The sequence below is a fragment of the Streptomyces atroolivaceus genome (assembly GCF_000717025.1).
GTDB lineage: Bacteria > Actinomycetota > Actinomycetes > Streptomycetales > Streptomycetaceae > Streptomyces > Streptomyces atroolivaceus.
In genome coordinates, this window is sequence record NZ_JNXG01000002.1 from 1,246,387 (window position 1) to 1,304,057 (window position 57,671).

The following is a 57,671-nucleotide window of genomic DNA, read 5'->3' on the forward strand; positions in this document are numbered from 1 at the left end:
TCTGTCGGTGGATGCCCAGCTCGGCTGCGGTCCGGCTCGCCTGGCCCGCACGGTCGAGGAAGACCTCGGCGGTGCGGGCCAGTTCCGCGTGGGGCGGGGTCAGCAGGGGGCGGACGGCCTGGTCCGGTCCGGAGTCCGGGACGTGGGGCAGCGCAGCGAGGAGCCGGTAGGGGCCGATGGCCGACCAGTCGGCGACCGGGCCGAAGCGAGGTTCCGCCGAGGCGGCACGGGCGGCGCACAGGGCCTCGTGCCAGGAGTCGGCCAGTTCCGCCAGCCCCCGGCGTGCGGGGGCGAGGCCACCGGTCGCGGCGGTCCCGGCGGCGGTGCGCAGCCGCTCCGCGGCCGTCGTCGCCGGGTCGAGCGCCTCGGGGGAGCGCAGCCGGACCAGTGCGGCCAGCGCCTGGGTACCCGCTCCGGGCACCGCGGCGAGGGCCGCCGCCGAGGGCACCGTACGCACGGAAGGGGTCTCGCCCGGCCACGGCGTCACGCACACCACGGTGTGCAAACCGTCCGCGTCGGCGCCGAGGGCCTCGTGCAGCGCGGTCAACGCCATGTCGCGCTGCCAGCCGCGCCCGGCGACGAGCACCGCGCCGAACTCCCGGGAGAGGTCGGCGCCGGCCCGCTCCTCGTCGGCGAGCAGGGCGCCGATCCGGGCGGCGACGTCCGTCGCCGCGGTCAGCTGTTCGTCGGTCGGTCCCGGATCGGCGTCGAGCAGCCAGACGTAGCCCAGGACGACACCCCGATGGCGCACCGGGAGGCAGATGCGGTCCCGGAAGACCCCGGCCTCCGGGGCGGCCGGGATGCGGACCGGGCCCGTCGCGCGGGTGATGCCGAAGCCCTCGAACCACGCGCGGACCGCGGGGGTGGAGCGCCGGGTGAGGATCGAGCGCGTACGGACGGGGTCCATGGCCGTGTCGTCGTCACTGTCGTGGGCCCCGAAGGCGACCAGGCCGAAGTCGCGGTTCTCCAGGGTCGCGGGGGCGCTGAGCAGCGCGGAGATCTCGTCGACCAGCTCCTGGTAATCGCCCTTCACCCCGTCATTCTCGCATCTCTTCAGACAAATGTCTGAGATCCAGTACACGGATGCGTGACAGCTGTCGATGGCACGTGCCGACCGGGATCCCTAGATTTCACAGTGGTTCTCCGTGCCGTCCCGGTCTGTTCACATGTGTACCGGTACGGCCTCGTTCGTACTCCGTGGAGGTGCCCCGTGCTGGGTCCCGTGATTCTCGCCGCGTCACGCAGCGACAAGATGCGTCGTTTCATCTCGGCCGCGCCGGGCACCAAGCAGGTCGTCGACCGGTTCATCGCCGGCGAGAGCGTCGACCAGGTCGTTCCGGTCATCGAGGACGCGGCCGCCAAGGGCCTCGAGGTGACCCTGGACGTCGTGGGTGAGGACATCACCACCCCCGAACAGGCCGCCGCCGCACGCGACGCCTACCTGGAGCTCATCGGCCGCCTCGAGGAGCTCGGGCTCGGCGCCCGTGCCGAGATGTCCGTCAAGCTGTCGATGTTCGGCCAAGCGCTGGAGGGCGGCCACGAGCTCGCCCTCGCCAACGTCCGTCCCGTCGTGGAGGCCGCCGCCGCGATCGGCACCACGGTCACGCTGGACGCCGAGGACCACACCACCCTCGACTCGATGTTCACCATCCACGAGGAGCTGCGGAAGGACTTCCCGCAGACCGGCTGTGTGATCCAGTCCTACCTGTTCCGCACCGAGGCCGACGCCCGCCGCCTCGCCGCCGAGGGCAGCAGGGTCCGGCTGGTGAAGGGCGCGTACAAGGAGCCGGCCTCCGTCGCGTACCAGAGCAAGCCGGAGATCGACAAGGCGTACGTCCGCATCCTGAAGACGCTGATGCAGGGCGAGGGCTACCCGATGATCGGCTCCCACGATCCCCGTCTCATCGCCATCGGCCAGGAGCTCGCACGGCAGGCAGGGCGCAAACTGGATGAGTACGAGTTCCAGATGCTGTACGGCATCCGCAGCGAGGAGCACGTCCGGCTCGCGGCCGAGGGCCACCGGATGCGCGTCTACACGGCGTACGGCACCGACTGGTACGGATACTTCATGCGCCGCCTCGCGGAGAAGCCGGCCAACCTGCTGTTCTTCGGCCGATCCGTTCTCACCAAGGGCTGAACCAAAGGGCTGAACCAAGGGCTCCACCAGGGCTGACCCGCCCGGCCGACCAACCCACCTCAACCAAGGAGACAAGGCACTCATGGACGCTGTCACCCAGGTCCCCGCGCCGGTCAACGAGCCGGTCCACTCCTACGCCCCCGGCACCGCCGAGCGAGCCCGCCTGGAGGCGAAGCTCAAGGAGCTCGCCGAGAACCCGATCGACCTGCCGATGACCATCGGCGGCGAGAAGCGGATGGGCGGCGGCGCCCGCGTCGACGTCGTGCAGCCGCACAACCACAAGGCCGTCATCGGCACCTTCGCCGGCGCCACCGAGCAGGACGCGCAGGACGCGGTCGACGCCGCCCTCGCCGCCGCCCCGGCCTGGCGCGCGATGGCCTTCGACGACCGCGCCGCGATCATCCTGCGCGCCGCCGAGCTGCTGTCCGGCCCCTGGCGCGAGACGCTGGCCGCCTCCACGATGCTCGGCCAGGGCAAGACCGCCCAGCAGGCCGAGATCGACACCCCCTGCGAGCTCGTCGACTTCTGGCGCTTCAACGTGCACTACGCGCGCCAGATCCTCGCGGAGCAGCCCCCGGCCAACTCCACCGGCGTGTGGAACCGCATGGACCACCGCCCGCTGGAGGGCTTCGTCTACGCGATCACGCCGTTCAACTTCACCGCCATCGCGGGCAACCTGCCTACCGCCCCCGCGCTCATGGGCAACGTCGTCGTGTGGAAGCCGTCCCCGACGCAGACCCACGCCGCCGTGCTGCTGATGCAGCTCCTGGAGGAGGCCGGACTCCCCAAGGGCGTCATCAACCTGGTGACCGGCGACGGTATCGCCGTCTCCGAGGTGGCCCTGAACCACCGCGACCTGGCCGGCATCCACTTCACCGGCTCGACCCCCACCTTCCAGCACCTGTGGAAGACGGTCGGCAACAACATCGCCAACTACCGCACCTACCCCCGGCTCGTCGGCGAGACCGGTGGCAAGGACTTCGTCGTCGCGCACCCCAGCGCCGACCGCGCCGTGCTGAGGACCGCGCTGACCCGTGGCTCCTTCGAGTACCAGGGCCAGAAGTGCTCGGCGTCCTCCCGCGCCTACGTCCCCGCCTCCATCTGGAACTCCGGGTTCAAGGAGGAGTTCGCGGCCGAGGTCGACGGCATCACCATGGGTGACGTCACCGACCTGTCGCACTTCATGGGCGCCGTCATCGACGAGCGATCCTTCGCGAAGAACAAGGCCGCGATCGACCGCGCCGCCGCCGACCCGACCTGCACGATCGTCGCGGGCGGCACGTACGACGACTCCGTCGGCTACTTCGTCCGCCCGACCGTCATCGTCTGCGACGACCCGGCCAACGAGGTCTTCACCACCGAGTACTTCGGCCCGATCCTCGCCGTCCACGTCTACGAGGACGAGAAGTACGACACCATGCTGGAGCAGATGGAGTCGGTCTCCGACTACGCGCTGACCGGCGCGGTCATCGCCAACGACCGAGCGGCGGCCGCCTACACGATGGACAAGCTCCGCTACGCGGCCGGCAACTTCTACATCAACGACAAGTCGACCGGTGCGGTCGTCGGCCAGCAGCCCTTCGGCGGCGGCCGTGCCTCCGGCACCAACGACAAGGCGGGCGCCCCGCAGAACCTGCAGCGCTGGACGCTGACCCGCGCCATCAAGGAGACGCTGGTCCCGCCGACCGACTACACCTACCCCCACCAGGGCTGACAGCCCCCCGGGGCGCCCTGACCGGGCGCCCCGCACCACACTCCGCCTCCCGACCGGCTCCCCCCGCCGGCCGGGAGGCGGTTTCCATTCCCGGCCGGGGCCGTGAAGGACGCCCGTGCGGCTTCAGCCCTTCACGGTGAAGCCGGCCCGCAGGAGGGTGTCGTCGCAGGAGGACGGCCCGACCAGCAGCTCGAACGCGCCGGGCTCCACGACACGCCGGCCCGCCGCGTCCACGAGGGTGCACTCCGAGACCGGCAGTTCCAGCTGCACTTCGCGCGCCTCACCCGGGGCGATCGCCACCTGGCGGTAGGCCTTGAGCTCCTTCTCGGCCCAGGTCACGGACGTCACCGTGTCGCTGATGTACACCTGCACGGTCTCCAGCGCGGGCCGTGTGCCGGTGTTGCGGACGGTGACGCGGGCCCTCAGCGTGTCGCTCTCCCCGACGCTCGCCGTGAGGACCTCCAGTCCGGAGTACGCGACGGTCGTGTAGCTCAGGCCCTCGCCGAACACGAAGGCCGGACGCTGGGTGAGGTCGGCGTACCGGGAGCCGTGCTGGCCGCGGATCTGGTTGTAGTACGTCGGCTGCTGTCCCGCGTGCCGGGCGAAGGAGACGGGCAGCCGGCCCGAGGGCTCGACGAGGCCCAGCAGGACCTCGGCCACCGCCCGGCCGCCCTGCATGCCCGGGTTGAAGGCGTGCAGGACCGCGGCCGCGCCGAGGGCGGAGGGCGGGAGCACCAGCGGCTTCGAGCTGATGACCACGACGACGAGCGGCTTGCCGGTCGCAGCGAGTGCGTCGAGCAACGCGACCTGGTCGCCCACGAGTTCGAGCGTCGCGGTCGAACGCCCCTCGCCGACCAGCTCGATACGGTCGCCCACGACGGCGACGACGTAGTCGGCGGCTCCGGCCGCCGCGACGGCCTCCCCGATCAGCGCTTCGGAGGGCTCCGCGGGGACGACGACGTCCGGACGGGGCTGCCCGTCCGGGAAGAACTGCCCCTCCGGGTCGGGGCCCACGGTGAGGATCTCGGCGCCTCGCGCGTACGAGACCGTCCAGTCGGCGGGCGCGTGCTCGCGGAAGCCGTCGAGGACGGTACGGATCATGGCGCGCGGCTGGCCGTCCGGGAGCCAGTCCACCTGGCCCGACGAGCCTGCCCAGTCGCCCAGTTGGGTCTGCGCGTCGTCCGCGTTCGGCCCGATGACCGCGACCGTGCGGGGGCTGGGGGCCCCGGCGGCCCGCCCGTCGTCCCCCGCTGTCGAACCGCCGGCCAGCGGCAGCGTGCCGTCGTTGGTCAGCAGCACAAGCGAGCGCCGGGCCGCCTCCAGGTTCAGTGCGGCGTGCCCGGTGCTGCCGATGATCTCGGCCTGGCGGGCGGTGTCGGGGCGGCGCGGGTTCTCGAACAGGCCGAGCTCGAACTTGAGTGTCAGGACGCGACGCACGGCCGCGTCGATCTCGGCCTCGCTCAGCGTGCCGTCACGGACCGCTTCCAGGGCGCCCTCGAAGAACCCCTCGGTCGCCATCACCATGTCGTTGCCCGCGCGGACCGCCGCCGCGGCGGCCTGAGCGTAGTCGGCGTACACCTTCTGCTCCCACACCATGCGGCCGACGTTGTCCCAGTCGGTCACCAGCGTCCCGGTGTAGCCCCACTCCTCGCGCAGCACGTCGTTGAGCAGCCAGTCGTTCACCGTGATCGGTACACCGTCCATGGACTGGTAGCCGAGCATGAACGTCCGGCAGCCCTCCCTGGCGACCCGCTCGAACGGCGGCAGGAACCAGGACCGCAGCTTGCGCCGTGAGATGTCCGCCTCGCTGGCGTCCCGGCCGCCCTGCGTCTCGGAGTACCCCGCGAAGTGTTTGGCGGAGGCCAGGATCGCGGTCGGGTCCGCCAGGCCGTCACCCTGGTAGCCCCGCACCATCGCCGACGCCAGCTCCCCGATCAGATGAGGGTCCTCGCCGAACGTCTCGCTGACCCTGCCCCAGCGCAGATCCCGGGTGATGCAGAGGACCGGTGAGAACGTCCAGTGCACGCCGGTCGCCGCGACCTCCACCGCCGTGGCCCGCGCGATCCGCTCCACCAGCTCCGCGTCCCAGGTGGCGGCCATGCCGAGCTGGGTGGGGTAGATCGTGGCGCCCTCCCAGAAGGAGTGCCCGTGGATGCAGTCCTCCGCGACCAGCAGAGGGATGCGCAGCCGTGACCGGTCGGTGAGCTCCGCGGCCTCCAGGACGCGCTCGGGCGAGGTGTGCAGGATCGACCCCACGTGCAGGTCCTCGACCAGGTGCCGCACCCCTTCCTTGGCGTTCAGCTGGAGCATCTGGCCGACCTTCTCGGGCAGCGTCATGCGCCCCAGGAGATCGGCGACCCGCTCCGCCACGGGGAGCGTGGGGTCGAGGTAGGGCAGGGAGGGGGACACGGGGGGTCCTTTCGCGACACGGTTCGCCTTCACCATAGAGTCAATACCGACCACCTGGTAAGTATCTCCGGGAATTCGGAATCCCCGGGGGTGGATCCACCGGCGGGCACCCCCCGGGGGGTGCATCCTTCGTGGGACCGAAGGGGAACCAGACACACCGAAGTGCCGGCCGGACCGGCGCCGACGCACCGGGAGAGTGGCGAGTGACGGCCGAAGCGCCCCGTGGCTACGCGAAGGGCCGCGCGAAGCGGCGAGAGATCCTCGGCCAGGCCATGGCCCTGTTCGGCGAGGCCGGCTACCGGGGCGCGTCCCTGCGGGTGATCGCCACCCGGTGCGGCATCTCGCACACCGGCCTGCTGCACCACTTCCCGACCAAGGAAGCGCTGCTGCTCGCCGTGCTCGCGCACCGCGACGACGTGGACGACGAGTGGCTCTCGCTCGGTGGCACCTCGGGCGTCGATCGGCTGCGGCGGTTCGTCGAGCTGGCCGCGCTGAACTCCGCACGGCGCGGGATAGTCGAACTGTTCTCGGTGGTCTCCACCGAGGCGACGGCCGCCGACCATCCGGCCCACGCGTACTTCGTGCGCCGCTACGAGAACTCCGTCGCGGGCGCCCAGCTCGCCTACGGGCAGGCGTGCCAGGAGGGCGCGCTGCGCGCCGGCATCGCACCCGACGCCGCGGGCAGGCAGCTGATCGCCCTGATGGACGGGCTCCAGGTGCAGTGGCTGCTCAGCGACTGCGCCACGGACATGGCCGGCGTCCTGCGCGCGCACATCGAGGCGCAGCTCACCGTGGAGTTCTGAGCCCGGCGGCGCGGTCCGAGGGCTCCGCCGTCTCAGATAGTAGGAAGTCCGAGTATCTGTAGAGACAGATGGCTCGTGCTGGCCTAGCTTTGTAGGAGCCGAACGAATCGCTGATCCAGTGACCGGCGTGTGCGAGCGTGCCCGATGCAGGCAACCCCTGCGGCACCGCTCCCCGCCCCTTCAGGCGCTTCGAAATCCCGATCTCGACATCCGTTGTGCGAAGTCCTGATCCCGAAATCCATGCGATCTCAAGGAGTCGATCCCTCATGGCCGAGACCACTGTCCGCCGCGTCCGTCACACCCCCCGCCCCGCCGAGTCGGAGCGCAAGAACGCCGCCGTAGCCCTGCAGCGGGCCCTGGACCGCCGCGACAACGGCGGGTCGACCGGCCACTGAGGGCGGCATCCCGCCTCGTGGCGTGCGCCCCGTACGGCATCGGCCGCACGGCGTCGGACGCGCCGCCCGATGTCCGTATCGTGGACGTCGAATGTCATGGGGTGGGACGGACGGTTAGGGTGCCTCCATGTCTCGCAGCATCGATCTCGCAGTGATCCCCGGCGACGGTATCGGCCAGGAGGTCGTCACCCAGGGCCTCAAGGTTCTCAACGCTGTTCTCCCGCAGGATGTGAAGCTGGAGACCAAGGAGTACGACCTCGGCGCCCAGCGATGGCACCGCACCGGTGAGACCCTCCCCGACGCGGAGCTCGAAGCGCTCAAGGGCCACGACGCCATCCTGCTGGGCGCCATCGGGGACCCGTCCGTGCCCTCGGGCGTGCTGGAGCGGGGGCTCCTGCTGAAGCTGCGCTTCGCCTTCGACCACTTCATCAACCTGAGGCCGTCGAAGCTCTTCCCGAACACCGCCACCCCGCTGGCCGGCCGCCCCGAGATCGACTTCGTCGTCGTCCGTGAGGGCACCGAGGGCCCGTACACGGGCAACGGCGGGTCCCTGCGGACGGGCACCGAGCACGAGGTCGCCACCGAGGTCAGTGTCAACACCGCGTACGGCGTCGAGCGAGTCGTGCGTGACGCCTTCGCGCGTGCCGCCGCCCGTCCGCGCAAGAAGCTGACGCTGGTCCACAAGAACAACGTCCTCGTGTACGCCGGGCACCTGTGGAAGAACACCTTCGACAAGGTCGCGGCCGAGTTCCCCGAGGTCACCACCGACTACCTGCACGTCGACGCGGCGACGATCTTCTTCGTCACGCAGCCGGAGCGCTTCGACGTCATCGTCACCGACAACCTCTTCGGTGACATCCTCACCGACCTCGCCGCAGCCGTGACCGGCGGCATCGGCCTGGCGGCGTCCGGCAACATCAACCCGACGGGTGCCTTCCCGTCCATGTTCGAGCCGGTGCACGGCACCGCGCCCGACATCGCGGGCCAGGGGAAGGCCGACCCGACCGCCACGATCCTCTCCGTCGCCCTCCTGCTGCGCCACCTCGGCTACGAGGCCGAGGCCGCGCGCATCGAGGAGGCCGTCTCCGCCGACCTCGCGGAGCGTGACGGGCAGAGCGCGCGCACCACCGACGAGATCGGCGACGCGCTCGCGGTACGCGTAGCGAGCTGACCCGACGTCTCCACTTCGAAGCCGCCGGGTCGCAACCGCACCCGGCGGCTTCACCTTGCGGTCTCCGGGTGCCACCATCGACCCTTGGACCGCGTTCGCGCGTCGCGTGAGCGTCACCGTGAACGCCGCCGCAAACACGTCATTTCGTGCAGAGCCGCCCCCGGGAGATAATCGAACGCGGGACCGTGGCTCGCGGTGGTGCTCGGACGTCCTACGACCTGCCCCGGCAGTTGCCGGGGCGGAAGCGGACGTGAGCGCGGTCCATCACACACAAGACCGGTGAAGGACACGCACTCATGACGACGCCCACGATCGAGCTCAAGCCCTCCTCCAACCCGCTGTCCGACGCGGAGCGCGAGGCGATCCTGGCCAGCCCCGGCTTCGGCCGCCACTTCACCGACCACATGGTGACGATCCGCTGGACCGAGGGCCGCGGATGGCACGACGCCCAGCTCGTGCCGTACGGGCCGCTGTCGATGGACCCGGCCAACATGACGCTGCACTACGCGCAGGAGATCTTCGAAGGCCTCAAGGCCTACCGGCAGCCCGACGGCACGGTCGCCACCTTCCGCCCTGAGGCCAACGCAGCCCGCTTCCAGCGGTCCGCCGCCCGGCTCGCGATGCCGGAGCTGCCGGTCGAGACCTTCATCGAGGCCTGTGACGTCCTGGTCCAGCAGGACCAGGCCTGGGTCCCGGCGCACGGCGGTGAGGAGTCCCTCTACCTGCGCCCGTTCATGATCGCCGCCGAGGTGGGTCTCGGTGTCCGTCCCGCCAACGAGTACCTCTTCCTCGTGATCGCCTCGCCTGCCGGCGCCTACTTCCCCGGCGGTGTGAAGCCGGTCTCGATCTGGCTCTCCCAGGACCGGGTGCGCGCCGTTCCCGGCGGCGTCGGCGACGCCAAGACCGGCGGCAACTACGCCGCCTCCCTCCTCGCCCAGGCGGAGGCCGCGGCGCAGGGCTGCGACCAGGTCGCCTACCTCGACGCCGTCGAGCACAAGTGGGTCGAGGAGCTCGGCGGCATGAACCTCTACTTCGTGTACGGGCAGGAGGACGGCGGCAGGCGGATCGTCACCCCCACCCTCACCGGCTCGCTTCTCGCCGGCATCACCCGTGACTCCCTCCTCACCGTGGCCCGTGACCTCGGTTACGCCTCCGAGGAGGGCCGCGTCTCCATCGACCAGTGGCGCGCCGACACCGAGAACGGCACCCTCCTCGAGGTCTTCGCCTGCGGTACCGCCGCCGTCATCACGCCCGTCGGCACCGTGAAGTCCGCGGACGGCGAGTGGGTCCAGGGCGACGGCGCCCCTGGCGAGGTCACCATGAAGCTGCGGGACCGCCTGCTGGACATCCAGCGCGGCATCGCCGAGGACTCCCACGGCTGGATGCACGAGCTCGGCTAGTCACCGGGTCGTACCCGCGAAGTATTCGCCAGGTATCCGCGAAGGCCGCGTCCCGACCAGGGGTGCGGCCTTCGTCGTCCCCCGGGTTTTGAGCGCTGCTCAAACCCGGTTAGAGTGCTGCTCCAACCAGGAGGTGCGGTGACGTGCGACTGACCCCGACCGAACGCGACAGGCTGCTGCTCTTCGGCGCGGCCGAACTGGCCAGGGCCCGCCGCGCCCGAGGCCTGCGTCTCAATGTCCCCGAGGCGACGGCTCTGATCGCGGACACCGTGTGCGAGGCGGCCAGGGACGGACGCAGGCTGGCCGAGGCGATCGAGGCCGCCCGTGCCGTGCTGGGGCCGGACGACGTGCTGCCGGGAGTGGCCGACGTGGTCACCGAGGTGCAGGTGGAGGCGGTGTTCGACGACGGCTCCCGGCTCGCCGTCGTCAGCGGACCTCTCGTCGGCGGCACCCTCGGTGACGACGCCCCCGGCGCACTCCTCCCCGGCCCGGCGGTGCCCGGTCAGGAGCCCGCGGCCCGGCTCACCGTCCGCAACACCGCGACGGTCCCGGTCAGCGTGACGTCCCACTTCCACTTCTTCGAGGCCAACCCCCGGCTCGACTTCGACCGCGCGGCGGCGTACGGGATGCGGCTGGGCGTACCCGCCGGTTCCTCCGTCCGTTTCGGCCCGGGGGAGACGGCCGAGGCGGCTCTCGTCCCGATCGGCGGCGACCGCGTCGCCATCGGCTTCGCGGGGCTGGTCGACGGGCCCCTGGACGCGCCGGGAGCGAAGGAGGAGGCGCTGCGCAGAGCGGCGGCCTGCGGCTACCTCGGAGCGGGGGAGGGGAACTGATGGATCCGTACGAGTACGCCTCCGTGCACGGGCCACGCGCCGGGGACCGGGTCAGACTCGGCGACTCCGGGCTGACCGTCCGCGTGGAGGCCGACGCCCAGAAGCAGGGGGACGAGTTCCTCGCGGGCTTCGGGAAGACGGCCCGCGACGGCCTGCACCTCAAGGCCGCCGCCGTCCGGGAGACCTGCGACGTCGTCATCAGCAACGTACTGGTCATCGACGCCGTGCTGGGCATCCGGAAGGTCTCGGTCGGTATCCGCGAGGGCCGCATCGCCGCGATCGGCCGGGCCGGCAACCCGGACACCCTCGACGGTGTCGACGTGGTCGTCGGCACGGGCACGACCATCGTGTCCGGCGAGGGCCTGATCGCGACCGCTGGCGCCGTGGACCCGCATGTCCACCTGCTCTCACCGCGCGTCATGGAGGCCTCGCTGGCCTCCGGCGTCACCACGGTCATCGGCCAGGAGTTCGGCCCCGTATGGGGTGTCGGCGTCAACTCCCCGTGGGCGCTGCGTCATGCCTTCAACGCCTTCGACGCGTGGCCCGTCAACATCGGCTTCCTGGGGCGCGGTTCGTCCTCCCACGGGGCGCCGCTCGTGGAGGCCCTCGCCGAGGGCGGCGCCTGCGGGTTCAAGGTCCACGAGGACATGGGCGCCCACACCCGTGCCCTGGACACCGCCCTGCGGGTCGCCGAGGAACACGACGTACAGGTCGCCCTGCACAGCGACGGGCTCAACGAGTGCCTGTCCGTCGAGGACACCCTGAGTGTGCTCGAAGGCCGCACGATCCACGCCTTCCACATCGAGGGCTGCGGCGGCGGACACGTCCCCAACGTGCTGAAGATGGCGGGAGTCCCCAACGTCATCGGGTCCTCCACCAATCCGACGCTCCCGTTCGGCCGGGACGCGGTCGCCGAGCACTACGGGATGATCGTCTCCGTCCACGACCTCAAGACGGACCTGCCCGGCGACGCCGCCATGGCACGCGACCGGATCAGGGCCGGGACCATGGGCGCCGAGGACGTGCTGCACGACCTGGGGGCCATCGGGATCACCTCGTCCGACGCGCAGGGCATGGGACGGGCGGGCGAGACCGTACGCCGCACCTTCGCCATGGCCGCGAAGATGAAGGCCGAACTCGGCCCGATGGAGGGCGACGGCCCCGGTGACGACAACGCCCGTGTGCTGCGCTACATCGCCAAGCTCACCGTCAACCCCGCGATCGCCCACGGCCTCTCGCACGAGGTCGGCTCCATCGAGACCGGCAAGCTCGCCGACATCGTCCTCTGGCGACCCGAGTTCTTCGGTGCGAAGCCCCAGCTGGTCCTGAAGTCCGGCTTCCCCGCCTACGGAGTCACGGGCGACCCCAACGCCGCCACGGACACCTGCGAACCTCTCGTGCTGGGGCCGCAGTTCGGCGCGTACGGTGCCACGGCCGCCGACCTCTCCGTCGCCTTCGTCGCGGAGGCCGCCGCCCAGCTGGGTGCCGATCTCATGCCCACCCGCCGCCGCAGGGTCGCGGTACGGGGCACGCGCGGTATCGGACCCGCGGACCTGCGCCTCAACTCCCGCACCGGGGAGGTCGGCGTCGACGGCGACACCGGCCTCGTCACCCTCGACGGCGAGCCACTGCGCTCACCGGCCGCCGAATCCGTCTCCCTCAACCGCCTCTACTTCCTCTAGGACCGCCATGACCTTCCGTATGCCGCCCGAGTGGGCCCCCCACGAGCGCACCTGGATGGCCTGGCCGGGCCCCAACCCCACCTTCGCCACCGCTGCCGAGCTCGACGAGGCGCGTGGTGCGTGGGCCGCCGTCGCACACGCCGTACGCCGCTTCGAGCCGGTCACCATGATCGTCGGGCCTGGTCAGGAGGACAGTGCCCGCGAACTCCTCAACCCGGACGTCGAAACGGCCGTACGCCCCCTCGACGACGCCTGGATGCGGGACATCGGACCGACCTTCGTCATCGACCCCGAGGGGCGGCGACTCGCGGCGGTGGACTGGACGTTCAACGGCTGGGGCGCCCAGGGCTGGGCCCGCTGGGAGCACGACCGGCACATCGCGCGTGGCGTCGCCGAGCTGGCCGGAGTGCCCGTGCACAGCTCGCCGCTGGTCAACGAGGGCGGCGCCGTCCATGTGGACGGCGAGGGCACCGTGCTGCTCACCGAGACGGTCCAGCTGGGCAAGGAGCGCAACCCCGGCTGGACCCGGCAGGAAGTCGAGGACGAGATCCACACCCGCCTCGGCACCGAGAAGGCGGTCTGGCTGCCGCGCGGCCTGGCCGGCGACTACGGCACGTACGGCACCCTCGGCCACGTCGACATCGTCGCCGCCTTCGTCCGTCCCGGCGTCGTCGTCGCCCACGTCCAGCCCGACCCCTCCCACCCGGACCACGCGATCACCCGTGAGACGGTCCGGATCCTGCGGGCCGCCACCGACGCCCGGGGCCGTCCGCTGGAGGTGGTGGAGATACCCGCCCCCACGGTGCTGCGGGACGCCGACGGCGAGTGGGCCGACTACTCCTACATCAACCACTACCTGTGCAACGACGGCGTGATCCTCTGCGCCTTCGACGACCCCAGGGACGAGGAGGCCGCCGCCGTCTTCGCCGACCTGTTCCCCGGCCGTACGGTGACACCCGTCGACGCCCGTACGATCTTTGCCGGTGGTGGAGGCATCCACTGCATCACGCAGCAACAGCCCAGGATCTGAGACCGTGCCCAGTACCCCGCGCCGCCGCAACATCGCCCCGCCCCGGGAGGACGTGCTCGCCGCCGTGATGGCCACCGTCGCGGAACGCGGACTCGACGGCCTCACCATGGCCGGGCTCGGCCGCGAGGTCCACATGAGCAGCGGGCACCTCCTCTACTACTTCCGCACCAAGGACGAGCTGCTGCTGCAGACCCTGGAGTGGAGCGAGGCACGGCTCGGTGCCGGACGCCGGGCCCTGCTCGCCGGGCCGGGCACCGCTCGCGAGCGGCTCGACGCCTACATCGCGCTGTACGTCCCCGACGGCCACCGCGACCCGCACTGGACGCTCTGGCTGGAGGTCTGGAACCGCTCGCAGGGCGCCGACGACGACGCCCGCGCCCGGCAGGCGGCCATCGAGGACGCCTGGCACCGCGATCTCGTGGAGCTGCTGTCCGAGGGCATCGCGCGCGGTGAGTTCCGTGCCGTCGACACCGGCCGGGCCGCGACCCGGCTGCGGGCCCTGATGGACGGGTTCAGCGTCCACGTCACCGTCGGCATCCCCGGTACCGGACGGGACCAGGTGCTCGAGCAGATGCGCGTGTACGCGGACGAGACACTCACGCCCCCCGGGGCGTCCGGCGGTGCGGCCGAGGTCCCGCCCGCATCCTGAGACGGGCCGGGACCCGGGGGCGCCGCTGTGCCACACTGCGTGTGTGTCCTCGTTCGCCATGATTATCGGCAGCAGGCGCGCCGGTCCGCAGTGACCGTCCCGTACCACCACGTACGGAACGGACATCGTGCCCCAGACCCGCGCGCAGACCTCTCGCACCCGCGAGGGGTTTTTTCGTTTTCCGGCCCACACCACGGCCGGGGCGAGGCACGCGAGATGATGGGGGCAAGTGGAGCCGATTCGTCCGGATCCGCTCACCCGACAGGAGTCAGATCAGCATGACCACCAAGGCCAAGGCCCCCGACGACACCTTCCATGTCTTCGACACCACCCTGCGCGACGGTGCGCAGCGTGAAGGCATCAACCTGACGGTCGCGGACAAGCTGACCATTGCCCGGCATCTGGACGACTTCGGCGTGGGCTTCATCGAGGGAGGCTGGCCCGGCGCCAACCCCCGCGACACCGAGTTCTTCGCCCGTGCCCAACAGGAGATCGCCTTCGAGCACGCCCAGCTCGTCGCGTTCGGCGCCACCCGCAGGGCCGGCGGCAAGGCCGCCGAGGACCCACAGGTCCAGGCGCTCCTCGACTCGGGTGCCCCGGTGATCACGCTGGTCGCCAAGTCCCACGACCGTCATGTGGAACTGGCCCTGCGCACCACCCTGGACGAGAACCTGGAGATGGTCCGCGACACGGTCTCCCATCTCCGCGGGCAGGGCCGCCGGGTCTTCGTCGACTGCGAGCACTTCTTCGACGGATACCGCGCCGACGCCGAGTACGCCAAGTCGGTCGTGCGCACCGCCCACGAGGCCGGCGCCGACGTGGTCATCCTCTGCGACACCAACGGCGGGATGCTTCCCGCCCAGGTGCAGGCCGTCGTCTCGACCGTCCTCGCCGACACCGGCGCACGGCTCGGCATCCACGCCCAGGACGACACGGGCTGCGCCGTCGCCAACACCCTGGCCGCCGTGGACGCGGGCGCCACCCATGTGCAGTGCACCGCCAACGGATACGGCGAGCGGGTCGGCAACGCCAACCTCTTCCCGGTCGTCGCGGCACTGGAGCTCAAGTACGGCAAGACCGTCCTGCCCGAGGGCGCCCTCGCCGAGATGACCCGCATCTCCCACGCCATCGCCGAGGTCGTCAACCTCACGCCCTCCACCCACCAGCCGTACGTGGGTGTCTCCGCCTTCGCCCACAAAGCCGGACTCCACGCCTCCGCGATCAAGGTCGACCCGGACCTCTACCAGCACATCGATCCGGAGCGCGTCGGCAACACCATGCGGATGCTGGTCTCCGACATGGCGGGCCGCGCCTCCATCGAGCTCAAGGGCAAGGAGCTCGGCATCGACCTCGGGGGCGACCGCGCACTCGTCCAGCGGGTCGTCGAGCGGGTCAAGGAGCGGGAGCTCCAGGGCTACACCTACGAGGCGGCCGACGCCTCCTTCGAGCTGCTGCTGCGTGCCGAGGTCGAGGGCAGGCCGCGGCGCTACTTCCGCACCGAGTCCTGGCGGGCCATCGTCGAGGACCGCCCCGACGGGACCCACGCCAACGAGGCGACCGTGAAGCTCTGGGCGAAGGGCGAGCGGATCGTCGCCACGGCGGAGGGCAACGGCCCGGTCAACGCCCTGGACCGGGCGCTGCGCGTCGGCCTGGAGCGGATCTACCCACAGCTCGCCAAGCTCGAGCTGGTCGACTACAAGGTCCGCATCCTGGAGGGCCGCACCGGTACCGAGTCCACCACCCGGGTGCTCATCACCACGGGCGACGGCACCGGCGACTGGGCGACGGTCGGCGTGGCCGAGAACGTCATCGCCGCGTCCTGGCAGGCGCTGGAGGACGCGTACACCTACGGCCTGCTGCGGGCGGGCGTCGAGCCGACCGACTGATACGGCCCGCCGGTCCGCCCTACGGGAAGGGTCCCGTTCTCCCTCCGCCGTGCGGACCGGCCCCGTCCCGCGCGAGCCGGACACGGCGTCACGTGGCCCGGACGGTGCAGGCAGGCCGGATCGCCGTACGTGAAGCGGCTGCCCGCCCGGAACCCGAGGGCCAGGCGATGAAGACGGCGGCCGCCGACCTTGCTGGTCTTCCTCCGGCCGATCCCCGCCGGACGATCGCTCCGGGTCCTCCCGTCGCCGGGCGGGCGGGCCCGCTTAAGAAAGGACACATGTTCATGGCTCTTCGGGTTCTCGTCGTCGGCGGCGGGCTGATGGGGGCGGCTGCCGCCTGGCGCCTCTCGGCGCGCGGCCACCGGGTCACCGTGCTGGAGCGTTTCGGCCCGGGGCACGACCGCGGCAGTTCCTACGGCACCTCCCGGATCTTCCGGGTGGCGTACCCGGAGCCCTCGTACACGGAGCTGGCGCTACGGGCGCTGCCCCTGTGGCGGCGGCTCGAGGAGGAGAGCGGGCAGTCGGTGCTGACGCTCACCGGGGCCGTCGACCACGGCTCGCCCGAGACGGTGTCGAGGCTGGCCGACGTGCTGGCCGGAGCCGGCCGGTCCGCCCGGCGTCTGTCCCCCGGCGAGGTGTCCGACCGGTGGCCGGGTCTCCGGGCCGACACCACCGCGCTGTACCACCCGGACGCCGGCCGACTGCATGCCGACGACGCCGTGTCCGCGCTGCTGAAGGCGGCCGGCCAGCGAGGCGCCGAGGTACGGCACGGGGTGGGCGTGACCGGGATCCGCCATTCCCGGCACACCGGGGACGGGGTCACCGTGGTCACGGATGCCGAAGAGGCGCTGACGGCGGACGCCGTGGTGGTCGCCGTGGGCGGCTGGGCGCCCGGTTTCCTGCCGGCCCTGGTGACCGGCCTGCCACCGATGCGTGTCACCCAGGAGCAGCCGTTGCACTTCCCGGTACCGGACGCGCTGGACTGGCCGTCGTTCATCCACCACCCGGGGGCCGGTTTCCACCAGCCGGGCGGCGTGTACGGGCTGGGCAGCGTGGACGGCGTCAAGGTCGGGCTGCACGGGGTCGGGCCGGTCGTGGACCCCGACCACCGCGACCGTACGCCCGACCCGGCGGCCGTCGAACGGCTCCGCGCCTACGCCGAGGAGTGGCTGCCCGGGGTGGCCGGCACGGAGCCGACCTCCCTCACCTGCCTTTACACCACGACACCCGACGAGGACTTCGTCATCGACCGGCAGGGCCCGGTCACCGTGCTGGCGGGCTTCTCCGGACACGGATTCAAGTTCGGTCCGGTCATCGGCGACATGGCCGCCGACCTGGTCGAGGGACAGCCCGGCACAGCCCGGTTCGCCCTCGGCCGGGCGACGCCGGCGCGCTGAGCACCCGGCCGGTTCTCCCTCGGGCGGCGAACCGGACACACGCACGGTGCCGACGGGCCAGGAGGCCGGGTCCCGGCCGCTCAGGGCCGGTGCCAGCGCGGTGGCAGGCGATGACGCCGGCCTTCCCGGAGCGGCGTGCGTGGAGAGCAACGTAACGAGCGCGGCGCCCGGCGGCGTCACGCGCGCACGCTGAGCCGGCCCCCGGGTGGGGGACCGCATCCGTGCCGCCATCCGGACCAGGGAATCACCGCTCAGCTACGGCGAGCGGTGGCCGGGCCGGACCCGACCCGGCAGAGCGGGCACCGGCGCCCCGTCGACGAAGCCGTGGGGTGTGTACGCCGATGCCGCGCCCGGGACCCGTTGCAGGTGTACAGCTGGACCTTTGCTCCGCCGGTGTCGAGTCCGTGAAGCAGGAGAGGCCGGAACCGTTCCGGCTCATGGGAGGCTCCGGAACAGCGGGTGGGCCCGTACCGCGCGCTGCCGAGGCCGAACAGGGCCCGGCTCGGGGGGACGCGACGCCCCCGGGAACCACGCCCACCACTTCGTGAAGCACCTCCACGCCTGGAAGGGCCGGCCGGCCTGCCGGCCTGCCCGGTCGGTGGCAGCACGTCGTGGAGATCGTGTGCGATCGAGAAGCGGGTGTGATCCGGGTCCGTCCGGCCGTCCGGAACCGGGCGTGGATGCCAGCACGATGTTCGCCGTCTCACCGTCTTGCCGGCGGGCTGTGCGGTATCCGAAGAGAGTTCAGTCCGTTCAACAAGTGAACACAAGCCCCGTGAGGCCTGGCTCGATCATGGGTACGGACCAATCTCGGTGTGAAGTATTGACGCCCCTGTTCCGGCGCGGTTAACTCCAGCCGCAACGCCGGTACCGGTTCCGGTACCGGTTGCGGAACCGGTACCGACGCCGGTCCCACCAGCCTTGTCCCGCCTTGTCCTTGGAGGCTCCGTTGCGTGTCACCATCGCCGATGTCGCCCGCGAGGCCGGCGTCAGCAAGACGACCGTGTCGCGGGTCATCAACCTCAAGGGCGAAGTGGACGGTTCGACGGCCGCCCGTGTTCGTGAAGTGATCGCAGACCTCGGCTACGTACCCAGCTCGGGAGCGGTCGGGCTGGCCCGCGGCAGCAGCCGTACGGTCGGCATGCTGGTGCCCTCGCTCACCTGGCCGTGGATGGGCGAAGTGCTCCAGGGAGTCGTCGACACGGTCGAGGCCGCCGACTACGGGCTGCTGCTCTTCACGTGCAACCGGGGCGCGGAGTCCGTCGAGCGCTTCACCACGCAGGTGTCGGCGCGTGCCTTCGACGGGCTCGTCGTGGTCGAACCGGAGAACACGCTCGACCACCTCACCGCACTGCACCGGTCCGGTCTGCCGATCGTCCTGATCGACGACAGGGGCCATCACCCGGAATTCCCTTCCGTCGTGACCACCAATCACGAGGGAGGGGCGTCCGCCGCCCGTCATCTGCGGGCGGCGGGGCGCACCAGACCCCTGGTCGTCACCGGCCCGAAGCACTTCGGCTGCGTACGTGACCGGCTCGCGGGCTTCCGGTCGGTCCTGCCCACCGAGCTGGTCGTGGACGGGGACTTCACCGAACGCCGGGGCCGTCTCGCCGTGGAGGAACTCCTGGCTGCCGGAACCGAGTTCGACTCCGTCTTCGCGCACAACGACATCAGTGCGGCCGGGGTCCTGCGCGCTCTGCGAGCCGCCGGGCGGCGCGTACCCGACGACATCGCGGTGGTCGGCTTCGACGACATCCCGATGGCCGAACACACCGAACCGCCGCTGACCACCGTGCATCAGCCCACCCGGCAGATGGGCGAGGCGGCGGCCCGCCTGCTGCTCTCCCACCTCGGCGGCACCGCCGTACCGGACGGCCCGGTCGTGCTGCCCACCGAACTGGTCGTGCGCCACTCGGCGCCGTAACGGTCCCGGCCCCGCCGGTCACCCGTCCGCATCCCCGAACCAGCCGCACCCGCACCTGCCGCACCACACGCCTCACCCGCACCTGGCGCGTCCAGCGCTGCCCACGCCACCGGATCTCCCAGACCCGCAGTCCTCCTGGAGTAGCCATGTCCGTACGCCGTCGTCACACTCTGAGAGCGCTCTCAGCCGCCACCGCCGTGGTCGCGCTCGCCGCCGGCTGTTCGTCCGCCAACTCGGGTGCCAACAAGGGGGGCGGCGCCGGTGCCTCCGGCGTGCTGACCCTCGGCAAGCCCGACGGACCGCAGACGAACAACAGCAACCCGTTTCTCGCCACCTCGGCGAGCGCCACGCTCGGTTACCGGTTCATGATCTACGAGCCGCTGGCCATGACCAACCAGATCCGCCCCACCGACAAGGCGGACCCGTGGCTGGCGACCGCGTGGGACTGGGAGTCCAACTTCACCAAGGTCACCTTCACGCTCGACAAGCGGGCCAAGTGGGCCGACGGCAAACCGCTGACCGCTGCCGATGTCGCGTTCACCTTCGAACTGCTCAAGAAGCACCCGGCGCTCAACGGCAACGGCATCCCGTACGACGGCATCGCGGTCGAGGGCGAGAAGGTCGTCCTGACCTTCAAGGAGTCCCAGTTCGTCAACCAGAACAAGATCATCACGACGTACGTGGTGCCCAAGCACATCTGGGAGAAGGTCGAGAACCCGGAGACCTGGCCCAACCGCACCCCGGTCGGCTCCGGCCCGTACAAGCTGAAGACCTTCACGCCGCAGACCACCACCCTGACCGCCACGCCCGACTACTGGAAGGGTGAGACCAAGGTCAAGGAGCTGCGCTACTCCGCGTACAACGACAACAGCGCGGCGACGACGGCCCTGGCGAACGGCAAGCTCGAGTGGTCGTTCGTCTTCATGCCGAACTACAAGCAGCTGTACATCGCCAAGGACCCGAAGAACCACAAGCTGTGGTTCCCCTCGGGGCTCGGCATCCACGGTCTGTGGTTCAACACCGCCCGCAAGCCGTTCGACAACCCGGCCCTGCGCAAGGCCATGGCCATGGTCATCGACCGCAAGGCGATCCACGTGCAGGCCCAGGCGACCCTCTACCCGGAGATCAGCAACCCGACCGGCATCCCGCTGCCCGCCGGAGAGCCGTTCCTCGCCCCGGAGTACAAGAGCGCCACCACGGCACCCGACGTGGACGGCGCCAAGGCGCTCCTCAAGGACGCCGGGTTCCAGCTCAGCGGCGGTGTCCTGAAGGACCCGGGCGGCAAGCCCGTCGAGCTCACCTTCACCGACCCGGCCGGCTGGAACGACTACATCACCGGGCTGTCCATCATCAAGGACAACATCAAGCAGCTCGGCATCGAGGCCAAGGTCAAGACGCAGACCGCCGAGGCCTGGGGCAACGACGTCGCCACCGGCAACTTCGACGCCACCCTGCACTGGACCAACAGCGGGGCCACGCCGTACGACATGTACCAGAACATCATGGACGGGGCGATCCTCCAGCCCATCGGCAAGAGCGCCCAGCTCGGCAACTTCGGACGCTTCAAGAGCCCCGAGGCCACCGCCGCGCTGAAGGAGTACGCGAACGCGACCGACGACCCCACGCGCACCAAGGCCATGAACACGCTCCAGAAGATCATGGTCGAGCAGGCGCCGGTCGTCCCGACGGCCGCGGCCCCCATCGGTGCCGAGTACTCCACCAAGAACTGGGTGGGCTGGCCGACCGAGAAGGACCCGTACGCAGCCCCGCAGCACACCCAGCCCGACGCGCTGGAAGTCGTGCTGAACCTCGAGCCCGCCAAGTAAGTACGGGGAAGAACCGGCCATGACCACCGAACAGTCCGCACCCGTGCGCACCGGGAACGACGTGGTGCTCGAAGCACGCGGAGTCACCAAGCACTTCCCGGTACGGCGCACCGCCGGCGACCTCCTCGCCCGCAGACACCGCACCGTCCACGCCGTCGACGACGTCTCGCTGAAGCTCCGGCGCGGCACCGTCACGGCCCTCGTGGGGGAGTCGGGCTCCGGAAAATCCACCGTCGCACGGCTGCTCGCCCAGCTGTACCCGCTCACCTCGGGGGAGATACACCTGGGCGGCACGGCGGTGAAGGCCGGGCGTGGCCGGTCCTTCCGTACGTACGTCAGACAGGTCCAGCTGATCTTCCAGGACCCCTTCGCCTCGCTCAACCCGGTGCACACCGTGCGCTACCACCTGACCCGGGCACTCAGGATCCACGACCGGGCGGGGAACGGGGAGGCGGACCTGGAGAAGAACCTCGCCGCTCTGCTCGAGCGCGTCCAGCTGACTCCTCCTCATCAGTTCCTGGACAAGTTCCCGCACGAGCTGTCGGGCGGACAGCGCCAGCGCGTGGCGATAGCGCGCGCGCTCGGCGCGGATCCGCAGGTCCTGCTGGCCGACGAGCCGGTGTCGATGCTGGACGTGTCGATCCGGCTCGGCGTCCTCAACCTGCTGCGCGACCTCAAGGAGCGGCTGCACCTCGCGATTCTCTACATCACCCATGACATCGCGTCCGCCCGCTACTTCGCGGACACGACCCTGGTGATGTACGCGGGCCGGATCGTCGAGGGCGGTGACAGCGAGACCGTCACCCAGCACCCCGCGCACCCCTACACCCAGCTGCTGATCGCCTCCGCGCCGGACCCCGACCGGGTGGCGGACGAGGAAGCGCAGGAAGAGACCGGAAGCGGCGAGCCACCCTCACTGATCGCCCCGCCGGACGGCTGCCGCTTCCACCCCCGCTGCCCGAAGGCCATGGAGCGCTGCCGCACCGAGCTCCCGCCGCGCTTCGACCTGGCGGACGGCCAGTGGGCCGCCTGCTGGCTGTACGACGGCACCGGCGCCGAGGGAGCAGCGAAGTGAAGTACATCCTCCAGCGGCTCGCCTTCTACGCGGTCACCGCGTGGGCCGCCATCACCATCAACTTCCTGATCCCGCGCCTGATGCCCGGCGATCCGGTCGAGGCCCTGATGAGCCGCTACCAGGGGCAGCTCGACACCACCGCCATCGCCTCCCTGAAGGCGCTGTTCGGACTCGACGAGCACCAGTCCCTCTGGTCGCAGTACACCGACTACTGGTCCCATCTGATCGACGGAGACCTCGGGCTCTCGTTCACCTTCTTCCCGACCCCGGTCGGCGAGGTGATCTCCCAGTCGCTGCCCTGGACCCTCGCGCTGGTCGGCATCACCACGCTCATCAGCTTCCTGCTCGGCACCGGCATCGGCGTCTACAGCGGCTGGCGGCGCGGCTCCTGGCTGGACGGCCTGCTGCCCGTCACCACCTTCATCTCGGCCATCCCCTACTTCTGGCTCGGCCTCATCGCCATCGCGCTGTTCGCGGTGAAGTGGCAGATCTTCCCGGCGGCCGGAGGCTACGACAACTCCCTGGTCCCGGCGTTCGACTGGCCGTTCATCTCCAGCGCGCTCTACCACGGGGTGCTCCCCGGGGTGACGATCGTGCTGAGCGCCATCGCCGGGTGGATCCTCGGCATGCGCAACATGATGGTGACCGTCTCCTCCGAGGACTACGTCATGGTGGCGCAGGCCAAGGGGCTGTCCGAGCGGCGCGTGATGTTCTCCTACGCGGCGCGCAACGCGGTCCTGCCCAACATCTCGGGCTTCGCCCTCTCCCTGGGCTTCATCGTGGGCGGCACCCTGCTGGTCGAGATGGTCTTCTCCTACCCGGGCATCGGCTACCAACTGTTCCAGGCCGTCGGAGCCAAGGACTACCCGCTGATGCAGGGCGTCTTCCTGATCATCACGCTCTCCGTTCTCGCCGCGAACCTGCTGGCCGACATGGCCTACGCCCTCCTCGACCCGCGCACCCGCAAGGAGGCATGACGATCATGGCCGTCACCACCACCGACGTAGTCGTCACGGACAGCGCCCCCGCCGCGTCCCGCGCGAGGTTCCGCTTCCTGCGGGGCGGGAAGACCCGTACCGGACTGCTGATCCTCGCGTTCTTCGTGCTCCTCGCCGTCGCGGGTCCCTGGATCGCCCCGTACGACCCGGACGCGATGAGCGACCAGCTGCTGCAACCGCCGTCCGCCGACCACTGGTTCGGCACGACGCAGACCGGGCAGGACGTCCTCTCCCAGATCCTCGTCGGCACCCGGGGCGTGCTGCTCGTGGGTTTCCTCGCCGGCATCCTGGCGACCGCGCTGTCCGTGCTCATCGGGGTCAGCGCGGGGTTCCTCGGCGGAGCCGCCGACGAGATCCTCTCGATGCTGTCCAACATCTTCCTCGTGATCCCGGGCCTGCCGCTGATCATCATCATCGCGAGCTTCGTCGAGGACACGGGGGACCTCCTGATCGCCGCGGTCATCGCCCTCACCTCCTGGGCCTGGGGGGCACGTGTCCTGCGCGCCCAGACCCTGTCGCTCCGCCGCCGCGACTACGTGGAGGCCGCGCGGGCCACCGGCGAGTCCACCTGGCGGATCATCCTCTTCGAGGTCATGCCGAACCTCACCGCCGTCATCGCGTCCGGCTTCGTCGGCACCGTCATCTTCGCGGTCCTCTCCGAGATCACCCTCGCCTTCATCGGCGTCGCCGACATCTCCCACTGGAACTGGGGCACCGTGCTCTTCTGGGCCCAGTCCAACCAGGCCCTGGCCCAGGGCGCCTGGTGGTGGTTCGTGCCCGCCGGGCTGTGCATCGCCCTGCTGGGCACCGCGCTCTCCCTCATCAACTTCGGCATCGACGAGTTCGTCAACCCGCGCCTGCGCACCGCGACCGGCGCCTCCCGGAAGGTCCGGATGCGGGTCGGCTTCACCCCCGTGGCCCGCACCGCCGCACCCGAGAGGCCCGCGCCGTCCGGCTTCACCCCGGTGGACCGTGCCGGCGCAACCCAGTCGCCCGGTGAGCCCGCGCCGCCCGGCACCCCCGAGTCGCCCGGAACGCCCAGCAAGGAGCCCAGCGCATGACCGCCGAGCCGATCCTCACCATCAGCGGCCTGAACGTCGACTACGGCACCGGCGCGAGCGGCGTCCGCGCCCTGCGGGACATCGATCTCACCCTGCACCGCGGGGAAGTCCTCGGCCTGGCCGGCGAGTCGGGCTCGGGCAAGTCCACCCTCGCCTACGCCGTCACCCGGCTGCTCTCCCCACCCGGGGTGATCACCGGCGGCGACGTCCACTACCACCGGCCGGGCGGCGAGAGCATCGACATCCTCTCCCTCACCCCGGACGAGCTGCGCGCCTTCCGCTGGCAGGAACTGTCGATCGTGTTCCAGGGGGCGATGAACTCGCTGAACCCGGTGCACACGGTCCACAGTCAGCTCACCGACGTCCTCACCGCACACCGCCCCGGCATGAGGGCCGCCGAGCGCACCGCGCGCGCCGAGGAGCTGCTCAACCTCGTCGGCATCTCCGCAGACCGGCTCGCGGCCTATCCGCACCAGCTCTCCGGCGGCATGCGCCAGCGCGTGATGATCGCGATGGCACTCGCCCTCGAGCCCGAGATCGTCATCATGGACGAACCCACGACCGCCCTCGACGTCGTGATGCAGCGTCAGATCCTGCGCAAGCTCGTGGAGCTGCGGGAGCGCCTCTCCTTCTCCGTCGTCTTCATCACCCACGACATCTCGCTGCTGATCGAGTTCTCCGACCGGATCGCGATCATGTACGGCGGCCGGATCGTGGAGCAGGCGGGCGCCACCGAGATCTACCGCGACCCCCGCCACCCCTACAGCGAGGGTCTCCTGCACTCCTTCCCCGCACTGCACGGCCCCCGCCGCGAACTCACCGGCATCCCCGGCTCACCCCCGCACCTGTCCGCGATGCCCACCGGCTGCGCCTTCCACCCGCGCTGCGGCAAGGCCTTCGAGCCGTGCCCGGAGCGGGTGCCCGTCCTCGCCGCGCCGGAGGCCGGCCAGGACCGCGAGGTCGCCTGCTGGCTGCCCCACTGACCGTACGCACCGCCGCTCACCACCCCACAGCACACCCGGAGTTACGGAGACACATGAATCTCGTCACGCCCCGCAGCAGCCTGCAGCCCGCCGCCGTCCAGGGACTCCCTGCCGACTTCCGCTGGGGCGTGGCCACATCCTCGTACCAGATCGAGGGGGCGGCCTCGGAGGACGGACGGACCCCGTCGATCTGGGACACCTACTGCCGCGTGCCGGGTGCCGTGCACAACGCGGAGCACGGCGACGTCGCCTGCGACCACTACCACCGGATGCCCGAGGACGTGGAGCTGATCGCGGGCCTCGGCGTCGACACGTACCGCTTCTCGCTGGCCTGGCCGCGCATCCAGCCGGGCGGCCGGGGTCCCGCCAACGCCAAGGGCCTCGACTTCTACAAGCGGCTCGTCGACGAGCTCCAGGGCAGGGACGTCACCCCCTGGATCACCCTCTACCACTGGGACCTCCCTCAGGAGCTGGAGGACGCGGGCGGCTGGCCGGCCCGCGACACCGCCCTGCGGTTCGCCGAGTACGCCATGCTCGCGTACGAGGCCCTCGGCGACCGGGTCGAGCACTGGACGACCCTCAACGAGCCGTGGTGCTCGGCGATGCTCGGATACGCCTACGGTGCGCACGCCCCCGGCCGGCGCGACATGGGCGACGCGATGGGCGCCGTCCACCACCTGCTCCTGGGCCACGGCCTCGCCGCCCGCCGGATGCGCGAGGCGGCGGGAGACAGTCCGCTCGAACTCGGCATCACCCTCAACCTCGGAACCGCCACCCCGGAGACCGACAGCGAGGCCGACCGGGAGGCATGCCGCCGTGCCGACGGCATGGGCACCCGCCTCTACCTCGACCCGATCGTCCACGGCCGCTACCCGCAGGACGTCGTCGACGACCTCGCGGCCCAGGGCATCGAACTGCCCGTCCAGGACGGCGACCTGGCCGCCATCGCCACCCCCCTCGACGTCCTCGGCGTCAACTTCTACCGCGGCGCCCTGTTCTCCGGCGTCACCGAGGACGGGTCGCCGACCGACGCCGACGGCCTGCCCGTCGTCCGCGGAGTGGAGCGCGATCTGCCCCGCACCGCCATGGACTGGGAGATCACCCCGGCCGAGCTCACCGATCTGCTGCTGCGCCTCCAGCGTGACTACGCGCTGCCGACCGTGATCACCGAGAACGGGGCGGCCTTCGACGACACGGTCGCGGCCGACGGCTCCGTCCCCGACGCCGACCGCACCGCCTATCTCGCCGACCACATCGCGGCGGTGTCCGAGGCCCGTCGGCAGGGCGCCGACGTCCGGGGGTACTTCGCCTGGTCGCTGATGGACAACTTCGAGTGGGCCTACGGCTACGACAAGCGGTTCGGCATCGTCCGCGTCGACTACGACACGCAGGTGCGGACGCTGAAGGACAGCGCCAAGTGGTACCGCGACACGATCCGCCTCACCCGGAACGCCCGAACCGACTGATCTTCCCGTGCCGAACCAGAACCGGACCAGAGAAGAGCCTCACATGTCCCGCACACCCCATGCCCGCGCACGCCACCGGGCGAGACCGGTGACCGCCGCGCTCGCCGCCGCCACCGTCCTCGCCTCACTGCTCGCCGGGGCCGTCCCCAGCGCGGCGGCCGACGCCGAGGACCCCGCGCCCGTCCTCGTCGACCGCTTCGAGGGCGAGGTGCCCTTCGGCAACCCGCCCGCCGACTCCCTCTTCACCTGGGGCGGCGACGCGGACGACCACCCCGCTCTGGAGCTCAAGGAGCGCGCCGACGCCCCGGAGGGCGCCAAGGTCCTCCAGGGCACCTACGACATCAGCGCCTGGGGCGGGCTCAGCCACGAGTTCGCCGTCGACCAGCCGCCGAAGGACTGGACGGCCCACAAGGGCATCCGCTTCTGGTGGTACGGCCAGAACACCGCACCCCTGCCGCCCGGTTCGGGCAAGCGGATCAACTTCGAGATCAAGGACGGCGGCGCCGGCGGCGGCGCCTCCGAGCTGTGGACCACCTCCTTCACCGACGACTGGGAGGGCTGGCACCAGGTCGAGATCCCCTTCGCGGACTTCGTCTACCGGGCCGACTACCAGCCGGTCGGAGGCATCGACCAGGTCCTCGGCCTGAACGAGATGTGGGGCTACGCGCTCACCCTCCCGACCGGCGCCCCCGGCTCCTTCGCCATGGACGCCGTCGAGCTGTACGGAAAGGCCGACCCGGCCCTGAAGTCGAGCGTCGTCGTCGACTCCGCCGTGCACCCGGTCAAGGAGGGCGCGACCGCGGACATCAGGATCTCCGTCGCCACGACCGGCTCCCTCCCCATCGAGGAGCCCGTCACCGTCGCGTACACCACCAAGGGCGGCAGCGCCGGACCGGGCAAGGACTACACACCGGTCACGGGCACCCACACCTTCCCCGCGGGTACCGCTTCCGGCACCACGCACACCGTCTCCGTGGCCACGGCGAAGGACAAGGGGGCCGAGTCGGCGGAGACGGTCCCGCTGGAACTCACCGTCACCGGGGCCAAGGCGCCCAAGGAGAACCCGCAGGTCGTCATCGACGCACACGGGCTGCCGTACCAGAACGCGAAGCTGCCGGTGAAGAAGCGCGTCGCCGACCTGCTGGCGCGGATGTCCCCGGCCGAGAAGGCCGGGCAGATGACCCAGGCGGAGCGCAACGCGCTGAAGTCGCAGGGGGACATCGCCACGTACGACCTCGGCTCGCTGCTCTCCGGCGGCGGTTCCGTACCCACCCCGAACACGCCCGAGGCCTGGGCGAAGATGACCGACGCCTACCAGCTGCGCGCGCAGGCGACCCGCTTCCAGATCCCGCTGATCTACGGCGTGGACGCCGTGCACGGCCACAACAACGTGATCGGCGCGACGATCATGCCGCACAACATCGGCATCGGCGCGGGCCGCGACCCGAAGCTCGCCGAGAGGACCGGCGCCGTCACCGCGAGCGAGGTCCGCGCCACCGGCATCCCGTGGGACTTCGCGCCCTGCGTCTGCGTCACCCGTGACGAGCGCTGGGGCCGCTCCTACGAGGCGTACGGAGAGGACCCGGCGCTGGTCGAGGCCATGGAGACGGTCATCACCGGCATGCAGGGCAGCCCGTCCGGCAAGGACCTCGACCGCAACGACAAGGTGCTGGCCAGCGCCAAGCACTTCGTCGGCGACGGCGGCACGGAGTTCGGCTCGTCGACGACCGGCTCCTACACCATCGACCAGGGCGTCACGAAGGTCACCCGCCAGGAACTCGAAGCGGTGCACCTCTCGCCGTTCGCCGAGTCCGTGAAGCGGGGCGTCGGCACGGTCATGCCGTCGTACTCCTCGCTGGACGTCATCGGTGACGACGCCGGCCCGGTGAAGATGCACGCCCACGCGGAGATGATCAACGGCGTGCTCAAGGACCGGATGGGCTTCGAGGGCTTCGTCATCAGCGACTGGCAGGCCATCGACCAGATCCCCGGTGACTACGCGAGCGACGTCCGCACCTCGGTCAACGCCGGGCTCGACATGATCATGGTCCCGACCGCCTACCAGGACTTCACGAGGACACTCCAGGGCGAGGTCGCCGCCGGCCGGATCACCCCGGCCCGGATCGACGACGCGGTGTCGCGGATCCTGACCCAGAAGTTCCGCCTCGGTCTCTTCGAGAAGCCGTACGCCGACACGTCGAACCTGGACGAGGTCGGCTCCGCCGGGCACCGCGCGGTCGCCCGTGAGGCCGCCGCCAAGTCCCAGGTGCTGCTGAAGAACGACGGCGCGGTGCTGCCGCTCAAGGCCTCGCAGAAGGTCTACGTCGCCGGCTCCAACGCGGACGACCTCGGCAACCAGGCCGGTGGCTGGACCATCAGCTGGCAGGGTGCCTCCGGCGCCACCACCCCGGGCACGACGATCCTGAAGGGCATCGAGAAGAACACCTCCTCGGCCACCTTCTCGAAGGACGCCTCCGCCCCGACCGACGGGTACGACGTCGGCGTCGTGGTCGTCGGCGAGAAGCCGTACGCCGAGGGCATCGGGGACGTCGGCAACGGCCACGACCTGGAGCTCGGCGAAGCCGACAAGGCGGCCGTCGACACGGTCTGCGCCGCCATGAAGTGCGCGGTCCTCGTCGTCTCCGGGCGCCCCCAGCTCCTCGGCGACCGCCTCGGCGGCATCGACGCCCTGGTCGCCTCCTGGCTGCCGGGCACCGAGGGCGACGGCGTCGCCGACGTCCTCTACGGCAAGCGGGCCTTCACCGGGCAGCTCCCGGTGACCTGGCCGAAGTCCGAGGCGCAGCTGCCGGTCAACGTGGGCGACGCGGCGTACGACCCGCAGTTCCCGTACGGCTGGGGACTGACCACCCTGAAGAAGGCCCCGACGGGCGGCGAAGCCGCCCTCACCGGCCTCGCCGTCGCCGCGCAGCTCGCCGAGCGGGCGGGCCTCGGGAAGACCGCGGCGGGCAAGGAGATCGTGGACCGGGCGAGGCTCCTGGTCCAGCAGAGGACCGGCGGAAAGCTGACCGAGGCGGTGTCCAAGCCCTTCGCCGAGGCCGACCATCTGCTGCTCACCGGTGATCTGACCGGAGCGGTGGCGAAGCTGCGCACCGCGTACCGCGCCGCGTAACAGCGGAAACGGAACCCGGGCGGGCGACGCATTCGTCGCCCGTTCGGGTTACTTTCGAGGTATGCGGAAGAGGCTGTTCGCTCCCCTGTGGGCCTGCCTGCTGCTGATACTCACGGCGGCTGTGCTGGCGATGACCCCCGCTGCCCAGGCCGCCCCCTCCACGATCGACGACGCGGCGAGCGCCCTGCGCCAGGGCCCCGTGTACGTCGACCCCGCGGCGTCCGGTCAGCTCTCGGCGTCCCAGGAGGCCGCCCTGGAGAAGAAGATCATCGACGCGGACAAGCCGGTCTTCGTGGCCGTGCTGCCCGCGACATCCGAGTACCCGCCCGAGAACCTCCTGCAGAACCTGCGCACCGACACCGGAGTCACCGGTGTCTACGCGGTCCGCCTCGGCGACGGCTTCGACGCGGGCGCCGACCCGCAGGTGATGCCGGTCCGGGCCGTCGAGAACCTCACCACCGCCGTGAAGGCACCCGGCGCGGACGCCGACGCCGCGACCCAGCTCAACGCCTTCGTCGACCGCGCCGTGGACGAGGCCGAGGGCAGCGCCCCGGCCTCCTGGTCCGGTGACGGTGGCGGCGCCGACGACGGCGCGGTGAACGGCGCACCGCTGACCGGTCTGGTCGTCCTCGCGGGACTGGTGCTCGCGGGCGGAGGAACCGCGTTCGCGGTCGCCCGCCGCAACAGGAAGCGCAAGGAGCAAGAGGAACAGGCGGCTCTGGAGAAGCTCCGGGTCGTCGTGGACGAGGACATCACCGCGTACGGCGAGACCCTGGACCGGCTGGACTTCCATCCCGCCGAGAAGGGCGCGGACGACGCGATGCGCATCGACTACGAGCGCGCGCTCGACTCCTACGAGGACGCCAAGTCCCGCATGGGCAACGCGCACCATCCCTCCGACGTACGCGGGGTCACCAAGGCCCTGGAGGACGGCCGGTTCTCCCTGGCCGTGCTGGAGGCCCGCCGCAAGGGCCGGGCGCTCCCGGCGCGCCGGCCGCCCTGCTTCTTCGACCCGCGCCACGGCCCCTCGGTCGAGGACGTCCTGTGGACGCCGTCCGGCGGGGCGGCCCGCGAGGTCCCCGTCTGCGGCGCGGACGAGGTGCGCCTGCGTGAGGGCGAGGACCCCATGAGCCGCACGGTGGACGTCGGCGACGGCCGACGGCGCCCCTACTGGGAGGCGGGTCCGGCCTACGGCCCCTGGGCCGGAGGCTACTTCGGCGGCGGCCTGCTCCCGGGCCTGCTGGTCGGCACCATGCTGGGTTCGATGCTCGCCACCCCGGCGTACGCGGGGGAGTACGGCGGCGGTGACTTCGGGGGAGGCGGGGGAGGCGACTGGGGCGGCGGCGACGTCTCCGGCTCCGACTTCGACTCCTCCGGATTCGGCGGTGGCGGCTTCGGCGACGGCGGTGGGTTCGGAGGCGGCGGAGGCTTCGACGGGGGCGGGTTCTAGCGGGGCGTCCCCGCTCCGGACTTCTTCGCCGGCTGCTCCTCCCAGGTCTCCGGGGCCCACACGCCCGAGCGCTTGAGCGACGCCGGACAGTGCAGGTAGATCTCGTCGATGTCCACGACCAGGGCGAGGTCGGGGCGGCGGCCCCTGACCTTCATCTCGTCGAAGACCGGAGCGTCCGTGAGGACGCGGGCCCGGCCGTTGATCCGCAGGACCGTCATCACGCCCGGTATCAGGTACAGCAGGCCCACATGCGGGTTGGACAGGATGTTGTGGAAGCTGTCACCGCGCCGGTTGCCCGGCAGGTCGGGCAGCACGAGGGTGCGCGGGTCCAGGACCCGGGTGAAGCCGGGTTCCCCGCCGCGCGGGGAGGTGTCGCAGTTGCCGTCGGCGTCCGAGGTGGACACGGCGCAGAACGGCGCGCGGGCCAGCAGGTCGAGGTCGGCCTCGGTGAGCTCGTCGTGGACCTTCTCGATGACGATCGGCCACGGCTCGCCCAGGATCTCCCGCAGCTGCTCGGCCGACCGCAGGGGCACGGCCCCGGCCAGGGGATCCGCGGTGCCGACGGGGGCGGCCGTGACGGTCGCGGGCGCGGCGTTCGACAAGGGGTACTCCGAACCTCGTGGGGGCGGCAGCAGCGGATCGCTGACCTGGCACTGTTAGGTTCACCTTACTTATGTGTGCGGGTGCGCCCCGTCCCGGGGGCGGCAAGCGGGGCCGAGGAAACCGCACCACCGCGTGCCGCCGTCCCGGACGCGTCCGGGCGGGCCAGGCGCTCGCCACGGACTCGGCGCTCTCGACCGTTCACGCCCGGAGAAGGTTGTTCCGCTCTTCGCGGAGTAGATGAGGTAGGCGAGGTCGGACACTTCGCGTCCCTCGCCACCTGGTGGCGCGGGGCACGAACGGATGGGAAGCTGAAGCCGATGGACCGTGACCGGGTGGAGAAGCAACTGCTGGACGGCTTGACCGTCGACACCAGCAGGCCGGAGCAGCCGATACTGCTGGACGAGGCGGGCCGGCCGATCAAGACGTGGCGGGAGAACTACCCGTACGACGTCAAGATCCGCCGCAAGGAGTACGAGCGGGTCAAGCGCATCCTCCAGATCGAGATGCTCAAGCTCCAGCGGTGGACCAAGGAGACCGGGGCGCGGGTCGTCGTGGTCTGCGAGGGGCGGGACGCGGCCGGCAAGGGCGGCACCATCCAGCGCTTCACCGAGCGCCTCAACCCGCGTGGCGCGCGCATCGTGGCCCTGGACAAGCCGACGGACCGTGAGCGGGGTCAGTGGTACTTCCAGCGGTACGCGGCCCACCTGCCCGCCCCCGGCGAGATCGTCTTCTTCGACCGCTCCTGGTACAACCGGGCCGGAGTCGAACGCGTCATGGGCTTCTGCAGCCAGCCCGAGTACGAACTCTTCCTGAAGCAGTGCCCGGAGTTCGAGCAGATGCTCGTCGACGACGGGATCATCGTGGTGAAGTTCTGGTTCTCCGTCTCCCGTGCCGAGCAGCGCACCCGCTTCGCGATCCGCCAGGTCGACCCGGTGCGTCAGTGGAAGCTGTCGCCCACGGACGTCGACTCCCTCGACCGCTGGGACGACTACACCACGGCGAAGATCGACATGTTCCGCGCCACCGACACCGAGCACGCGCCGTGGACCGTCGTGAAGAGCAACGACAAGCGCAGGGCACGCCTGGAGGCGATGCGCAGCCTGCTCGCGCGCATCGACTACACGGCGAAGGACATCGACGCCGTCGGCAAACCGGACCCCCTCATCGTGGGCGCCGCAGCCACCCTGCTGGAGCCGGGCGAGGAGGACACCGCCCTCTCGCCCACCCGTCTCGCGCCGAACACCGAGGGCCCGGGGGAGCACCCCTGAGAGGTCTCAGCCGCGCGTGGCGGTGACGTCCCCGTTGACGGTGGTCAGCGTCATGCCGTGCCCGCCGCCCTTCCCGGCGGCGGGCACGGCCACAGCGGTCCGGCCGTTCCGCGACGCGGCATCGATGTCGTAGGCGGGCGCGTCCTGGGGCAGTGCCACCCGCACCGAGCCGTTGGTCGTGGCGGCGGTGAGACGGGACGGCGAGGTCGCGCTGCCGAGCGTCACGTCCCCGTTGACGGTCTCGGCGTGCAGGCGCTCCGAGCGCAGGGCGCCCGTGTGCACCGAGCCGTTGCGGGTCGCGAGGCGGACGGCGGCATCGCCCGAGCCGGACCGGGTGACGGTCACGTCCCCGTTCACGGTGGTCAGGTCCAGCCCCGCCGACATGCCGACCGCGTCGATGCCCGCGTTCCTGGCGGTGACCGTGACGGAGACGCCTGCGGGAACGCCGATCGCGGGCATGCGCGGGCACGGCCCTTCGCCGTGATCCCCGTGCCCTTCGTGCTGCGGGCATGACAGATCGAGGACCCAGGTGTCGTCCCGGTGGGACCAACGGCTGACGATCCCGGCTCCGGTGACCGCCCGGTCGCCGTCGGCCGGCCGCAGGCGCACGCCGTTGTCCGTCGTGAGCACCAGGTGCGTTCCCCGGCCCAGGACAGGTGGTGCACCACCGGGTCGTCCGCCGGGGTCCCCGCCTCCGCCGCACCCGGCCAGGAGGGGGACGACCGCCAGCAGCGGTGCCCATCGCCGTCTGCGCGCCAACGCCGTGATGTTCATGCCTGCTCGCCTTCCCCGCCTCGGGGCGTCCCATGGCCCGGGACCGTGCACGGCCTCCCCTCCGGGCCGGCCGGCCTCACCGGCGCCCGCGCTCCCGGCGGGGCTCAGGAGCGAAGGGGTTGTCCTGGAAGCCCTCGTCCCACTCCGGTTCGGCATAGCTGACGGGGGCGCGGGTACTACGACCGCTGTCGGTGATGAAAGGCGCCCGGGAGGACGAGGGCCTGCGGCTGCGTCCCCGCTGCCGCCGGGGTTCGTCGTCGATCGGCCCTGACCCGTACGAGACGGCGTCGCCGAGGTCGACGGGATAGCTGCTCGACGTGCCGGAAGGCGCCCGGCTCGACCTGCGCCTGCGGCTGCGGCTGCGCTCCCGCCGGGGTTCGTCGTCGATCGGCCCGGCTCCGTACGAGACGGCGTCGCCGAGGTCGACGGGGCGGCTGCTCGTCATGCCGGAAGGCGCGCGGCTCGACCTGCGCCTGCGGCTGCGGCTGCGCTCCCGTTCGGGTTCGGGTTCGAAGGCCTCCACGTCGACGGGGCGCCGGCTCCTCCTCCGCGACGTCCTCTCGTCCGCGGAGTCGTCAAGGTAGCTCGGAGCGACACTGCCGCGTCGGTGCCGACGACTGCTGGTCTCGGGCTGCTGACTGCCGAAGTACTCGTCCTCGTCCTCCACCGCGGCGTAGTTGACGGGCTCGGGGGCGGGGGGACGGCGGCCCGTCGTGCTCAGGGGCGGCCTCGACCTGTGCCGGCGGGCGGGGCGCGGAGGAGCCTGGCTCGTGCGGCTCCTGCTCTTGCTCCGACTGCGGTACGCGGGGTCCGGATCCTCCTCGGGGCTGTTGCTGCGCCGGTCGGGCTCCATCCGGTAGGTCTTCCGGCGATCGGCCACGGCGGCACCCACGTCCTTGGTGGACTGCCGGTGACCGTAGCCGTACTCCTCGAGGTACGCGTCGTCGTCGGATTGTTCACCGGCGAACCTCATGCCCTCCGGCACGGCCTTCCGGTTCTCCATGCCGTAGAAGCCGTTGTGCGTCCCGGGCTTTCCGTACCTGGACGGATGGGGCGTGGTGACGCTCACCGTCACGTCGTCGCGGCCGGCGCGTGCGGGAAGCCGGCCGGTGTCCCTGATGAGCTCCTGGGTGGAGTAGCCGGGGGTTCCCCGTGGCACGCGCGGCATCTGGAAGTGCATGTTGGCGTTCGGGCCGACACCGCTGAGGCGTCCGGCGGCCTCGGGCCGGCTCAGGTCGACGTCGTTGAGGACGGGGACGCCCAGTCGCCGCAGGTCCTCGCGGTTGTTCTCGTACTCCTGGTAGTCGGGCCGTTCCTCGTACGTCGTGGCGGCCATCCTGCCCGCCTGGCTGGGGTCCCGGCGCACCCGCGCCCGTACCCCGGACAGGTCCGCCTCGGAGAGGAGGATCTGGTCCCGGTCGTGCAGATTCTCCTCGGGCGGGCGGGTCCGGCCCTGCGGGTGCAGGCCGCCCACCGTGGCACGGGGGCCCATGATCTGCGTGGGGTGCACCTCGATGCGCCCCTGTGTGGTGTCGAAGATCTCCATGCCGTCCGAGGACTTGACGTACCTGCCGACGATCGGGCCGCGCTCGCCGGTGATCTCGAACATCTGGCCGCGGTCCCTCCTGTGCATCCTGCGGCCCCCGCCGGCCATCATGCGGGCAACCGTGATACCGCCGCCGTTGTCCTGAGCGGGCGTGGCCGTCCCGGCGGAGGCGCCGGATCCGGGGCCGGACAGGTCGGGCATGGCCCCCTGGGCCATCCTCCTGCCGTTCGCCGTGGCATGGCGCTCGAACGGATCGTCCTGGTGGGAGACCGCCACCCCCGACCCGTTGTCGGTCCCCGCGACGGGGCCCAGGGACTGCTGGCGGACGTGGTCGAGCTCGTGGAACATCGTCTCGTCATCCGCGCCCTGCGGGCCGACGACGATGTCATGGCCCGTGGTGTAGGCGCGGGCGCCGAGCTCCGTCGCCGAGCGCTGGGCGACCGGGTCGCTGTGTACGCGCACATGGCGGAAGGACATGCCGTAGCCCTGCTCCGCCTTCTCCATGAGGCGCGAGTCCAGCGGACGGCCCGGGGAGCGGACGGCGTCGACCACGGACGACCGCTGGACGGACGACGTGCCGGCGGGCGGCTGCTCGGCGGTCTCATGACCACAAGCGGCGCCGTGCTCGTGCAGCTCCTCCTCGACGGCGCGGGCCACGACCGCGTTGCCCGCCGCGCGCTGAAGAGCCAGAACGCGTTGCGCGAACGTGGTCGGTGCTTCCGCGCGGCGGCCGTTCTCCCGGCCACCGGCCTGCTCGACCTGTGTTCTGTATGCGCGCACGGTACTCCTCGCCACTCAACGCCTGATCAAGAATGGTTACCCGGCCGGTGCCGGCCGCGGGAGGTCCGCGAGGGCAGAAACCCGGGTGTGGGCGGGTGAGCGGCAGGGCCGTGAGGGCAAGCCCCGCGGCCGGGACGGATCCGGGCGGACGGGCAGGCAGGCGCTCGGCCCCCGCTCTGCGCGCAGGCCTGCCGGTCCGGTCAAGTGGGGCCACCCGCAGTGCTGTTCAGCGCGGCCGGAAGGTCACCCCTCCGTCGTATGCCGAGTTTGCGGTAGGTACTGGTGAGATGGGTTTCCACGGTACGCCGTGCCAGGTGCAGCAGTTCGGAGATCTCGGCGTTCGTCCGGCCGTCGGCGGCGAGCGTGGCGATGCGGAGTTCGCCCGCGGTCAGAGAGTCACGGCCCGTGAGTGAGGTGTTCCCGCGGCGGGCGCCGCTGGCGCGCAGCGCCAGTTCCGCGCTGCCGGACAGCCGGACCGCGCCCAGTCGTTCGGCCGCCGTCGCGGCCTCCCTGAGCAGCGGTCGTGCACTGCGCGGCTGTCCGGCTGCCGTGAGCTGGACGCCGTGGGCGATGAGTGCGGGGATCAGCTCGACGTCGAGCGATGTGCCGCGCAGGACGCCCACGGCCTCGGCGGTGAGTTCGAGACCGCGCCCGCCGCCGGTGGCCGCGCCGAGGACGCGCAGGGCGCGGCCCCGGACCCGGGGCGTGTTCCATACGGCGGCGTACCGGTTCTCCTCCTCGGCGAGCGCGAGGGCCTGTGCCGGTTCCCCCAGCAGGAGAAGGCATTCGGCGGCGGCCGAGCGCCACGGTGTGACGACAGGGCTCTCCACGTCACGGCCGAGCTGGCGCCTGCCGCACTCCCGGAAGTCGTCCAGGGCGCCCGCGGGATCGCCGGCCGACGCACGCAGGACGCCACGCGCGTAGAGGAATCGATTCTGCTCCCAACCGTCCTGCGTTTCCTTGACATTGACACCGGCGATGAGCCGTTCGGCCTCGGCGGAGCGGCCGCACTCGACGAGTGCGATGACGCGGTGGGCCAGGAAGTTGCTCGCACCCGTGCGGGGCGAGTCGCCCGGAGCCCGGAGCCTGTCGGCGGTCTCCTCCAGCACCCACCCGTAACGGCCGCGTGCGGCAGCGGTGTCCACCCGCGTGTTGAGCAGCGACCGGTGGACGGGGTGCAGCGGCGACAGCCAGTGCTCGGACAGCGCGGTCCTGATGATTCGTTCGGCGTCGTCCGACGCGTCGGCCCACTGCGCCACGGCGGCGGCCGTACTCAGCAGGTAGGGCACCAGAAGCGGATCCTCCGGGGAGGCCAGCAGCCGCCGGACCTGCCGCATGGCGGACTCGGCGGACAGCAGCCCGGCCGTCGCCTCGTACCGGATCAGCAGGGCACGCAGGGCCGGGCTGATCCATTCCGGGGAGCGCTCGGCACGCTCGCGCAGCCGGGTGTAGACGGCCCGCCGGATCTCGGGGTCGTGGTCGGAGAAGAAGGCCGACGCCGTCTCGATCGTACGGGCGAGGACGGGTTCGCCGTCCAGGGCGCCCAGATCGCGCATGACGTCGAGCGCGGCGTGCGGCTTGCCCCGGTGGGCCAGGACGTTGCCCAGGTTGACCGCGGCCAGTACCCGGTCCCTGGGCTGTTCCTGGAGGTGCAGCGCCTCGGCCAGCCGGGGTATGCCGCCGGTCCGCAGGGTGGCGAACTCCAGTTCGCCGAGCTCCGTGAGCACCGCGGCCCGGCGCTCGCGCGGCATCGGTTCGTCCAGCGCTCGGCGCAGATAGTGTGCGGCGGCGCCGGTCCTGCCCGCCCTGGACGCGTCGGCTGCCGCGTCCAGGAGGTCCTCGGCGAAGCGCGCCGGGCCGCCTGGGGCGGTGTGCAGCAGATGCCCGGCCACCGCTTCGACACCGTCCCCCCGGCGTCGGCGCAGCTCGGCCGCGCGGAGGTGCAGGGCCTGCCGTTGCGAGCGGGGCCAGCCGTCGAGGACCGCTCCGCGCAGCAGAGGGTGCGCGAAGCGCGGGACGCCGGTGCCAGGGGTCCGGCGCAGGAGGCCGAGCCGGAGCATCGCGGCGATCCAGCCGCTCACGCGTTCGGGGTCGGCACGGGTGAGTTCGGAGAGGAAGTCGCCGAAATCGTCGCCGAGGTCGTGGCCCGGGCAGAGGGCGCCGTGCACGGCGTCCCCAGGGCGCGCACCGGGCGACCCGGGACCGCCTGGGGATGCGTCTCCCCCTTCCTCCTCGTCCTTCCTCCCCTCGCAGTACCGCGCCGAGTCCTCCAGTTCGGCGAGTGCGCGGGCCACCGTGGTGCTCTCGGGGCCGGTGCTGCTCAGCCACCACGAGACCGCTGCCACGAACGCCCCCGGGTACAGCTCGGCGCAGTTCTCGGGCAGCCCTGGCTCCGGGCAGCCGTCGTCCGCTCCACCGGCACGGCCGCCGTGCGGGAAGACCGCCCGAAGATCGTCGAGCAGCGCGCGCAGCAGCAGCGGGTTGCCCGCCCCCGCCCGTACGCAGCCGTCAACCCAGGTGTCGCTGGTGTCCGGGCCCAGGACACCGCGTACCAGCTCCTCGGCGGCGGGACGGCTCAGCGGGGCCACGGCGTGCATCCTGACCACGCCGGGGGGCAGGGAGTACGCGAGGCCCGGTGCCGGTGGGGCGATGTCGTACTGCCCGCGCTCGGTCACCACCATCAGGACCGGCATCCCGGTCAGCTGCCGGGCGCTCTCGGCCAGCCAGCGACGGGAGGCCTGGTCGGCGAGGTGCGCGTCGTCGACGGCGACCAGCACGGGCGACTCGGCCGCGTACTCGCCCAGCAGCCGCCACAGGCGGGACGGGTGGCGGACGTGGTGCGGGCTCCTCGGGGTGGGGACCTGGAGGCCGGCGGGACGACGGGGCGGGCCGAAGAGCTGGGTGACGAGGGCGAGGGGGATGCCGGAGCTCTCGGCGGAGGCATGGGCCCGCAGGACCCGCATGCCGAGGCCCGCGCCCAGTCCGGCGGCGGCCTCCAGCAGCGCGCTGCGGCCCGTACCCGTGGGCGCGCGGAACAGGACCAGCCGGCCGGATCCGCCCATGGCCCGGTCGGCCTCCGCTGCCAGCAGCTCCAGCGCGGACTCGCGTTCGAGCAGTCCGGCGGAGGCGGGGTTGAGGGCCGATGGCGGGGCCGTGACCGGTGGACGGGGCCGTGGCTGACCCGATAACGCCCTCATAAGGACTTCCCTCCGATCTCGTGGTCGGTCTCGTGGTGGGCCACGTTGTGGCCGTCCTTTCGGCGAAGGAAGGATGGGAGGAGCAGGAACGCTTCGTTCCGATGAGGCAAGACGCGAGGACGTACAGGCATGGTTGGTCGGCTCCCGGTCAGAATCCCCGTGGAGGTCCACGCGTCGGACCCGCTGTCCCTGGACGGAGCGGTCAGCCAGCTCCGCCGGCACTCCGAGGTGGAACTGATCGACGAGGGCGCGGGCCGGCCGGGCACGGTCGCGGTCCTGCTGGCCGAGGCCCTGGACGAACCCACGCTGTCGCGGCTGAGGCGGCTGACACGCGCCGACGGCACCAGGACCGTCCTCGTCACGAGCCTGATCCGTGAGGTGGAGCTGCTCCAGGTGATCGAGTACGGCGTCGGCGCGATCGTCTGGCGGCGCGAGGCCACCGGCCACCGCCTTCTCCGGGCGGTCCTGGCGGCCTCGCGGGGCGACGGAGATCTGCCCTCGGACCTGCTGGGGCGGCTGATGGCCCAGGTCGGCACGTTGCAGCGGGGCGCGGCCGGCGCCTCGGGCGCCACGGCATCCGGTCTGGCGCCCCGCGAGGTCGACGTACTCCGGCTGGTGGCCGAGGGAATGGATACCGGAGAGATTGCCAGCAAACTGTCGTACTCCGAACGCACGGTCAAGAACGTCATGCACGGTCTGACGACCCGGCTGCAGCTCCGCAACCGTGCCCACGCCGTGGCATATGCCTTGCGGGAAGGCTACATCTGACGGTCCGTACGCCGACGCAAGGGCCCGGAGGGCAGGACCGGGGTGACGCGGGGGTAGCGGGACTGCCCCCCGGCCGTCCCCCGTGCGCCTCGCGGGGCGGGCGGCCTGACGGCGACGATGGACTGGGGCGCTCCGTTCCGAGGCCTGCCCGCGTCGGGCCGGGCCACGGACGGTCCGGCCGGGCGCAGTGACAGGTTGATACAGGACAGGTCGTTCCGTGGCGGTCCGTTCGGCGACGAGCGGAGCTGTGACAGGCAGCGACGGTGAAGGGCAGGACGACCGTGATCCACGAGGTGGATGACATCCTGAGAGGGCTGCTCACCCGCGGCGCTTTCGCCGGGTCCGACGTCGAGGTCACCTTCGACGCCCCGACGCGCGACTGGGCGGCCCGGCGGAACGCCCCGACCATCGACGCGTATCTCTACGACATCCGCGAGGACACCAAGCGGCGTCAGCGCGGCAAGATGTCGCTGCGCGACGAGCAAGGGATCGTCCTCAAACAGCACCAGCCGCCACGCTGGTTCCGGCTCTCGTACCTCGTCACGGCCTGGACCAAGCGCCCGCAGGACGAACATCGGATGCTCTCCGCCGTACTGCACACGCTGCTGCCCAAGGAGATCCTCCCCCCGGAGGACCTGACCGGCACACTCGCCGGACTGGGCCTCTCCGTCCCGCTGACCGTCGCGGGGCTGCACACCGAGGCGCGCTCACTCGCGGACATCTGGTCCGCGCTCGGCGGTGAACTCAAACCCTCGCTCGACGTGGTGATCACCGCGCCCTTCCTCGCCTACCCCGAGTACAGGGTCGGTCCGCCCGTCACGGAAGGGCTCGGCGTCCAGGTACGTGGGACGGAGGGCCGGCCCGACGACAGTCCCGTGCGCTACCACAGCGAGGATAGCGTCGGCGCCGCCAAGGAGGACTTCGCGCAGAAGCACGGCGCGACAGGAACGCTCCGGGAGCAGCGGAAGTGAGTGACTTCGCCTCCCCGTTGCTCGAACGGCTCGCAGATCTGCGCGAGCGGGTGGCCTTCCTCGTCGAGCACCGCAGCGCCACGGACCCGACGGCCACCGACCCGATGCGCGGGATGTACCTGACGGATGACGCGGTACGGCACCTGCTGTCCCGGAGTACGGAGGGCGCCTCTCCCTCCGGCCGGGTCGAGCCGGACGAGCCGGACGGGTCCGGGGAGCCGGAGACCACGGAGGAGCCGGAGACGTCGGAGACGCGGGACACGCCGGAGGAGACCGAGCCCTCCGAGCCGCCCGACGACGACCGTCTCCACTGGCTCGCCCACTGGCTGGAGCTCAGCCCGCTCGACACCCAGATCCTGCTGATCGCGCTGGCGCCCGACCTGGACCGCACCTTCGAGTCGCTGTACGGCTACCTCAACGACGACGTCACACGCCGCCGGGCGACCGTCGCGCTCGCGCTCGACCTGTGCGGGGTGCCCACGCACTCCGCCGCGGGACGGGCCCGGTTCCATCCGGCCGCGCGTCTGCTCACGCGCGGACTGATCGAGATGGACGATCCCGAACGCCCCTTCCTCAGCCGCTCCTTGCGCGTTCCCGACCGGGTCGTGGCCCACCTGCTCGGCGACGACACCCCGGACCCGGCGCTGCTCGGGACCGTACGCCTGCTTCCGTTCCTGCCCGCGGAAGCGGACGCGGAGGACGCGGAGAGCCCGGAGGGTGCGACCGGCACGGGCGGGGCGGACGGCGTGGACCCGCTGGTACGGAGGCTGGCCGAGCAGCTCTCGGCGCGTCCGCTCACGGTCTACCTGCGTGAGCACCGCGACGGAGACGGGCTCGCCTTCGCCACCGTGGCCCTGGGCGCGGCCGGTGTCCCGGCCCTGCATCTCGCCCCGGGGAAAAGCACGGTGGCCCACCGTCCCGAGGAGGACGCGCCGGTGGAACGCACGGCGGGGGAGCGCCTCCCGTACCGGGAACTGCTCCGCGAGGCGAGGCTGACCGGCCGGGCGATCGTGGTGTCCTCGCTGCCCGAGAGGCCCGAGGAGCTGATCCGGGCGCTCGCGGTGAACGACGTCCCGGTGCTGCTCGCGGACCCGCGCCCGTACGACCCGCAGTGGTGCGACAGGGGGCGCGACCCCGTCGTGCTGGACGCGCCCCGGCAGCGTGCCGGCGACATCGACGCCTGGCGGGCGGCGCTCGGCGAGGAACCGGAGTTCGACCTGGCGCCGGTCGTCGCCGCGTACCGGCTCGGGCCCGGCGGGATCGACCGCGCCTCCCGCGCGGCACTGGACCTCGCCGCGTTCGACGGTACGGAGCTGTCCGCCGCACATCTGCGGCTCGCGGCCCGGCAGCAGTCCGCGTCCGGTCTCGAACGGCACGCCCGCCGTATCCGGCCCGACGTCGGCTGGAGCGACCTCGTGCTGCCCGAGGGCCCGCTGGCGCAGCTACGGGAACTGGTCCTCCGGGCCCAGCACCGCGACCGGGTGCTCGGCGACTGGCGGCTGAGCGCGGGCGGCGGGCGCGGGCGGGGCGTGGTGGGGCTGTTCGCGGGCGACTCCGGCACCGGCAAGACGCTCTCCGCCGAGGTGGTCGCGGGTGCGCTGGGCCTGGATCTCTACGTCGTACAGCTGCCGTCCGTCGTGGACAAGTACGTCGGTGAGACGGAGAAGAACCTGGAGCGGATCTTCACCGAGGCCGACCGTACGGACGCGGTGCTGCTCTTCGACGAGGCGGACGCCGTCTTCGGCAAGCGCTCCGAGGTCAGCAGCTCCAACGACCGCCACGCGAACATGGAGAGCGCCTACCTCCTCCAGCGTCTGGAGTCGTTCGACGGCATCGCCCTGCTGACCACCAACCTGCGCTCGAACATCGACGACGCCTTCACGCGCCGGCTGGACCTGGTGGTCGACTTCCCCTTCCCCGACGAGAAACAGCGCCTGGCGCTCTGGTGGCACAGCCTCGCCCATGTCCCGTGCGCCGACGACATCGATCCGGCGTCCTGCGCGGCGGACTTCGAGCTGGCGGGCGGCTCGATCCGCAGCGCGGTCGTCACGGCCGCGTACGCGGCGGCGGGCCGCGGCGACGGCGTGTCGACGGCGGATCTGCTGGCGGGCGCCCAGCGCGAATACCGCAAGGCGGGCCGGCTGGTCCTGGACGACGCGTCCTGGTGAGCCGGAAGCGCCGGGGGCCAGTCCTCGGCCGTCACCGTGCCCGGCTCGTCCTGCCCGTTGATCCAGCCCACCTTCGTCTTGTTGAGCGTCAGCTCGTCGAGGACCCCGGTCTTCTCGGCCGCGAACTGGCCCTGGTACTCCTTGATCCTGTCCATGAGGCCCTGCGTCGGCTTCTCCTTGAGCTGCACGTGCTTCTGCAGGTAGTCGATGTTGGCCTTCGTGTACTTGACCGTCGTGGCGAGGTCGCCGTCATCGATCTCGGCCTGGGTGCCCCAGAGCAGTATGTTCCGCACCCAGGGGACCTCCGGGCTGGACTCGTCCAGACTCAGCGGCACCGTCTTCGCGTCGACGAAGTGCGACGCCAGGAGCGCGGTCATGGTGGCGCGGCCCAGGTTCCCGAGCCCGTCGCTCTCCGCCAGCGTACTGAAGGATCCGTACGAGGACTTGTTGGACTGCTGGAAGCACTTCAGCGCCTTCACGGTCGCGGCGTCCAGCTTGCCCACCGTGTGCTCGGCGGTCAGCTTGCAGCCGCCCGCCCCCACGGTCAGCCGTACCTGTGCGAACTGCACGAAGAGGTTCGGTTCGTCCTCCGACGTGAGGGGGAGCGGGCCCCGCTCGACCTTCTTCTCCTCCTTCTCGGGTTTCTCCTCCTGCCCTCCTCCGCCGCCCCCGCCGCCGTCCGACCCACCGGGCTCCTCGGAGGACTCGGTGTCCTGAGTGGGCTTCTGGGTGGGCTGCTCCGGCGGTTCCTCCGGAAGCGCGGTGGCCGCCACCTTCTGGACCTGTTCCTTCGCGAGGGTGCGCACCGGTGCCTTGTAGGTGAACCAGAGCACGAGGCCGGTGATGGTGAGAGCGAGCAGCAGACTCAGCGTGGTCATCATCCAGAGCGGCAGGAAACTGCGCTGCACGTACGTCCCGTTCACCGCCAGGGGCTCGAACCCCGAACGCCGCACCGACAGCTCGTAGGGCCTCTCCTGCTTCTGTCCCGCCCAGGTGATCTGCCGGGGCTTGAGAGTCGCGTCGACGAAGGCGGCGCGGCCGGGTTCGATCTGGACGTTGGACGGGACGATGTCGTACGAGAGGTCGTCGGTGGACTTGTCGCCGCCGCCGATCGACGCCGTGAGCACGGTGTTGCCGAGGTTGTCGACGGCCAGCTTGGGCCGGCCCCTGAAGCGTCCCTTGACGGTCTGCGGGACCAGCTCGGCCCGCACCTCCATGAACGTGGTGAAGGTGACGTTCCCCTCGGCGACCGTGGTTGCCTCGGGGTGCTCGGTGGGCAGGATGCGGACACCGTACGGGTGCGGTCCCGCGGTCGCGTCCGGGGTGCGGGGCGGGGCGAAGGTCAGTTCCACGACTCCGGTGGTACCTGGAAAGAGCCTGATGGACGGCGGTTCCACCGAGACGTACGGTGCGACGTCGCCGACCGCCTCGAAGCGGTACTCGTCCACGACGTCACCGGTGTTGCGCAGACGTAGTCGTACGGTGGTGCTGCTGCCCGGGTCGACGGTGGTCGAGGCGGGCTCCAGAGATGTCCAGGTGGTCACCCGACGGACGCTACTGCCCGCGGGAGAGGCGATGTCAGAGGCCGCAGGGTAGTGCCGCTGCCCGAAAGGTAACGCCCGCTGCCCCCGAACCCCCTCGCGTGCGACTCCGCTCGAGCGGTGCGGGGGCGCGCCCCGCCCGCACTCCAGGGTGCGGCGGCCGGTGCCGCACCGTCACGTCCCACCATGGGCCCTGGTGGCGGGAGACGGCCTCGAGGTCTTCTCCCCGTGCCCCTGGGGGCAGGTTCGGTGCCCTTGATGAGGCACTGGAGGACGTTTACCCGGTTGTGTCCGAGCCGCGAAGGTGAGTCTGGTCTTGTATCGGTACCCCGAGGAGAGCAGAGCATGCCGTCTTACCTGTCGCCGGGCGTGTACGTGGAAGAGGTGGCCAGCGGCTCTCGTCCGATCGAGGGGGTCGGCACCTCGGTGGCCGCATTCGTCGGGCTGGCGCCCGACGGTCCGCTGAACGAGCCGACGCTGGTCACCAACTGGACCCAGTACGTGGCTTCCTTCGGCGAGTTCACCGACGGCTACTTCCTGGCGCACTCGGTGTACGGCTTCTTCAACAACGGAGGGTCCGCCGCCTACGTGGTCCGGGTGGGCGGAGCGCCCGGCGGAGTGACGGGCGCGGCCGGCGAGGGCACCGACCCGGTCGGCGGACAGCGCGGCCGGCCGGCCGTCGCCGGCGGTGCCGCCGCGCCCGCCGCACTGACGGCAGGGGAGCCCCAGGCTCTGGGTACGTTCAAGGTCTCGGCCGTCGCGCCCGGCGAGAGCGGAACCCTCAGCGTCGAGGTCACGGATGCCGAGGGCGAGGGCCCCGCCGAGCGTTTCCGGCTGGTCGTCAAGGACGGTGCGAAGCCCGTCGAGACCTTCGACGTCTCGGCGAAGAAGAGCGCCCGCAACTACGTGGTCACGCAGGTCAGGGAACGCTCCAAGCTGATCTCCGTGCTGGAGGGCGCCGCGGCCTCGCAACTGGCCCGCCCCGACAACCAGACGGTCGCGCTCGAGGCGCCCGTCGCCGCGCAGACCCCCGCGGTCCCGGACGCGGCGGAGGGCGAGTCGGTCGGCATCGCCGAGTACCTGGGTGACTCCTCGGACCGCACCGGCTTCGGCGGTCTCGAAGCGGTGGACGAGATCTCGATGGTCGCCGTCCCCGACCTGATGGCCGCCTACCAGCGTGGCGCGATCGACCTGGAGGCCGTGAAGGCCGTCCAGCTCGGTCTGATCGCCCACTGCGAACTGATGGGCGACCGGCTGGCGATCATCGACCCGCCGCCCGGCCTCAACGCCAGGCAGATCCGGGTGTGGCGTCAGGAGACGTCCAACTACGACTCCAAGTACGCGGCGCTCTACTACCCGTGGATCAAGGTCTTCGACCCGGCCGGTGGCCAGACCCGGCTGATCCCGCCGAGCGGCCACGTCGCCGGCATCTGGGCCCGTAACGACTCCGAGCGCGGCGTGCACAAGGCCCCCGCCAACGAGGTCGTACGCGGCGCTGTCGACCTGGAGATGCAGATCACCCGGGGCGAGCAGGACCTGCTCAACCCGATCGGCGTCAACTGCATCCGCACCTTCCCCGGCCGCGGCATCCGCGTCTGGGGCGCGCGCACCCTCTCCTCCGACCCGGCCTGGCGCTACCTCAACGTCCGCAGGTACTTCAACTACCTGGAGGAGTCGATCCTCAACGGCACGCAGTGGGTGGTGTTCGAGCCCAACGACCAGGCGCTGTGGGCCCGGATCAGGCGGAACATCTCCGCGTTCCTGGTGACGGAGTGGCGCAGCGGCGCGCTGTTCGGCGCCACGCCCGAGGACGCCTACTACGTGAAGTGCGACGCCGAGACCAACCCCCCGGAGTCGGTGGACCTGGGACGGGTCATCTGCCAGATCGGCGTCTCGCCGGTCAAGCCCGCCGAGTTCGTGATCTTCCGGCTGGCTCAGTTCTCCGGCGGCAGCGGTGAGTTGGAGGAGTAGAACCTCACACACTCCGGACCAGCTTGATTTCGTGTACAGCCACAGGCCCCAGCACCAGCAGAAGGAACGGCTTTCATGAGTCTCTCCCAGGGTGATGCCCTCACTACCCACAACTTCGGCCTCCAGATCGACGGAGTCATGGTCGAGTACCTCCACGCCGTGGGCGAGGTGGGGATGGAACAGGACGTCATCGAGTACCAGCAGGTCTCGGCGAACGGCCAGCCGATCACCAAGAAGATGCCCGGCGTGAAGAAGGCCGGCGAGACCACCGTGACGCGCGGCATGGAGCAGTCCACCGCCTTCACCGAGTGGATCAACGCCTCGCTGCGCGGTGACATGGGCTCGGCCCGCAAGAACGCGAGCATCATCTACATGGACTACCAGTACAACCCGGTCAGGCGTCAGCATCTGCGCAACGCCTGGTGCACCAAGGTGATGGGTGCGGCGGCGACGGCGGGCGAGGCCTCCGTGATGACCGAGACCGTCACGATCGTCTACGAAGAGCTGGTCACCGAGTAATGCGCCGCGGACCTGCCAGGCCCGCCACCGGCGCCGCTGCCGCCACGTCCGCTCCCGCGGACGTGGCGGCCCCGGCCGTCGCACCGGCGGAAGCACCGCCCGCACGGCAGCAGTTGCGGACGGAGTTCGCGTTCGAGCTGCCGCGCGGGTACGTGGACGACATGGGAACCGTGCATCGCGAGGGCGTCATGCGGCTGGCGACCGCCCGGGACGAGCTGATCCCGCTGCGGGACATGCGGGTGCAGGAGAACCCCGCGTATCTCTCGGTGGTGCTGCTCGGCCGGGTCATCACCCAGCTGGGCACCGTGGCACACATGCACGACGGCGTGGTGGAGAACATGTTCGCCTCCGACCTCGCCTTTCTGCAGGACTTCTACCGTCAGGTCAACGCCGAGGGCCACACCAGGGCCGGCGTGTCCTGCCCGCACTGCGAGCAGCCGTTCGAGGTCGAGCTCGGCGGGAGCCGCCTGGGGGAATCGTGACGTACGCGACCGACCGGATTCATGAGGAGATCGCGTACATCGCCTACCACTTCCACTGGAACCTGGACGACATCCTGGATTTGGAACACCGTGAGCGGCGGCGCTATGCCGAGCAGATCGCCACGTTGGTGACGCGTGCTGCGACGGAGCGGTGATGGGCATATTCGACCGGCTCAAGGGCCGGGGCCGAGGCGGGAACCAGAGCCGTGGCCTGGGCCAGGAGCAGGGCGGGGGCGGCACGGCACCCGCCCCTGCCCCAGAGCCGTCCGCCGGTGACGGTGCCGGTGCTCCCGGACGGGGACGGGACTGGGCCGGTCTGCCGCCGATCCAGCGCGCGATGCGGGCACCGGCGAGGCAGACGGTCGCGTCCGCGGACTTCGGCGGCTCGCTGGCCGCCTGGCAGAACCACTCCTTCTCCGGGACGCTCTCGCACGCGGTCCTGGACGATGCTCCGACCGGGCTCATCAAGGACACGGTGTCGTTCCCCCTGGGCTCAGGGCCGGCAGCCCCCGGCGAGGCCAGGTTCCACCCGGCGGCCGCTGTAGCCGACGACGGTGAAGGGGAGGCCGGCGGCCCGGGCAGCTGGCAGGGGCCTGCGGTCCAGCGCGCCCTGGGACCGCGGGTCGCTCCCGCCCGGCCCCGGCCGGGGCCCACGCCCTCGGCGCTGACCCGGGCTTCAGCCCCGGGCACGGTCCAGCGCAGGGTGCTGCCCGCGGTGGCGCCGAGCAGGACGACGCCTGCCCCGGCGGCAGCCGGGACAGGCGATCGGGTGTCCGTGGCGACGTCCGGTCCGACGTCCGTGTCTTCGCCTTCCGGCACCCCTTCTCCGGCTCCCGCTCCCCGCCCTGCCCTCCCGCCCTCCGCCGGGACTCCGGCCGGGGCTGTCCGTGTGCAGCGCCCGGAGGGAGGCCAGGACGGGCCCCCCGGCGGTTCCGCGCGGACCGAGCCGCCGGGCCCCCGGCGACCGGGGCCGACGGGGGCGCCCCAGGCGGCACCGCCGTCGGACCGGACCCGTCCGGCTCACACCGCCTCACTCCCCGTGCAGCGACGCGAGGCGAGCGCTCCCGGCCGGGCGGCCGGACCGGCGGGCTCCGCGCCGCCCCGGCGCTCGTTGCTCGGCCCCCCGATGTCAGGACCGGTGGTGCCCCCGGCGCCACCGACGGCGCGGACCTCCCCGGCGCCGCAGCGTCGCGGGATCGCCGCCCCCGTCGTGCGACCGTCCCCGCAAGCACCGGAGTCGCCGGCAGTCACGCCCCTGGGCATCTCCGGGGGCGGAGTGCCGTCGGGGCGGGCGCACGCGTCCGGCGGCGGCGGGAACGGCGGAACGCCTCCTGTACGCAGGATTCCTGAGGCCGGGCCCGAAGCTGTCGTGCGCCCGGCCGGCACGTCGGGACCGGGCACGTCCGGGGCCGGTACGCCGGGAACGGGCGCCCCCGGGCCACGTCCGGCCGTCCGGCCCGGGCTGGGCGCTCCGTCGAGCCGGCCTGTCGGCGGTCAGGCGGCGAACCCGGCGGCTGCCCCCGGGGCGCGTCGGCAGGCCGGTGCCCCGGCTCCCGGCCACACACCCCTCGTGCAGCGTTCACCGGCGGCTGGCGGCCGGCCGAGCGCCCCGCCGTCGCGGCCCGCATCCCCGCCGCCGTCGCCGCCCGCACCGTCGCCGCCCGCGCGGCCTGCGCCGGGGCCGGTTGCTCCCGCTGCCGGGCCCGCTCCCGCGCCCGCTGCCGCTCCAGAGCGGGCGCTGCCCGTACAGCGGCGCGCTGTTGCTGACGGGGCGGCGCCGAGTGGACGTGGGCCGACGACAGCCGGGGCCGGCCCGGTTCCTGAGGCCGGCTCCTCCAAGCCCTCCGGCTCCTCCAGCTCTTCCCGTCCCCCCAGCTCTGCCCGTCCCTCCGGCTCTCCCCGCCCGTCCAGCCCCTCCGGCTCCGGTGCGGGTGCGAGCGGCGCGGTGCCGGTGCCCGTCACCGCCGCCCCTGGGCGGCCTGTCGTCCCGACGCGTGTGAACTCCGCGAGGGCGGCCGGCTCGACCGAGCGAAGGGCCGACGTTTCCACGCCCGTGCAGCGGCTCGCCGCCTCGGTCACCACTGACCCCGGTGCTGTGCCGACGCCGCGCGGTACGGCTGGTGCCTCCCGCCCCGAGGGAGAACCGTCGGTGCGGCGGCTGCCCGCCCCGGGCCCGGTACCCGCATCCGGTCCCCGTGCCGTCGCCCCTTCGGCACCAGCGCGTCCGGCCGCGGTTCGCCGTTCCGCTCCGGTCGCCGGCGGTCCGGCGGGCGCCTCCGGTGCGACGGTGCCCGGCGCGCCTGTACGGCCGCTCGTCGGATCCGCCGGGGACGGCGCAGACGGAGTCGTCCCGCCGGCGGGCCCGACGCGGCCCGTGGTGCCGCGCGGAGCCGGAGCAGCCCGGCCGGCCGCTGCGACACCGGTGCAGCGGGCGGCACTGCCCACCGTGCAGGTGCGGCGGCCGGGGACGGCTTCGGCCGTCCCGCCTGCGAGCCGCACACGGTCGCTGCCCGCACCCGGCCCCGGCTCCAGCACCGCACCTGGCCCCGGTCCCGCACCCGGCTCCGGCACCGCACCCGGCCCCGGTCCCGCACCCGGCTCCGGCACCGCACCTGGCCCCAGCACCGCACCTGGCCCCGGTCCCGCACCCGGCTCCGCGAACCGTGAGCCGGTGCGGCCCGTCGCGAACGACACACCCGCATCCGGCCGTCGGGGCGGCGCGCCGCCTGTGCAGCGGTCGTCCCTGGCCCAGCCACCGCCCACGCCCCGGACCACGGCACGGATCCCCGCCCCCGCTCCGGCCTCCGGTGCCCCTGCGGCTCGGACCCCTGCCGCCCCGACGAGTGCCCTGCAGTCCGTGGTGCGGTCGCCCGCCGTATCCGTTGCTTCCGCCGTGCCCGTGGCGTCGGCCGAGGCTCCTTCGGTGTCGCGGTCGCGGCCCATGCCGGTCGCCCCCCTGGTGGGTTCCTCGCGGCCGGTCACGGCCGCCGGGTTCACGCCGTCGCCGGTGGGGCCGGAGCCCGTGACCCCTCTTGCGGGGGTGGCCAACGTTCCGGCGGGCGCCCCGCGGCGACCCGACGCAGCCCCGGTGCCCGGTGGCTCTCCGGCCGCCGTGCAGCGCGCGGCCGCTCCCGGGGCACCGGCGCTGCCGGGCGTCCGCGGTGCCGCACCACGCTCCTCGCAGTCGCCCCTCCCCGGGCCGACGACGAAGATCGCCCCGGCCGCCGTGCGTCTGCGACGCGTCCGGAGCGGGGCCACGGCAGCCGCGGTTCCGGGGGCCGCCGGACCTGCCGTTGCTCGGCGGCCTGCGGTACAGCGTTCCGCGGCGGCTTCGGCGTCCCCTGCCGCCGTCCGCCCACTGCCCCGGACAGCCGCCCAGTCCGCCTCTCCCGCGGCCGCTCCCGCGATGCCGTCCGCGCCGGTGCAAGGCGGCAGCGGAGGACACCGTCCCCACGGTGCCGCCGCGGCCTTCCCGGTCGTCCAGCGCTCCGTGTCCGCGTCGGCGCCGCCCGTCCCGGGAGGTGTCGCCCGTACGCCGGTGTCGGACGCCCCCGGTGGTGTCCGGGCTCCCGGCGGCTCCCACGCTCCCGGAGCCTTCCCTGTTCCCGGAGCCTCCGGTGTCCCGGCCGCCTCCGTGGACCGGCCTGTCCGGAGCCCTGTGGTGTCCCTGGCGCCCGCACGGCCCGCCCCGCCCGCCGCACTCCCCGTGCAGCGGGCGCCCGCCGCCTCGGCTTCCCGGCCCTCTCAGCCCCCGGCCGTGGTTCCGGTCCAGGCCCGGCCATCAGCCCCCGCTCCTGCGCGTGTGACCGCACCGAGCCGCGCGACGTCCGCAGCCGTGCAGCGCAGTGGCGACGGCGAGGGCTCCCAGGACAGGCCCGGGCCCTCCGTGACGAGCCAGTTCAAACCGCGTGAACTGAAGGAGGACCAGATGGCCGAGCTGGTCCACCGGATGATCGGGCCGCTGACCCGGCTGCTGCGCAACGAGCTACGGCTCGACCGTGAGCGGATCGGCAAACTGCGCGACCCACGCCACTGACAGACCCCGCGAGAACCGGGCTGCAGGAACCGTCCCGCAAGCCCGCAAGCCCGCAAGCCCGCAAGCCCGCAAGCCCGCAAGCCCCGTACGTCCGGCCCCGCCGGAACCCCCCGCCCCGAACCGCACGTGGAACCGCAGGAAGGCCCCACCGGATGCCCCAGGAACTCGACGCAGGCTCCACCATCTTCTTCAACCTCACCATCGACGGTGAGAGCCTGGGCAACTTCAACGGTTGCGAAGGGCTCTCGTCCCAGGTCGAGATCGAGCAGCGGCAGGAGGGCGGCAACAACGGATTCGTCTGGCAGCTGCCGTCCCGTGTCACCTTCTCCAACATCACGCTGACCCGGCCCCTCACCGAGGAGACCGCGAAGGTGGCGGAGTGGATCTCGTCCGTCACCACGGGGGTGACCCGGCCCACCGGGCAGATCGCCGCGCTGCGCGCGGACGGCTCGATGGTCGCCCAGTGGGGGCTGATCGACGTACTCCCGGTGAGCTGGCGCGGTCCTTCCTTCGACCCGGCGAGCCCCGCCGTGGCCACCGAGGTCCTGGAGATCGCCCACCACGGATTCACGGACGCGGGGGAGGCGTAAACCGTGAAACTTCCCAGTTTCGGTGTCGGTGACAGCCTGGTGCGGGCGACGCTCGCCATCCACCAGCCGCCGATCGGCAGCAGCACCAGGCCCGGTGCGCTCATGAAGACGTTCAACTTCGACTTCAACCCGTCCCAGCTGTCGCTGACCCGCAGAGCCCAGTGGAAGACCACGCCCACAGCTGCGGTGCGGGACGGTGCCGTCCCGGAGTTCATGGGGCCCGAGCCCCGGGAGATGACGGTGGAGATCTTCCTCGACCGCTCCGACGACCCGGACAGCAACGACGTGCGCAAGAAGGTCGAAGCCCTCTTCTCCTGCTGCGAGACGACCACCGCCAGCATCGCGGCGAAGCAGCCGTCGACCCCGTGGGTGGTCTTCGAGTGGGGTGCCTTCTCCACTGCCCGCTTCAACGCGTACGTCAGCTCCGTCGAGGCCCAGTACACCCTCTTCAACACCAACGGAATGCCGATCCGGGCCGTCTGCCAGGTGAACCTGCACGAGATCCCGAGCAGCACGCCCGGCCAGAACCCCACCTCCGGCGCGCTCACCAGCCGCCGGGTGCACCGGGTCGTGGCCGGCGACTCGCTCCCGCTCCTCGCATGGCGCGAGTACGGAGACGCCACGGTGTGGCGCACGATCGCCGAGGCCAACGACATCGACGACCCGAAGGCGCTGACGCCCGGTGTCGAACTGATGCTTCCGGCCGCGGAAGAGGTCGGCGCCGGATGAGCGACATCGGCTTCTCCAACGTCCTCACGGTGCAGATCGCCGGCACGAAGCTCAGGTCCCCGGAGGACAAGAAGCTGGTGGCGGGCCGCGTCGACTTCGGCGCGGGGGTGCCGGGCGCCTTCCAGCTCACCTTCCGTGACGACAAGAAGGACATCCTCGCCAAGCTGAACGTCGAGATCGGCGCGCCGGTGGTCATCACGCCCCTCTCGGACGGCAAGGGCACGCCGCTGATCACCGCGGAGGTCACCGCCCTGGAGACCGACTACGACCGCACCGGTACCTTCACCGTCATCCGTGGTTACGACAAGGGCCACCGCATGCTCCGGCAGCGCAGGGTGGCGGCGTACAAGAACAAGACCGCCACCGAGATCGCGGTCGAACTGGCCCGCAAGAACGGCATTCCGATGGGGAAGACCCAGCGGACCAAGGGGCAGTACGAGTTCATCAGTCAGGCCAACGTCACCGACTGGGACTTCGTCCAGCGGCTCGCGGACGAGAACGAGATGGTGATGTCCATCAACTCGAGGGGCAGATTCCAGTTCGTCAAGCGGCAGCGGGCGGCGCTGGCTCCCCCGGAGAGCACGCCGGGCGGCAAGGGCGCGCTCGTCCTGAAGGGAGGCGAGGAGATCCTGCGCTGCCGCGCTGCGGTCACCTCGGCCGACCAGGTGACGGCTGTCGAGGCGCGCGGCTGGAACGTCACCAGCAAACTGCCCCTGGTCTCCAAGGCGCCCGCATCGGACAACTCGGGATTCGTCATCGGTACGAAGCCGTCAGAGGTGTCCAAGAAGTTCGGCCCGGCCGAACTCGTCGTGACCGACACGCCCTACGACAAGCTCGACGAGGTCAAGCACGCCGCCGACGCCATGGCGGACGACGTGACCTCCTCCTTCGCCGAGGTGGAGGTCACGGCGCGAGGCAACACCGCCCTGCGTCCGGGCGTCGCCGTCACCCTCACGGACGTCGGGAAGCCGTTCCAGGGCAAGTACACGGTCACGGCGGCCCGCCACACCTTCGGCGACCAGGAGCACTACGAGACGTTCCTGAACGTCAGCGGCCGTCAGTGGCGTTCGCTGTACGGGCTCACCTCCGGAGGCGGCGGGGCGGGGTCGGCCGGCCTGCCGAGCGTCGCCAACGCCCTGGTCACCGACATCAAGGACCCGTTGAGGCAGGGCAGGGTCAAGCTGAGGTTCCCGTGGCTGGACGACATGTACGTCAGCGACTGGACCCGGACCGTCCAGTTCGGCGGGGTCAAGGGCGGCAGCATGATCTCGCCGGACGTGGACGACGAGGTGCTGGTGGCGTTCGACCGCGGCGCCCTCGACCACCCGTACGTCATCGGCGGCCTCTACAACGGCGTCGACAAGCCGGATCCCGTCGACGTGCCGGTGTACGACCCGACGCGCGGGAAGGTCACCAGGCGCACCCTGTCCGACCGCAGCAACAACCGTATCGACCTGCTCGACCAGAGCGTCGGCCTCAAGCGCGGGGTGCGGCTCTCCACCGGTGACAACCGGCTCACCATCAACCTGGACCGGACGAAGACCGAGATCGTCGTGGACAGCAAGGGAAAGGTCTCCATCCGGGGGACCGGCGCCGTGGCCGTCAACGCGGGCGGCAACCTCTCGCTGAACGCGGTGGGTTCCCTGACGATCCGCAGCGGCGGACCGATGAACATCAACGCGGCGAGCATGAGCCTCAACGCGGCGAGCGCGCTGTCCTTGACCGCGGGGGCCTCCCTGCAGATCACCGCCGGCATCGACATCGGCCTGAAGGCGGTCAACGTCAAGTCCTTCGGCCTCCTCACCTCCAACCTGAAGCCGGTGATCTGATGGCAGAACAGTTCGTCGGCTCCGGATGGGCCTTCCCGCTGCGCATCAGTCCCACCGGCGGCATCGCCATGGTCAGCGGGGAGCGCGAGGTCGAGGAGGCCATCAGACTCGTGCTCTCCACCGCGCCCGGTGAGCGGCCGATGCGCCCCGAATTCGGCTGTGCCATCCACGACATGGTGTTCGCCCCCGTCAACGAGGCGACCGCGGGCCGGATCCAGCACGAGGTGCACAGTTGCCTGGACCGCTGGGAACCGCGCATCGAGGTGGACGACGTCACGGTGACGGCCGGTGACGAACAGGGCGTGCTCTTCATCGACGTCCGCTACTCGATCACGGGCACCAACAACCCGCGCAGCCTTGTCTTCCCGTTCTACGTGATCCCCTCCCACGACGGGCCCGAGGGGTCCGGCACGCCCGACGAGCACTTTGGAAGCGACCGCTGATGGCCCTGCCCTCCCCGAACCTCGACGACCGGCGCTTCCAGCAGTTCGTCGACGACGCCAAGCGCTACATCCAGCAGCGCGCCCCCGAGTGGACCGACCACAACGTCTCCGACCCGGGCGTGACCCTGGTCGAGACGGTCGCCCACATGGCCGACCAGATCGTGTACCGGCTCAACCGGGTGCCCGAGAAGAACCACCTCGCGTTCCTGGACCTCATCGGGATCACGCTCTTCCCTCCCTCCGCGGCGCGTGCCGATGTCACGTTCTGGCTGTCGGCGCCGCAACAGCAGCCCGTCGTGCTGGCGACGGGCACCGAGGTGGCCACGGTGCGTACCCCCACCGAGGACGCGGTGGTCTTCGCCACCGAGCGCGACCTCACGGTGGTGCCCTGCGAGCTGTCCTACCTCGTGGTCCAGCCGGCCGGTCAGGAAGCGGTCGACCGCACCTCGGACCTCGCCGAGTCCAAGGACGTGCACTGCTTCACGGAGGCGCCGGTCCCCGGTGACCGCATGCTGTTCGGGCTCAGCGCCGCCGTACCGGAGTGCGTGGTCGTCCTGGAGCTCGACAGCCAGGTGGACGGTGTCGGTGTCGACCCCAGACAGCCGCCGCTCGCCTGGGAGGCGTGGACCGCCGACGGCTGGATCGGCTGCGACGTCGAACGGGACACCACCGGCGGGCTCAACCGCCCCGGCGAGGTCGTGCTGCACGTCCCCGGCGGCCACGCGCTCTCCCGCACCGGGCGGCGCGAGGCGGGCTGGCTGCGCTGCCGGGTCACCGAGCCGGAACAGGGCCAGCCCTTCTACACCACCTCGCCCACCATCCGCTCCGCCGAGGCGTTCAGCATCGGCGGTACCACCGGTGTCGTGCACGCCGAGACGGTGCGGGACGAGGCGCTGGGGGAGTCCACCGGGCTGCCGGGACACCGCTTGCGGCTGGCCAACAGCCCCGTCGTCGGCGACGCGCAGCCGCTGCTCCTCCAGGTCGCCGAGCGCGACGGCTGGGTCGACTGGGAGACGGTCGGCCACTTCGCGGCCTCGGGCCCCGACGACCGGCACATCACCCTGGACGCGACCACCGGCGAAGTCGCCTTCGGCCCGTCCGTTCGCGAGCAGGACGGCACTCTGCGCCAGTACGGGGCCGTACCGCCCAAGGGCGCGCCCATCCGGGCCCGCCGCTACCGTACGGGCGGCGGGAAGGCGGGCAACGTCGCGAGGGGCGCCATCCAGGTGCTGCGCGACTCGATCCCGTACGTCTCCGACGTCGTCAACCGGGAGGCCGCGAGCGGCGGGGTCGACGGCGAGACCGTCGAGGAGGCGAAGAGCAGGGCGCCCATCGCGCTGAGTGCGCAGGACCGCGCCGTGACCCTGCGGGACTACGAGGAACTCGCGCGCCGCGCGGCGCCCGAGACCGCGCGCATCACGTGCCTCGCGGCCGAGCCGGACGAGCACGGCGCGCACGCCGTACGCGTGCTGGTCGTCCCGCAGGCCGTGTCCGATCCGGGTGGCCGGCTGCGCTTCGAGCAACTCGTCCCCGGAGACGCCCTGCTGGGGCGCATCACCCGGTACCTGGACGAGCGGCGCCTGATCGGCACCCGACTGGCGGTCGGACCGCCCTTCTACCAGGGTGTGACGGTCGTCGCGACGGTGCACGCCTTCCGCGGCACCGACACCGACCGGGTCAGGCGGCAGGCGCACGACGCCCTGTACCGCCACCTCGACCCGCTGACCGGGGGAGCCCACGGCACGGGCTGGCCCTTCGGCCGCCCGGTGCAGGCGGGCGAGGTGTTCGCGGTGCTGCAACGGGTGCCCGGCGTGGAACTGGTCGACGAGGTGCTGCTGCACCCCGCCGACCCGCTCAGCGGCAAGCGCGGCGACCCCACCGAGCGGATCGATCTCGAACCCCCCGCGCTCGTCTTCTCGTTCGACCACCGTGTCCGGGTGATAGGGGACGCGTCGTGAGCACGGGCGGGAGCACGCGCGGCTCCGTCGACGGACTCGGCTCCTCGGCACCGCTGGGCGTGATGCTGCCGGCGGTGTT

General features: G+C 71.7%; 42 protein-coding genes and 1 pseudogene (2 of these 43 only partly in view). 36 read left to right on the top strand and 7 right to left on the bottom strand.

Annotation, left to right across the window (positions count from 1 at the left end):
* Positions 1 to 1,033: the 5' portion of a PucR family transcriptional regulator gene (locus tag OO67_RS08915; protein ID WP_033298551.1), read on the bottom strand. Its footprint begins 107 nt before the window's first position; only the first 1,033 of its 1,140 coding nucleotides appear in the window; its start codon is at positions 1,031 to 1,033; its stop codon lies beyond the left edge, outside the window.
* Positions 1,034 to 1,210: 177 nt separating this feature from the next.
* On the opposite strand from OO67_RS08915, the gene OO67_RS08920 reads away from it, so the two are divergent.
* Positions 1,211 to 2,137: a proline dehydrogenase family protein gene (locus tag OO67_RS08920; RefSeq protein WP_033298552.1), complete on the top strand. Its 927-nt coding sequence runs from the start codon at positions 1,211 to 1,213 to the stop codon at positions 2,135 to 2,137.
* Positions 2,138 to 2,219: 82 nt separating this feature from the next.
* A complete protein-coding gene (gene pruA, locus OO67_RS08925) occupies positions 2,220 to 3,851 on the top strand; it encodes an L-glutamate gamma-semialdehyde dehydrogenase (RefSeq protein WP_033298553.1) in 1,632 nt (543 codons plus the stop codon).
* A gap of 123 nt (positions 3,852 to 3,974) precedes the next feature.
* On the opposite strand, the gene OO67_RS08930 is transcribed toward pruA, so the two are convergent.
* A complete protein-coding gene (locus tag OO67_RS08930) occupies positions 3,975 to 6,296 on the bottom strand; it encodes an exo-beta-d-1,3/1,6-glucosidase (protein ID WP_051709215.1) in 2,322 nt (773 codons plus the stop codon).
* 167 nt (positions 6,297 to 6,463) lie between these two features.
* Between OO67_RS08930 and OO67_RS08935 the strand changes: the two genes are divergently transcribed.
* The 19 genes from OO67_RS08935 to OO67_RS09020 all read left to right on the top strand — a co-directional run bounded on the left by OO67_RS08935 (position 6,464) and on the right by OO67_RS09020 (position 31,419).
* Positions 6,464 to 7,063 (top strand): TetR/AcrR family transcriptional regulator, encoded by a 600-nt coding sequence (locus tag OO67_RS08935; protein ID WP_033298555.1) that lies wholly within the window; start codon positions 6,464 to 6,466, stop codon positions 7,061 to 7,063.
* 266 nt (positions 7,064 to 7,329) lie between these two features.
* Positions 7,330 to 7,458 (top strand): hypothetical protein, encoded by a 129-nt coding sequence (locus tag OO67_RS40445; RefSeq protein WP_279626892.1) that lies wholly within the window; start codon positions 7,330 to 7,332, stop codon positions 7,456 to 7,458.
* 127 nt (positions 7,459 to 7,585) lie between these two features.
* Positions 7,586 to 8,629, top strand: coding sequence for a 3-isopropylmalate dehydrogenase (locus OO67_RS08940; RefSeq protein WP_033298557.1), 1,044 nt, complete (start codon positions 7,586 to 7,588; stop codon positions 8,627 to 8,629).
* Between the two features lie 296 nt (positions 8,630 to 8,925).
* Positions 8,926 to 10,029 (top strand): branched-chain amino acid aminotransferase, encoded by a 1,104-nt coding sequence (locus tag OO67_RS08945; protein ID WP_033298559.1) that lies wholly within the window; start codon positions 8,926 to 8,928, stop codon positions 10,027 to 10,029.
* Between the two features lie 143 nt (positions 10,030 to 10,172).
* Positions 10,173 to 10,862 (top strand): urease subunit gamma, encoded by a 690-nt coding sequence (gene ureA, locus OO67_RS08950; protein ID WP_033298561.1) that lies wholly within the window; start codon positions 10,173 to 10,175, stop codon positions 10,860 to 10,862.
* Positions 10,862 to 12,544 (top strand): urease subunit alpha, encoded by a 1,683-nt coding sequence (locus tag OO67_RS08955; protein WP_033298562.1) that lies wholly within the window; start codon positions 10,862 to 10,864, stop codon positions 12,542 to 12,544. The genes ureA and OO67_RS08955 overlap by 1 nt, the downstream gene beginning before the upstream one ends.
* 7 nt (positions 12,545 to 12,551) lie before the next feature.
* Complete coding sequence (locus OO67_RS08960) at positions 12,552 to 13,574, top strand: agmatine deiminase family protein (RefSeq protein WP_033298563.1); 1,023 nt, start codon at positions 12,552 to 12,554, stop codon at positions 13,572 to 13,574.
* Positions 13,575 to 13,578: 4 nt separating this feature from the next.
* The gene (locus tag OO67_RS08965) at positions 13,579 to 14,223 is read left to right on the top strand and encodes a TetR/AcrR family transcriptional regulator (RefSeq protein ID WP_033298564.1); all 645 of its coding nucleotides are present in this window, start codon (positions 13,579 to 13,581) and stop codon (positions 14,221 to 14,223) included.
* A 278-nt stretch (positions 14,224 to 14,501) separates the two neighbouring features.
* Positions 14,502 to 16,109 carry a citramalate synthase gene (gene cimA, locus OO67_RS08970; protein WP_033298565.1) on the top strand — a complete coding sequence of 536 codons (1,608 nt, stop codon included), beginning with the start codon at positions 14,502 to 14,504 and terminating at the stop codon, positions 16,107 to 16,109.
* Between the two features lie 284 nt (positions 16,110 to 16,393).
* Complete coding sequence (locus OO67_RS08975) at positions 16,394 to 17,506, top strand: FAD-dependent oxidoreductase (protein WP_078597774.1); 1,113 nt, start codon at positions 16,394 to 16,396, stop codon at positions 17,504 to 17,506.
* Between the two features lie 949 nt (positions 17,507 to 18,455).
* Positions 18,456 to 19,430, top strand: coding sequence for a LacI family DNA-binding transcriptional regulator (locus OO67_RS08980; protein WP_033298567.1), 975 nt, complete (start codon positions 18,456 to 18,458; stop codon positions 19,428 to 19,430).
* A gap of 146 nt (positions 19,431 to 19,576) precedes the next feature.
* Positions 19,577 to 21,256: an ABC transporter substrate-binding protein gene (locus OO67_RS08985; RefSeq protein ID WP_033298569.1), complete on the top strand. Its 1,680-nt coding sequence runs from the start codon at positions 19,577 to 19,579 to the stop codon at positions 21,254 to 21,256.
* 19 nt (positions 21,257 to 21,275) lie between these two features.
* Positions 21,276 to 22,331: an ABC transporter ATP-binding protein gene (locus tag OO67_RS08990; RefSeq protein ID WP_033298571.1), complete on the top strand. Its 1,056-nt coding sequence runs from the start codon at positions 21,276 to 21,278 to the stop codon at positions 22,329 to 22,331.
* Positions 22,328 to 23,308 carry an ABC transporter permease gene (locus OO67_RS08995; protein ID WP_033298573.1) on the top strand — a complete coding sequence of 327 codons (981 nt, stop codon included), beginning with the start codon at positions 22,328 to 22,330 and terminating at the stop codon, positions 23,306 to 23,308. Before OO67_RS08990 ends, OO67_RS08995 begins: the two co-directional genes overlap by 4 nt.
* 5 nt (positions 23,309 to 23,313) lie before the next feature.
* Positions 23,314 to 24,390: an ABC transporter permease gene (locus OO67_RS09000; protein WP_244300099.1), complete on the top strand. Its 1,077-nt coding sequence runs from the start codon at positions 23,314 to 23,316 to the stop codon at positions 24,388 to 24,390.
* The gene (locus tag OO67_RS09005; protein ID WP_033298574.1) at positions 24,387 to 25,373 is read left to right on the top strand and encodes an ABC transporter ATP-binding protein; all 987 of its coding nucleotides are present in this window, start codon (positions 24,387 to 24,389) and stop codon (positions 25,371 to 25,373) included. The genes OO67_RS09000 and OO67_RS09005 overlap by 4 nt, the downstream gene beginning before the upstream one ends.
* A 53-nt stretch (positions 25,374 to 25,426) precedes the next feature.
* Positions 25,427 to 26,839 (top strand): GH1 family beta-glucosidase, encoded by a 1,413-nt coding sequence (locus OO67_RS09010; RefSeq protein ID WP_033298576.1) that lies wholly within the window; start codon positions 25,427 to 25,429, stop codon positions 26,837 to 26,839.
* Between the two features lie 43 nt (positions 26,840 to 26,882).
* Complete coding sequence (locus OO67_RS09015; RefSeq protein ID WP_033298577.1) at positions 26,883 to 29,969, top strand: glycoside hydrolase family 3 N-terminal domain-containing protein; 3,087 nt, start codon at positions 26,883 to 26,885, stop codon at positions 29,967 to 29,969.
* Positions 29,970 to 30,030: 61 nt separating this feature from the next.
* Positions 30,031 to 31,419: a hypothetical protein gene (locus tag OO67_RS09020; protein ID WP_033298579.1), complete on the top strand. Its 1,389-nt coding sequence runs from the start codon at positions 30,031 to 30,033 to the stop codon at positions 31,417 to 31,419.
* Here OO67_RS09020 and OO67_RS09025 read toward each other — a convergent pair.
* On the bottom strand, positions 31,416 to 32,021 hold the full coding sequence (locus OO67_RS09025) for an MSMEG_1061 family FMN-dependent PPOX-type flavoprotein (protein WP_033298581.1): 606 nt from the start codon (positions 32,019 to 32,021) through the stop codon (positions 31,416 to 31,418). The genes OO67_RS09020 and OO67_RS09025 overlap by 4 nt on opposite strands.
* A gap of 318 nt (positions 32,022 to 32,339) precedes the next feature.
* Between OO67_RS09025 and ppk2 the strand changes: the two genes are divergently transcribed.
* A complete protein-coding gene (gene ppk2, locus OO67_RS09030) occupies positions 32,340 to 33,290 on the top strand; it encodes a polyphosphate kinase 2 (RefSeq protein ID WP_033298582.1) in 951 nt (316 codons plus the stop codon).
* A gap of 6 nt (positions 33,291 to 33,296) precedes the next feature.
* On the opposite strand, the gene OO67_RS09035 is transcribed toward ppk2, so the two are convergent.
* The 3 genes from OO67_RS09035 to OO67_RS09045 form a co-directional block, all read right to left on the bottom strand.
* The gene (locus tag OO67_RS09035) at positions 33,297 to 34,064 is read right to left on the bottom strand and encodes a DUF4097 family beta strand repeat-containing protein (RefSeq protein ID WP_033298583.1); all 768 of its coding nucleotides are present in this window, start codon (positions 34,062 to 34,064) and stop codon (positions 33,297 to 33,299) included.
* 76 nt (positions 34,065 to 34,140) lie between these two features.
* On the bottom strand, positions 34,141 to 36,390 hold the full coding sequence (locus tag OO67_RS09040; protein ID WP_033298585.1) for an eCIS core domain-containing protein: 2,250 nt from the start codon (positions 36,388 to 36,390) through the stop codon (positions 34,141 to 34,143).
* A gap of 200 nt (positions 36,391 to 36,590) precedes the next feature.
* Positions 36,591 to 39,587: a helix-turn-helix transcriptional regulator gene (locus OO67_RS09045; protein ID WP_078597720.1), complete on the bottom strand. Its 2,997-nt coding sequence runs from the start codon at positions 39,585 to 39,587 to the stop codon at positions 36,591 to 36,593.
* Positions 39,588 to 39,716: 129 nt separating this feature from the next.
* On the opposite strand from OO67_RS09045, the gene OO67_RS09050 reads away from it, so the two are divergent.
* From OO67_RS09050 to OO67_RS09060, 3 genes are all read left to right on the top strand, one after another.
* Entirely contained in the window at positions 39,717 to 40,355 is a 639-nt protein-coding gene (locus OO67_RS09050) for a helix-turn-helix transcriptional regulator (RefSeq protein ID WP_033298586.1), read from the top strand.
* 281 nt (positions 40,356 to 40,636) lie between these two features.
* Positions 40,637 to 41,326 (top strand): Pvc16 family protein, encoded by a 690-nt coding sequence (locus tag OO67_RS09055; protein WP_033298587.1) that lies wholly within the window; start codon positions 40,637 to 40,639, stop codon positions 41,324 to 41,326.
* A complete protein-coding gene (locus OO67_RS09060; protein ID WP_033298588.1) occupies positions 41,323 to 43,494 on the top strand; it encodes an ATP-binding protein in 2,172 nt (723 codons plus the stop codon). Before OO67_RS09055 ends, OO67_RS09060 begins: the two co-directional genes overlap by 4 nt.
* 632 nt (positions 43,495 to 44,126) lie before the next feature.
* Here the strand turns inward: OO67_RS09060 and OO67_RS40775 are convergent.
* Positions 44,127 to 45,038 (bottom strand): annotated as a pseudogene (locus OO67_RS40775) (COG1470 family protein); the annotation flags it as partial.
* A 342-nt stretch (positions 45,039 to 45,380) separates the two neighbouring features.
* On the opposite strand from OO67_RS40775, the gene OO67_RS09075 reads away from it, so the two are divergent.
* The 11 genes from OO67_RS09075 to OO67_RS09120 all read left to right on the top strand — a co-directional run.
* The gene (locus OO67_RS09075; protein ID WP_033298592.1) at positions 45,381 to 47,006 is read left to right on the top strand and encodes a phage tail sheath family protein; all 1,626 of its coding nucleotides are present in this window, start codon (positions 45,381 to 45,383) and stop codon (positions 47,004 to 47,006) included.
* A gap of 75 nt (positions 47,007 to 47,081) precedes the next feature.
* Entirely contained in the window at positions 47,082 to 47,525 is a 444-nt protein-coding gene (locus tag OO67_RS09080) for a phage tail protein (protein ID WP_033298593.1), read from the top strand.
* The gene (locus OO67_RS09085) at positions 47,525 to 48,007 is read left to right on the top strand and encodes a hypothetical protein (RefSeq protein ID WP_033298595.1); all 483 of its coding nucleotides are present in this window, start codon (positions 47,525 to 47,527) and stop codon (positions 48,005 to 48,007) included. The genes OO67_RS09080 and OO67_RS09085 overlap by 1 nt, the downstream gene beginning before the upstream one ends.
* The gene (locus OO67_RS38935) at positions 48,004 to 48,162 is read left to right on the top strand and encodes a DUF6760 family protein (RefSeq protein ID WP_014153881.1); all 159 of its coding nucleotides are present in this window, start codon (positions 48,004 to 48,006) and stop codon (positions 48,160 to 48,162) included. Before OO67_RS09085 ends, OO67_RS38935 begins: the two co-directional genes overlap by 4 nt.
* Positions 48,163 to 51,809: 3,647 nt before the next feature.
* Positions 51,810 to 52,043 carry a hypothetical protein gene (locus OO67_RS09090; RefSeq protein ID WP_157841658.1) on the top strand — a complete coding sequence of 78 codons (234 nt, stop codon included), beginning with the start codon at positions 51,810 to 51,812 and terminating at the stop codon, positions 52,041 to 52,043.
* A gap of 152 nt (positions 52,044 to 52,195) precedes the next feature.
* Positions 52,196 to 52,633: a phage tail protein gene (locus OO67_RS09095; RefSeq protein ID WP_014153878.1), complete on the top strand. Its 438-nt coding sequence runs from the start codon at positions 52,196 to 52,198 to the stop codon at positions 52,631 to 52,633.
* A gap of 3 nt (positions 52,634 to 52,636) precedes the next feature.
* A complete protein-coding gene (locus OO67_RS09100; RefSeq protein ID WP_033298598.1) occupies positions 52,637 to 53,362 on the top strand; it encodes a CIS tube protein in 726 nt (241 codons plus the stop codon).
* Positions 53,359 to 55,191, top strand: a complete 1,833-nt coding sequence (locus OO67_RS09105; RefSeq protein WP_033298599.1) for a VgrG-related protein — start codon at positions 53,359 to 53,361, stop codon at positions 55,189 to 55,191. The genes OO67_RS09100 and OO67_RS09105 overlap by 4 nt, the downstream gene beginning before the upstream one ends.
* Entirely contained in the window at positions 55,191 to 55,634 is a 444-nt protein-coding gene (locus OO67_RS09110; RefSeq protein ID WP_033298601.1) for a GPW/gp25 family protein, read from the top strand. Before OO67_RS09105 ends, OO67_RS09110 begins: the two co-directional genes overlap by 1 nt.
* Positions 55,634 to 57,592 carry a putative baseplate assembly protein gene (locus tag OO67_RS09115; protein ID WP_033298603.1) on the top strand — a complete coding sequence of 653 codons (1,959 nt, stop codon included), beginning with the start codon at positions 55,634 to 55,636 and terminating at the stop codon, positions 57,590 to 57,592. Before OO67_RS09110 ends, OO67_RS09115 begins: the two co-directional genes overlap by 1 nt.
* Positions 57,593 to 57,654: 62 nt before the next feature.
* Positions 57,655 to 57,671: the start of a phage tail protein gene (locus OO67_RS09120; protein ID WP_051709247.1), read on the top strand. 583 nt of this gene lie beyond the right edge of the window; the window shows 17 of its 600 coding nt (coding positions 1–17); the start codon lies at positions 57,655 to 57,657; its stop codon lies off the right edge, out of view.

Coding starts and splice junctions, on each gene's coding strand:
- pruA (WP_033298553.1), top strand. CDS start 2,220: ATGGACGCTGTCACCCAGGTCCCCGCGCCGGTCAACGAGCCGGTCCAC.
- OO67_RS08930 (WP_051709215.1), bottom strand. CDS start 6,296: ATGGTGAAGGCGAACCGTGTCGCGAAAGGACCCCCCGTGTCCCCCTCC.
- OO67_RS40445 (WP_279626892.1), top strand. CDS start 7,330: ATGGCCGAGACCACTGTCCGCCGCGTCCGTCACACCCCCCGCCCCGCC.
- OO67_RS08940 (WP_033298557.1), top strand. CDS start 7,586: ATGTCTCGCAGCATCGATCTCGCAGTGATCCCCGGCGACGGTATCGGC.
- OO67_RS08945 (WP_033298559.1), top strand. CDS start 8,926: ATGACGACGCCCACGATCGAGCTCAAGCCCTCCTCCAACCCGCTGTCC.
- OO67_RS08955 (WP_033298562.1), top strand. CDS start 10,862: ATGGATCCGTACGAGTACGCCTCCGTGCACGGGCCACGCGCCGGGGAC.
- OO67_RS08960 (WP_033298563.1), top strand. CDS start 12,552: ATGACCTTCCGTATGCCGCCCGAGTGGGCCCCCCACGAGCGCACCTGG.
- cimA (WP_033298565.1), top strand. CDS start 14,502: ATGACCACCAAGGCCAAGGCCCCCGACGACACCTTCCATGTCTTCGAC.
- OO67_RS08975 (WP_078597774.1), top strand. CDS start 16,394: ATGGCTCTTCGGGTTCTCGTCGTCGGCGGCGGGCTGATGGGGGCGGCT.
- OO67_RS08985 (WP_033298569.1), top strand. CDS start 19,577: ATGTCCGTACGCCGTCGTCACACTCTGAGAGCGCTCTCAGCCGCCACC.
- OO67_RS08990 (WP_033298571.1), top strand. CDS start 21,276: ATGACCACCGAACAGTCCGCACCCGTGCGCACCGGGAACGACGTGGTG.
- OO67_RS09000 (WP_244300099.1), top strand. CDS start 23,314: ATGGCCGTCACCACCACCGACGTAGTCGTCACGGACAGCGCCCCCGCC.
- OO67_RS09005 (WP_033298574.1), top strand. CDS start 24,387: ATGACCGCCGAGCCGATCCTCACCATCAGCGGCCTGAACGTCGACTAC.
- OO67_RS09010 (WP_033298576.1), top strand. CDS start 25,427: ATGAATCTCGTCACGCCCCGCAGCAGCCTGCAGCCCGCCGCCGTCCAG.
- OO67_RS09015 (WP_033298577.1), top strand. CDS start 26,883: ATGTCCCGCACACCCCATGCCCGCGCACGCCACCGGGCGAGACCGGTG.
- OO67_RS09020 (WP_033298579.1), top strand. CDS start 30,031: ATGCGGAAGAGGCTGTTCGCTCCCCTGTGGGCCTGCCTGCTGCTGATA.
- ppk2 (WP_033298582.1), top strand. CDS start 32,340: ATGGACCGTGACCGGGTGGAGAAGCAACTGCTGGACGGCTTGACCGTC.
- OO67_RS09035 (WP_033298583.1), bottom strand. CDS start 34,064: ATGAACATCACGGCGTTGGCGCGCAGACGGCGATGGGCACCGCTGCTG.
- OO67_RS09045 (WP_078597720.1), bottom strand. CDS start 39,587: ATGAGGGCGTTATCGGGTCAGCCACGGCCCCGTCCACCGGTCACGGCC.
- OO67_RS09050 (WP_033298586.1), top strand. CDS start 39,717: ATGGTTGGTCGGCTCCCGGTCAGAATCCCCGTGGAGGTCCACGCGTCG.
- OO67_RS09075 (WP_033298592.1), top strand. CDS start 45,381: ATGCCGTCTTACCTGTCGCCGGGCGTGTACGTGGAAGAGGTGGCCAGC.
- OO67_RS09080 (WP_033298593.1), top strand. CDS start 47,082: ATGAGTCTCTCCCAGGGTGATGCCCTCACTACCCACAACTTCGGCCTC.
- OO67_RS09085 (WP_033298595.1), top strand. CDS start 47,525: ATGCGCCGCGGACCTGCCAGGCCCGCCACCGGCGCCGCTGCCGCCACG.
- OO67_RS09095 (WP_014153878.1), top strand. CDS start 52,196: ATGCCCCAGGAACTCGACGCAGGCTCCACCATCTTCTTCAACCTCACC.
- OO67_RS09105 (WP_033298599.1), top strand. CDS start 53,359: ATGAGCGACATCGGCTTCTCCAACGTCCTCACGGTGCAGATCGCCGGC.
- OO67_RS09110 (WP_033298601.1), top strand. CDS start 55,191: ATGGCAGAACAGTTCGTCGGCTCCGGATGGGCCTTCCCGCTGCGCATC.
- OO67_RS09115 (WP_033298603.1), top strand. CDS start 55,634: ATGGCCCTGCCCTCCCCGAACCTCGACGACCGGCGCTTCCAGCAGTTC.